The organism is Synechococcus sp. WH 8016 (assembly GCF_000230675.1).
Classification (GTDB): Bacteria; Cyanobacteriota; Cyanobacteriia; order PCC-6307; family Cyanobiaceae; genus Synechococcus_C.
Genome location: NZ_AGIK01000002.1, coordinates 1 through 54,552, shown reverse-complemented (window position 1 = coordinate 54,552; position 54,552 = coordinate 1). Strand labels below are relative to the sequence as shown.

Annotated in this window: 52 protein-coding genes and 2 tRNA genes (1 of these 54 only partly in view); 25 read left to right on the top strand and 29 right to left on the bottom strand. The window is 55.4% G+C overall.

Translation table 11 applies throughout. The annotated features are described in order from the left end of the window. A protein-coding gene (locus SYN8016DRAFT_RS07130) for a thioredoxin domain-containing protein (protein WP_006853669.1) crosses the window boundary here: on the bottom strand, nucleotides 1-345 show its 5' portion. 201 nt of this gene lie to the left of the window's left edge; the window shows 345 of its 546 coding nt (coding positions 1-345); its start codon is at nucleotides 343-345; its stop codon lies off the left edge, out of view. A 140-nt stretch (nucleotides 346-485) separates the two neighbouring features. Here SYN8016DRAFT_RS07130 and SYN8016DRAFT_RS07125 point away from each other — a divergent pair, with 140 nt between their 5' ends. Continuing rightward, nucleotides 486-989, top strand: coding sequence for a hypothetical protein (locus tag SYN8016DRAFT_RS07125; RefSeq protein ID WP_006853668.1), 504 nt, complete (start codon nucleotides 486-488; stop codon nucleotides 987-989). Here SYN8016DRAFT_RS07125 and SYN8016DRAFT_RS07120 read toward each other — a convergent pair. Then, a complete protein-coding gene (locus tag SYN8016DRAFT_RS07120) occupies nucleotides 963-3,053 on the bottom strand; it encodes a transglycosylase SLT domain-containing protein (RefSeq protein WP_006853667.1) in 2,091 nt (696 codons plus the stop codon). The two genes, SYN8016DRAFT_RS07125 and SYN8016DRAFT_RS07120, sit on opposite strands and share 27 nt — an antisense overlap. 25 nt (nucleotides 3,054-3,078) lie before the next feature. Between SYN8016DRAFT_RS07120 and SYN8016DRAFT_RS07115 the strand changes: the two genes are divergently transcribed. After that, entirely contained in the window at nucleotides 3,079-3,282 is a 204-nt protein-coding gene (locus SYN8016DRAFT_RS07115; protein WP_006853666.1) for a hypothetical protein, read from the top strand. Between the two features lie 43 nt (nucleotides 3,283-3,325). Continuing rightward, nucleotides 3,326-4,717, top strand: coding sequence for a phosphoglucosamine mutase (glmM, locus tag SYN8016DRAFT_RS07110; protein ID WP_006853665.1), 1,392 nt, complete (start codon nucleotides 3,326-3,328; stop codon nucleotides 4,715-4,717). A gap of 28 nt (nucleotides 4,718-4,745) precedes the next feature. Here glmM and SYN8016DRAFT_RS07105 read toward each other — a convergent pair whose 3' ends face one another. From SYN8016DRAFT_RS07105 to SYN8016DRAFT_RS07090, 4 genes are read right to left on the bottom strand one after another with little or no spacing between them, the layout of a single operon-like run. Further along, nucleotides 4,746-5,678, bottom strand: a complete 933-nt coding sequence (locus tag SYN8016DRAFT_RS07105) for a BadF/BadG/BcrA/BcrD ATPase family protein (RefSeq protein ID WP_006853664.1) — start codon at nucleotides 5,676-5,678, stop codon at nucleotides 4,746-4,748. After that, complete coding sequence (locus SYN8016DRAFT_RS07100) at nucleotides 5,675-6,994, bottom strand: IctB family putative bicarbonate transporter (RefSeq protein ID WP_006853663.1); 1,320 nt, start codon at nucleotides 6,992-6,994, stop codon at nucleotides 5,675-5,677. The genes SYN8016DRAFT_RS07105 and SYN8016DRAFT_RS07100 overlap by 4 nt, the downstream gene beginning before the upstream one ends. Next, the gene (gene trmB / locus SYN8016DRAFT_RS07095) at nucleotides 6,987-7,700 is read right to left on the bottom strand and encodes a tRNA (guanosine(46)-N7)-methyltransferase TrmB (RefSeq protein ID WP_006853662.1); all 714 of its coding nucleotides are present in this window, start codon (nucleotides 7,698-7,700) and stop codon (nucleotides 6,987-6,989) included. Before trmB ends, SYN8016DRAFT_RS07100 begins: the two co-directional genes overlap by 8 nt. Then, on the bottom strand, nucleotides 7,700-8,956 hold the full coding sequence (locus SYN8016DRAFT_RS07090) for an FIST N-terminal domain-containing protein (protein ID WP_006853661.1): 1,257 nt from the start codon (nucleotides 8,954-8,956) through the stop codon (nucleotides 7,700-7,702). Before SYN8016DRAFT_RS07090 ends, trmB begins: the two co-directional genes overlap by 1 nt. A gap of 70 nt (nucleotides 8,957-9,026) precedes the next feature. Between SYN8016DRAFT_RS07090 and SYN8016DRAFT_RS07085 the strand changes: the two genes are divergently transcribed. Beyond that, nucleotides 9,027-9,638 carry a DUF3177 family protein gene (locus tag SYN8016DRAFT_RS07085; RefSeq protein ID WP_038014073.1) on the top strand — a complete coding sequence of 204 codons (612 nt, stop codon included), beginning with the start codon at nucleotides 9,027-9,029 and terminating at the stop codon, nucleotides 9,636-9,638. Continuing rightward, nucleotides 9,628-9,939, top strand: a complete 312-nt coding sequence (locus SYN8016DRAFT_RS07080; RefSeq protein ID WP_006853659.1) for a hypothetical protein — start codon at nucleotides 9,628-9,630, stop codon at nucleotides 9,937-9,939. The genes SYN8016DRAFT_RS07085 and SYN8016DRAFT_RS07080 overlap by 11 nt, the downstream gene beginning before the upstream one ends. A 3-nt stretch (nucleotides 9,940-9,942) precedes the next feature. On the opposite strand, the gene ileS is transcribed toward SYN8016DRAFT_RS07080, so the two are convergent. Next, on the bottom strand, nucleotides 9,943-12,849 hold the full coding sequence (gene ileS / locus SYN8016DRAFT_RS07075; RefSeq protein WP_006853658.1) for an isoleucine--tRNA ligase: 2,907 nt from the start codon (nucleotides 12,847-12,849) through the stop codon (nucleotides 9,943-9,945). Between the two features lie 25 nt (nucleotides 12,850-12,874). Beyond that, complete coding sequence (locus tag SYN8016DRAFT_RS14245; protein WP_006853657.1) at nucleotides 12,875-13,648, bottom strand: hypothetical protein; 774 nt, start codon at nucleotides 13,646-13,648, stop codon at nucleotides 12,875-12,877. Between the two features lie 58 nt (nucleotides 13,649-13,706). Here SYN8016DRAFT_RS14245 and SYN8016DRAFT_RS07065 point away from each other — a divergent pair. Together SYN8016DRAFT_RS07065 and crtR are read left to right on the top strand one after the other, a co-directional pair. Next, nucleotides 13,707-13,788: transfer RNA gene (locus tag SYN8016DRAFT_RS07065), tRNA-Leu, on the top strand. Nucleotides 13,789-13,843: 55 nt separating this feature from the next. Further along, on the top strand, nucleotides 13,844-14,863 hold the full coding sequence (gene crtR / locus SYN8016DRAFT_RS07060; RefSeq protein ID WP_006853656.1) for a beta-carotene hydroxylase: 1,020 nt from the start codon (nucleotides 13,844-13,846) through the stop codon (nucleotides 14,861-14,863). 45 nt (nucleotides 14,864-14,908) lie between these two features. Here the strand turns inward: crtR and gatC are convergent, their stop codons facing one another. From gatC to SYN8016DRAFT_RS07045, 4 genes are all read right to left on the bottom strand, one after another. Further along, nucleotides 14,909-15,202, bottom strand: coding sequence for an Asp-tRNA(Asn)/Glu-tRNA(Gln) amidotransferase subunit GatC (gatC, locus tag SYN8016DRAFT_RS07055; protein ID WP_006853655.1), 294 nt, complete (start codon nucleotides 15,200-15,202; stop codon nucleotides 14,909-14,911). Further along, nucleotides 15,199-15,987, bottom strand: coding sequence for a creatininase family protein (locus SYN8016DRAFT_RS07050; protein ID WP_006853654.1), 789 nt, complete (start codon nucleotides 15,985-15,987; stop codon nucleotides 15,199-15,201). Before SYN8016DRAFT_RS07050 ends, gatC begins: the two co-directional genes overlap by 4 nt. Before the next feature lie 41 nt (nucleotides 15,988-16,028). Continuing rightward, on the bottom strand, nucleotides 16,029-16,172 hold the full coding sequence (locus SYN8016DRAFT_RS15540) for a hypothetical protein (RefSeq protein WP_006853653.1): 144 nt from the start codon (nucleotides 16,170-16,172) through the stop codon (nucleotides 16,029-16,031). Between the two features lie 67 nt (nucleotides 16,173-16,239). Then, complete coding sequence (locus tag SYN8016DRAFT_RS07045; RefSeq protein ID WP_006853652.1) at nucleotides 16,240-17,007, bottom strand: queuosine precursor transporter; 768 nt, start codon at nucleotides 17,005-17,007, stop codon at nucleotides 16,240-16,242. Between the two features lie 112 nt (nucleotides 17,008-17,119). Between SYN8016DRAFT_RS07045 and SYN8016DRAFT_RS07040 the strand changes: the two genes are divergently transcribed. Continuing rightward, a complete protein-coding gene (locus SYN8016DRAFT_RS07040; RefSeq protein ID WP_006853651.1) occupies nucleotides 17,120-20,335 on the top strand; it encodes a type 2 lanthipeptide synthetase LanM family protein in 3,216 nt (1,071 codons plus the stop codon). On the opposite strand, the gene SYN8016DRAFT_RS07035 is transcribed toward SYN8016DRAFT_RS07040, so the two are convergent. Genes SYN8016DRAFT_RS07035 through SYN8016DRAFT_RS07020 form a run of 4 tightly spaced genes read right to left on the bottom strand, consistent with a single transcriptional unit; the run spans nucleotide 20,329 to nucleotide 27,612 of the window. Beyond that, the gene (locus SYN8016DRAFT_RS07035; protein WP_006853650.1) at nucleotides 20,329-22,500 is read right to left on the bottom strand and encodes an ATP-binding cassette domain-containing protein; all 2,172 of its coding nucleotides are present in this window, start codon (nucleotides 22,498-22,500) and stop codon (nucleotides 20,329-20,331) included. The two genes, SYN8016DRAFT_RS07040 and SYN8016DRAFT_RS07035, sit on opposite strands and share 7 nt — an antisense overlap. Then, the gene (locus tag SYN8016DRAFT_RS07030) at nucleotides 22,497-24,707 is read right to left on the bottom strand and encodes an ATP-binding cassette domain-containing protein (RefSeq protein WP_006853649.1); all 2,211 of its coding nucleotides are present in this window, start codon (nucleotides 24,705-24,707) and stop codon (nucleotides 22,497-22,499) included. The genes SYN8016DRAFT_RS07035 and SYN8016DRAFT_RS07030 overlap by 4 nt, the downstream gene beginning before the upstream one ends. Beyond that, nucleotides 24,704-26,110 carry a hypothetical protein gene (locus SYN8016DRAFT_RS07025; protein ID WP_006853648.1) on the bottom strand — a complete coding sequence of 469 codons (1,407 nt, stop codon included), beginning with the start codon at nucleotides 26,108-26,110 and terminating at the stop codon, nucleotides 24,704-24,706. The genes SYN8016DRAFT_RS07030 and SYN8016DRAFT_RS07025 overlap by 4 nt, the downstream gene beginning before the upstream one ends. Then, complete coding sequence (locus tag SYN8016DRAFT_RS07020) at nucleotides 26,107-27,612, bottom strand: TolC family protein (RefSeq protein WP_006853647.1); 1,506 nt, start codon at nucleotides 27,610-27,612, stop codon at nucleotides 26,107-26,109. The genes SYN8016DRAFT_RS07025 and SYN8016DRAFT_RS07020 overlap by 4 nt, the downstream gene beginning before the upstream one ends. A 264-nt stretch (nucleotides 27,613-27,876) precedes the next feature. On the opposite strand from SYN8016DRAFT_RS07020, the gene SYN8016DRAFT_RS07015 reads away from it, so the two are divergent. Then, entirely contained in the window at nucleotides 27,877-28,662 is a 786-nt protein-coding gene (locus SYN8016DRAFT_RS07015; protein ID WP_006853645.1) for a transposase, read from the top strand. A gap of 266 nt (nucleotides 28,663-28,928) precedes the next feature. Here SYN8016DRAFT_RS07015 and SYN8016DRAFT_RS07010 read toward each other — a convergent pair whose 3' ends face one another. Beyond that, nucleotides 28,929-29,177: a Nif11-like leader peptide family natural product precursor gene (locus tag SYN8016DRAFT_RS07010; protein WP_050802726.1), complete on the bottom strand. Its 249-nt coding sequence runs from the start codon at nucleotides 29,175-29,177 to the stop codon at nucleotides 28,929-28,931. Between the two features lie 159 nt (nucleotides 29,178-29,336). Between SYN8016DRAFT_RS07010 and SYN8016DRAFT_RS07005 the strand changes: the two genes are divergently transcribed. Together SYN8016DRAFT_RS07005 and SYN8016DRAFT_RS07000 are read left to right on the top strand one after the other, a co-directional pair. Further along, nucleotides 29,337-29,906: a DNA-3-methyladenine glycosylase gene (locus tag SYN8016DRAFT_RS07005; protein WP_006853643.1), complete on the top strand. Its 570-nt coding sequence runs from the start codon at nucleotides 29,337-29,339 to the stop codon at nucleotides 29,904-29,906. Further along, nucleotides 29,903-30,952: an aspartate carbamoyltransferase catalytic subunit gene (locus SYN8016DRAFT_RS07000; protein ID WP_006853642.1), complete on the top strand. Its 1,050-nt coding sequence runs from the start codon at nucleotides 29,903-29,905 to the stop codon at nucleotides 30,950-30,952. Before SYN8016DRAFT_RS07005 ends, SYN8016DRAFT_RS07000 begins: the two co-directional genes overlap by 4 nt. Here the strand turns inward: SYN8016DRAFT_RS07000 and SYN8016DRAFT_RS06995 are convergent. The 6 genes from SYN8016DRAFT_RS06995 to SYN8016DRAFT_RS06975 form a co-directional block, all read right to left on the bottom strand. Further along, on the bottom strand, nucleotides 30,892-32,406 hold the full coding sequence (locus SYN8016DRAFT_RS06995; RefSeq protein WP_006853641.1) for an NAD(P)/FAD-dependent oxidoreductase: 1,515 nt from the start codon (nucleotides 32,404-32,406) through the stop codon (nucleotides 30,892-30,894). The two genes, SYN8016DRAFT_RS07000 and SYN8016DRAFT_RS06995, sit on opposite strands and share 61 nt — an antisense overlap. 70 nt (nucleotides 32,407-32,476) lie before the next feature. Further along, nucleotides 32,477-32,818, bottom strand: coding sequence for a DUF565 domain-containing protein (locus SYN8016DRAFT_RS06990; RefSeq protein ID WP_038013984.1), 342 nt, complete (start codon nucleotides 32,816-32,818; stop codon nucleotides 32,477-32,479). Between the two features lie 184 nt (nucleotides 32,819-33,002). Next, complete coding sequence (locus tag SYN8016DRAFT_RS06985; RefSeq protein WP_006853639.1) at nucleotides 33,003-33,203, bottom strand: hypothetical protein; 201 nt, start codon at nucleotides 33,201-33,203, stop codon at nucleotides 33,003-33,005. A gap of 53 nt (nucleotides 33,204-33,256) precedes the next feature. Further along, on the bottom strand, nucleotides 33,257-33,409 hold the full coding sequence (locus tag SYN8016DRAFT_RS15330; protein ID WP_159098310.1) for a hypothetical protein: 153 nt from the start codon (nucleotides 33,407-33,409) through the stop codon (nucleotides 33,257-33,259). A gap of 149 nt (nucleotides 33,410-33,558) precedes the next feature. Then, nucleotides 33,559-34,254 carry a putative 2OG-Fe(II) oxygenase gene (locus SYN8016DRAFT_RS06980; RefSeq protein WP_006853637.1) on the bottom strand — a complete coding sequence of 232 codons (696 nt, stop codon included), beginning with the start codon at nucleotides 34,252-34,254 and terminating at the stop codon, nucleotides 33,559-33,561. A gap of 502 nt (nucleotides 34,255-34,756) precedes the next feature. Further along, nucleotides 34,757-34,829, bottom strand: a tRNA-Ala gene (locus SYN8016DRAFT_RS06975). A gap of 45 nt (nucleotides 34,830-34,874) precedes the next feature. On the opposite strand from SYN8016DRAFT_RS06975, the gene SYN8016DRAFT_RS06970 reads away from it, so the two are divergent. From SYN8016DRAFT_RS06970 to SYN8016DRAFT_RS06940, 7 genes are all read left to right on the top strand, one after another. Further along, nucleotides 34,875-35,105 (top strand): DUF2555 domain-containing protein, encoded by a 231-nt coding sequence (locus SYN8016DRAFT_RS06970; RefSeq protein WP_006853636.1) that lies wholly within the window; start codon nucleotides 34,875-34,877, stop codon nucleotides 35,103-35,105. Further along, nucleotides 35,095-36,405, top strand: coding sequence for a bifunctional phosphopantothenoylcysteine decarboxylase/phosphopantothenate--cysteine ligase CoaBC (coaBC, locus tag SYN8016DRAFT_RS06965; RefSeq protein ID WP_006853635.1), 1,311 nt, complete (start codon nucleotides 35,095-35,097; stop codon nucleotides 36,403-36,405). Before SYN8016DRAFT_RS06970 ends, coaBC begins: the two co-directional genes overlap by 11 nt. Nucleotides 36,406-36,591: 186 nt before the next feature. Continuing rightward, entirely contained in the window at nucleotides 36,592-37,413 is an 822-nt protein-coding gene (gene psbO, locus SYN8016DRAFT_RS06960) for a photosystem II manganese-stabilizing polypeptide (RefSeq protein ID WP_006853634.1), read from the top strand. A 103-nt stretch (nucleotides 37,414-37,516) separates the two neighbouring features. Beyond that, entirely contained in the window at nucleotides 37,517-38,686 is a 1,170-nt protein-coding gene (sat, locus tag SYN8016DRAFT_RS06955; protein ID WP_006853633.1) for a sulfate adenylyltransferase, read from the top strand. A 45-nt stretch (nucleotides 38,687-38,731) separates the two neighbouring features. After that, complete coding sequence (gene ftsH3, locus SYN8016DRAFT_RS06950; protein ID WP_006853632.1) at nucleotides 38,732-40,585, top strand: ATP-dependent zinc metalloprotease FtsH3; 1,854 nt, start codon at nucleotides 38,732-38,734, stop codon at nucleotides 40,583-40,585. Then, nucleotides 40,560-41,210, top strand: a complete 651-nt coding sequence (locus tag SYN8016DRAFT_RS06945; RefSeq protein WP_006853631.1) for a bifunctional 4-hydroxy-2-oxoglutarate aldolase/2-dehydro-3-deoxy-phosphogluconate aldolase — start codon at nucleotides 40,560-40,562, stop codon at nucleotides 41,208-41,210. The genes ftsH3 and SYN8016DRAFT_RS06945 overlap by 26 nt, the downstream gene beginning before the upstream one ends. A gap of 39 nt (nucleotides 41,211-41,249) precedes the next feature. Then, complete coding sequence (locus SYN8016DRAFT_RS06940) at nucleotides 41,250-41,858, top strand: hypothetical protein (RefSeq protein WP_006853630.1); 609 nt, start codon at nucleotides 41,250-41,252, stop codon at nucleotides 41,856-41,858. A 14-nt stretch (nucleotides 41,859-41,872) separates the two neighbouring features. Here the strand turns inward: SYN8016DRAFT_RS06940 and aroC are convergent, their stop codons facing one another. From aroC to SYN8016DRAFT_RS06920, 4 genes are all read right to left on the bottom strand, one after another. Continuing rightward, nucleotides 41,873-42,961: a chorismate synthase gene (gene aroC, locus SYN8016DRAFT_RS06935; RefSeq protein ID WP_006853629.1), complete on the bottom strand. Its 1,089-nt coding sequence runs from the start codon at nucleotides 42,959-42,961 to the stop codon at nucleotides 41,873-41,875. 91 nt (nucleotides 42,962-43,052) lie between these two features. Further along, on the bottom strand, nucleotides 43,053-43,538 hold the full coding sequence (locus SYN8016DRAFT_RS06930; protein ID WP_006853628.1) for a cupin domain-containing protein: 486 nt from the start codon (nucleotides 43,536-43,538) through the stop codon (nucleotides 43,053-43,055). Then, a complete protein-coding gene (locus tag SYN8016DRAFT_RS06925) occupies nucleotides 43,535-44,395 on the bottom strand; it encodes a methyltransferase domain-containing protein (protein ID WP_006853627.1) in 861 nt (286 codons plus the stop codon). The genes SYN8016DRAFT_RS06930 and SYN8016DRAFT_RS06925 overlap by 4 nt, the downstream gene beginning before the upstream one ends. Nucleotides 44,396-44,398: 3 nt before the next feature. Continuing rightward, complete coding sequence (locus SYN8016DRAFT_RS06920; protein ID WP_006853626.1) at nucleotides 44,399-45,241, bottom strand: class I SAM-dependent methyltransferase; 843 nt, start codon at nucleotides 45,239-45,241, stop codon at nucleotides 44,399-44,401. Nucleotides 45,242-45,516: 275 nt separating this feature from the next. On the opposite strand from SYN8016DRAFT_RS06920, the gene SYN8016DRAFT_RS06915 reads away from it, so the two are divergent. From SYN8016DRAFT_RS06915 to SYN8016DRAFT_RS06905, 3 genes are read left to right on the top strand one after another with little or no spacing between them, the layout of a single operon-like run. After that, nucleotides 45,517-46,656 carry a glycine betaine/L-proline ABC transporter ATP-binding protein gene (locus SYN8016DRAFT_RS06915; protein ID WP_006853624.1) on the top strand — a complete coding sequence of 380 codons (1,140 nt, stop codon included), beginning with the start codon at nucleotides 45,517-45,519 and terminating at the stop codon, nucleotides 46,654-46,656. Then, complete coding sequence (locus SYN8016DRAFT_RS06910; RefSeq protein WP_006853623.1) at nucleotides 46,656-47,579, top strand: proline/glycine betaine ABC transporter permease; 924 nt, start codon at nucleotides 46,656-46,658, stop codon at nucleotides 47,577-47,579. Before SYN8016DRAFT_RS06915 ends, SYN8016DRAFT_RS06910 begins: the two co-directional genes overlap by 1 nt. Further along, nucleotides 47,576-48,556: a glycine betaine ABC transporter substrate-binding protein gene (locus tag SYN8016DRAFT_RS06905; protein WP_141561425.1), complete on the top strand. Its 981-nt coding sequence runs from the start codon at nucleotides 47,576-47,578 to the stop codon at nucleotides 48,554-48,556. Before SYN8016DRAFT_RS06910 ends, SYN8016DRAFT_RS06905 begins: the two co-directional genes overlap by 4 nt. A 31-nt stretch (nucleotides 48,557-48,587) precedes the next feature. On the opposite strand, the gene SYN8016DRAFT_RS06900 is transcribed toward SYN8016DRAFT_RS06905, so the two are convergent. After that, nucleotides 48,588-49,868: a hypothetical protein gene (locus SYN8016DRAFT_RS06900; RefSeq protein WP_006853621.1), complete on the bottom strand. Its 1,281-nt coding sequence runs from the start codon at nucleotides 49,866-49,868 to the stop codon at nucleotides 48,588-48,590. A gap of 64 nt (nucleotides 49,869-49,932) precedes the next feature. Here SYN8016DRAFT_RS06900 and SYN8016DRAFT_RS06895 point away from each other — a divergent pair, with 64 nt between their 5' ends. The 4 genes from SYN8016DRAFT_RS06895 (at nucleotide 49,933) to SYN8016DRAFT_RS06880 (ending at nucleotide 53,539) form a co-directional block, all read left to right on the top strand. Then, entirely contained in the window at nucleotides 49,933-51,699 is a 1,767-nt protein-coding gene (locus tag SYN8016DRAFT_RS06895; protein WP_083825903.1) for an alpha-amylase family glycosyl hydrolase, read from the top strand. Next, the gene (locus SYN8016DRAFT_RS06890) at nucleotides 51,696-52,505 is read left to right on the top strand and encodes an HAD-IIB family hydrolase (RefSeq protein ID WP_006853619.1); all 810 of its coding nucleotides are present in this window, start codon (nucleotides 51,696-51,698) and stop codon (nucleotides 52,503-52,505) included. Before SYN8016DRAFT_RS06895 ends, SYN8016DRAFT_RS06890 begins: the two co-directional genes overlap by 4 nt. Before the next feature lie 89 nt (nucleotides 52,506-52,594). Further along, nucleotides 52,595-53,017, top strand: a complete 423-nt coding sequence (locus SYN8016DRAFT_RS06885) for an OsmC family protein (protein WP_006853618.1) — start codon at nucleotides 52,595-52,597, stop codon at nucleotides 53,015-53,017. A 36-nt stretch (nucleotides 53,018-53,053) separates the two neighbouring features. Next, nucleotides 53,054-53,539 carry a hypothetical protein gene (locus SYN8016DRAFT_RS06880; protein WP_006853617.1) on the top strand — a complete coding sequence of 162 codons (486 nt, stop codon included), beginning with the start codon at nucleotides 53,054-53,056 and terminating at the stop codon, nucleotides 53,537-53,539. Nucleotides 53,540-53,644: 105 nt separating this feature from the next. Here SYN8016DRAFT_RS06880 and psbA read toward each other — a convergent pair. Further along, on the bottom strand, nucleotides 53,645-54,552 hold a 908-nt coding region (psbA, locus tag SYN8016DRAFT_RS06875), incomplete at its 5' end, for a photosystem II q(b) protein (protein ID WP_006853616.1).

The following is a 54,552-nucleotide window of genomic DNA, read 5'->3' as shown; positions in this document are numbered from 1 at the left end:
CCCTGTGACGTCATACAGGTTGATCAAATCGAGCCAGCGTGGATTATCGATATTCACCAAAACCACATCCAACTGATCGGCGTGTTTTTGTTCCGTCTGAAGCATCGCTGGCGCCATCGCTTGGCAGGCCTCACACCAATCGGCGTAAAACTCCAGCACGGTGGGCCGAGAGTTGTTGAGAGCGATCTCCGGATCGAGGGATTGCCTGGCTAGCTGGTCGAGAGGGGCTTCCTGGTTGAGACCATTGCGCAGCAGAAATAATCCAGCGGCGAGGACCAGTGCCGTGATGAGCAGCAACCCCTTTTGCAAGGGGCTCAAGGTGGCGGGGGCGGAACTGCCGGTCATGCCGGGAAGAGTGGTGTGCCTTCACTTTGGCAGGCTGATGGGTGCGCTGTTGCTAGCGTCTGAAAGCCAATACCGTTGTTGTGATCAGCTTTCTCGCTGATTTCATTTCCAGCTGATTTCATCAGTCGACCGTTGGCTGCATGCTGATGTCTCTTTTTCGTTTTCTCTCACTGCCACTGCGGGCTCCCCTGCTGCTTGTGCTGTTTGGTGTGGCCATTTTTCTTGGTCATCACTGGTCGATTGAGAGCGAGCATTTGATTGCTCTGCAGAAAGTGCCGCCCAGCTTGTTCTGGACGGTGGAGGTGTTGCAATCGCTCGTGATTGTGCTGATCTGCACGATGCCAGATCTTCTCCTGCGTCAGCTGTCGATGCTGATGGCCTCCAGCCGCGTGCTCAGCCTGATCGCGACCCTCCTGCTTGTGATCATGGTGGGCCTTTATTTGCTCAGTCTGAGCCTGCTTTCCGATGTGCTGATCTTGGCGTCTGCCACCTTGCTGGCCCGGTTGGACCTCACCCGGATCAAGGTGGTGCCTCCGCCTCAAGTCATGGCTTTTTGGTTGGCGGCGGTGGTGCTGGTGGGCATTTGGTTAGGTCAGGATTTGCCGAACCCGCTGGCTTCAGCTGTCGCAGTGGTCGCTACCTGATCCGAGATAGGCCCAGAGATTTCCTAGGACTTTTTTGGTGTAAAGACGCGTTTCTGGGTAGGGGATGCGCTCCACCCATAACTCTGGATCTTGCTTCAGATCGGGGGTCACCCACCGACTGGCGGCGCCGGGCCCAGCGTTGTAGCTGGCAACGGCCAGCACAATGTTGCCCTGCCATTGCCCCAGCAATTGACGGAGGTAACGCGCTCCGAGCTTTGCATTGCGTGTTGGCTCGCGTAGCTGCTCCTGGCTAAGGGAATCGCCAGCCAGTTCTTCCGCCGTGGCAGGCATCAGCTGCAGCAATCCAATCGCTCCGACGGGTGAGCTCACGCTTGGGGAGAAGCGGGATTCCTGCTTGGCGATCGCCATGAGCAGTTCAGATCGCACCGCCTCCTGTTGGGAGGCGGTGTCAAACACCTCCGAGAGCAGACGGGGATGCTGGCTGCGGTGCAGGAGCTGACGCTCCTCGCAGGTTTGATTGACCAGTCTCAAACTGGCGCGCCAAAGGCGACTCAGGCCTGTCCATGCGTCCCCCACGGCCACTCGAAGGCGACCTTCCACAAGCTTTTGGCTTGGATTGGATGGCTGATCGGATGGGGGCTGTTGATTCCGCCAGGTTTCCCAGGCTTCCTGGGTTTGGCCGAGGCGCCAGAGACGATCAACGAATGGATCGCCACTTTTCAATGGCTCCCAGTGCGCTTGAAACGCATCGCTGAGATCTGCCGAGCGAGCGGTGGAGGCTTGATCAAGATCTGGCAGGTCTCCCCGTCCCAATCTCACCTCGGCGCGCCAGGTGTAATAACTCCTCGGATGGGTTTTGACCAATCGCTTCCAGATTTGTTTGGCTTGCGCTGGTTGGTTTTGCTTCGACAAGGTGAGCCCCAGCCAGAACTGCTGCCTTGCGGCTAAAGGTTCAGGAAGATCTGCGCTCGGGATGGCGTTCAGGAGTGCTTCTGCACGCTCCCATTGGTCTTTCAACAGGGCCTCGCGAGCCAGGTCCCACTGCAGTTGCCAGGCGGCTGGGCTGGTGGGCCAGCGCCTCAGAACGGCCATGGCATTCGCTAGGTCACCGTTAGACGCGTCACCGTTCGTTGCGTCAGCAAGGCGCACCCGGGCTGCTGCAACATCAGCGGAGCGTTGTTGCAAGGCTTTCGGCAGGGCATCCAATAGTGCCGGGTCGGGTCTCAGCGGTTCGCTGAGCAACGCTGCGGCCTCGAGGGCTTCCGGATCGTCTGGGTGGTTGATGGCGAGCTCGAGCAATTGCTGCTTTCCACGCGCTTGCTGTTCAGCGTTCCCTCGGAGCAGGACCCGACCAATGGCCAAGGCGCTGGCTGGAGTGGTGGGTGTGCCCTGGAGGCAGGCTTCCGCAGCACGGCTATCTCCAAGGGACGCGAGCCCTTGCGCAAGTGTGAGTCGATCGGTTTGCTTCAAGCCAGCGCCGCTGATCCTGTTGCAGGCTTCCCTGATCTGACTGGCAGCTCCTGGCCAGCGGGCACCCCAGCGGGCTAGATGCAAGGCGGCGATCGTTTGCTTGGGGGAATCCTTGTTGGTTTCTGCTGCTGCTGCCAAGGCGGCCGGATGGCCGGGGTGTTGTTGAAAAAGCTCTGTGTGGAGCGCTGGGTTGGCTTGCCCGAGGTGATAGCGGGCATCGGCACTGGCGGCACTTTGGGGGAAGCGTTGGAGCAAGTCCTGCCAGCGTTGCTGTGTCTCTGCAGTGCGCCCGAATTTGGCTGCAATTAACGCCTGCTGTTTCAGCGTGACGGCCGCCAGGGGATCGTTGCCCCAGCCTTGATTGGCCAGCAAGCGCTGGGATCTCTCCGCTGAATCGGGGCTGCGTGCTGCGAGCAAGAGAGCGGCTTCCCTCCGCTCGCTGGGATTGAGCGACCAGCGATAACGGGTCCAGAGATCAGCGCTCGAAAGCGATGGTGTGAGTGGAGTGTGCAGGCGGCGCAAGACCGTCTGTCCGCCGAGGACGATCGCAACGGTGAGGAGTGGAGTTCCAGCCAGAAGCAGAAGGCCACGGGAGTGTTGAACGGTCAAGACTCGGCCGGAAACTGATGGCATTCTGTTCCCAGCGCACGGCATTGAGATGGCAAAGGGGCAAGGGCCGCGGCGTCCAGGGAGCGAGCAACGCCGGCGCTGTGCGATCGCCTGTGGCTTGGCTTTGCTGCTGTGGGGATTGCGTTGGCTTTGGCCCCTCCAGTTCGTGCCTGGCTGGCTTGTGGCAGGACTGATGGCGTGGGCGTTGTTGGAGGTGGCAGCCCTGTTGCTGGCCCCGCGTCGTTGGCTTTAGAACCAGCGGCCCCGCTTAAGATTGCGTTCAGAATTGAGTTGTCATGGCTGAAGCTGCCACCCATCCTTTGGGGCAACTCCCGAAGCCATCGCAGATCAGCTTTGGGACGGACGGCTTGCGTGGTCGGGTCGACACCATGCTCACCCCGGCTTTGGCCCTTCAGGTGGGGTACTGGTGTGGACGGGTGCTTCAGGCAGAGGGACCTGTGCTGATTGGCATGGATTCGCGCAGCAGCGGCAGCATGTTGGTCGCCGCACTCAGCGCTGGCCTCATGGCATCTGGCCGACAGGTGTGGACCTTGGGACTATGCCCCACGCCGGCTGTGCCCGGTTTGATTCGCCGTTACTCAGCCGCCGGTGGCTTGATGGTTTCGGCGAGCCACAACCCTCCGGAAGACAACGGGATCAAGGTGTTTGGCGCCACTGGCAGCAAGTTGTCCCCTGAGCGTCAGCAGGCGATTGAAGCCGGTCTTTGTAGTGGAGACGGTTCTGGGATCGCGTTAGCGGCATCCGGAGTGGCCCGTCATCGCCCTGAACTTCTCGACGACTACCGCGCCAGCTTGTTGTCCAGCGTTGGGCCGCATCGACTCGATGGTGTTCCGATCGTGCTGGATCTCTGCTGGGGATCGGCAACAGCCTGTGGTGCAGAGGTGTTTTCTGCCCTCGGCGCCGATCTCACGGTGTTGCACGGTGATCCGGATGGCACCAAGATCAATGTGAATTGTGGTTCCACCCACCTGGAGCCTCTGCGCCGAGCGGTGATCGAAAAGGGGGCCGCCATGGGCTTTGGCTTTGATGGCGATGCCGATCGCATGTTGGCGATTGATGGCCAAGGACGTGTGGTGGATGGTGACCACGTCCTCTACCTCTGGGGGTCGGTCTTGCAGGCGAAGGAACAACTTCCGGATCAGCGCTTGGTGGCCACGGTGATGTCGAATTTGGGTTTTGAGCGGGCTTGGCAAGCGCGTGGTGGCCTGTTGGACCGGACACCGGTGGGAGACCAGCATGTGCATGCCGAGATGGTCCGTACGGGGGCAGCCCTCGGCGGCGAGCAATCAGGTCACATCCTGTCTTCCGTGAATGGGTTGGCCGGTGATGGTGTTTTGACCGCTCTGCAGCTGGCAAGCCTTTGCCATGCTCAACAGCTTTCTTTGGCCGAGTGGGTGGATCAGAGCTTTCAGGCCTATCCCCAGAAACTGGTGAATGTGCGCGTCGAGAATCGTGAGCGCCGAAAGGGTTGGGAGGACTGTGCTCCGCTCTATTCCTTGGTTCAAGAGGCGGAGGCTTCGATGGCGGAAGACGGTCGCGTCCTGGTGCGGGCGAGTGGGACAGAACCCCTGCTGCGCGTGATGGTTGAGGCTGCCGATCAAGCGGTGGTCGATCACTGGACCTCCCGCTTAGCTGCCGCAGCAGATCAGCATCTCAATGCTGCTTGATCAGGACGTCTTGATCATTGCTTCTCGATCAGCAGCTTTCTAGCGCCAGGGTGAGCGCTCCATCGCAGGCGTCTCCACTCCGGTCGTCCCAGTGCGCCTCCAGCTGACGCTGGCGTAAGGACGCATCCACGGCCTGCTGAAGAGGCGCGAGATTCAGCAGTGCTCCGCCCCTGGCGCAGAGCACTGGTCGGGTCAGCCCCAGGGATGAAGCCACGGCTTGAACGGCTTCGGCAAGCGCAGCGCCGGAGCGCTCGACAATGGCCGCGGCCTCCGCATGGCCCGCCTCTGCGGCGGCGGAGACGATCGGGGCCAATTGGGCCAGCTGGGCTGGTTGGTAATCGGGCTGCACAACGAAGGCCTTGATCTCTGCCGCTGTGCGGCACCCCAGCACTTGCCACAACTGGTTGCGCAGTGGTCCGTCCGGGAGTCTGCCATCAGCCATGCGCAGGCTGAGCTGCAGCCCTTGATGGCCGAGATCAAAGGCAGCCCCTGCTCCATCCAGTTGCCATCCCCATCCGCCACAACGCTTTTCAAGGCCGCTGTCGTTGCGTCCAACCACGATCATTCCGGTGCCGCTGATCAGCACGATGCCGGCATCGCTTGGAAAGGCTCCCCGCAGGGCGGTGCGTTCGTCGCCAGTGGCGATGCAGTGCTCTTTTGGTAGCTCGAGACCGCTGGCTAAGAGCTCTCTGGCAAGGTCCTGAAGCGCTGTGCCCTGCTCCACGCCGCTGGCACCAACGGCAGCAGCGGCGATCTTCCAGCCGCTGGGATTGGCGGCCTGCAGGCTGCTGCGAATGGCCTCCAGGAACCGTGTTTCGCCTCCGCTGGCCTGGAGGTGGCTCACGCCACTGCCCTTGCCTTCTCCAAGGGCTTGCCAGTGCCCGTTGTGCCATCGGCTCAGCTTGCAGCGGCAATGGGTTTGGCCAGCATCGAAACCAGCCAAAATCAGGGCATCCCTCATCGGTTGGCCTGGGCGGTCTTGGTGGTCTGGCCGACCTGACTCAGGGTTGCCAGGCAAAACCAACCGATGATTTGCACTTCTGGCCGGAAGAAAATGGTGTCCGTGGCGCCTTGGATGAGCAGCCCGGCGATCGCGGCAAGGCATCCCAGCCAGGGCAACGCCAGAGCAGACGTTGAGCGCAAAGCCTTGAGGCCGTTGCGAACGCTGGCTCCAGCCAATCCAAGAGCGGCGATCAGGCCTGGAATGCCCGTTTCAACAAGGAGTTCCAGGGGGACGGAATAGGCGCTGAGGGCATTGAACTTGGGCTGTTGGTACAGGGGGTAAATGGCATTGAATGCGGCGTTGCCTGGCCCGATGCCCAGCCAGGGGCGGTCTTGAATCATCTCGATTGCGGCCAACCACACGTTGATGCGGAAGTTGTTGGAGCTATCGCCTCGTCCAGCCAGCAGGCTGGCGACCCGCGTGCGGACGGGCTCCACCTGCGTGACGGCGATAGCCAAGCTCAAACCAGCCAGCACAAGCAGGGCGATGGGGACGAGACGTCGCCACAGGGTTGGCCAGCTGCGGATGGCACGCAACACGAGCAGCAGCACCAGCACGCCGAGGGCCGCGAGCATGCCTAGCCAGCCACCGCGGCTGTAGGTGAACAAGGTGGCTGCTGCTCCCAACCCCAGGGCCACAGCGGCGTAGCAGCGTGCTCCCCAGCCCCGCCAGCGGATCAAGGCAATGAGTGCCAACGGCAGGATGGGAACCAGGTATCCCGCCAGCAGATTGGGGTTGCCTAGGGGGCCGTAGATCCTGATCGTGCCCGCTGTTACGGAGTTGGGGTCGGCCCAGCGAGCCAGCTCCTCGGTGGGTCCGTAGAGCTGGCGTAGAGCCATCACACTGGTGAGCACTTCGCCGCCGAGCAGGGCGGCGACGAGTCGGTCCCACCACTCGGGACGCTCGGCCAGCAGCTGTCTCATCAGGGCGTACACGCCGAGGTAGCTGAGCAGCTTGATCAAGCCTTTCGCTGCAGCAACCGGAACAGGAGAGAAGCCCGTGGCGAGCACGGCGATGCCTAGGAACAGGAGCACCCAGGCGCTGATGGCACCGATGCGCTGCGGTTGGCTCACGCTGGCCCAAAGGATCCACAGCGCTCCGCAGGCGAGGACCACCAATCCCAGCCCCGTTCGGGTGAGGAAGGGAAGTCCAGCGAGGAGAACCATCAGCAGGATGCTTGCCAACCAGCTCAGGCGACGGCGCTGCTGATCACTAGCGGGCAGGAGTCCTTGCCAGCGCAGCAACAGAGGTGGTGGGGCCTGAGCCTCATCCATGAGGTGTGGGTGCAGCGGCTTTGGAATTATCAACCTGTTGCCAAGCCATCTCCAGATCTCTCAAGGCGGGAAGGGCGGCGTCCGTGCGCTCAAACAGCACGCGATAGGTGGGTTGTCCTTGCTCCTGGACGTAGCGCTCCCGTTCCGTTGCCACGGGCAGTGGGTTGCTCGTTCGCCATGGTTGTGGATCGTCTTTAGGGCGGGCAAAGCCGTTGGAGAGTTCCACCAGGGCCACCATCGGTTCGATCACAGCCAACACATCACTTTGCAAAAACAGGTGTCGCCCGGGATGGAGCGCTGAGGCGATGGCCAGCAACAGGGCGGGCTGCAGCACGCGGCGCTTGCGATGGCGCTGTTTAAACCAGGGATCTGGAAACTGAATGCTTACCAGCTGCAACTGGTCTGGTGGCAGCGCTGCCATCCAAGCCTCGAGGCTGATATTGGCATTGCAAAATAAAAAATGCAGGTTGTGCTGCTCCTTACGGTCGCGATCGCGTTGGGCGGCTTGCACCAGGGGCCGGCGGATCTCCACTCCGAGATGGTTTCGCTCGGGTTGCAGCGCCGCAAGCTCCAACAAAAAGAAGCCTCGAGCGCAGCCAATATCGAGATGAATCGGCAGGTTGGGATTCTCGAACAGCTCCTGCGGTGCCGGTAGTTCCAGCGGCAATTGAAAGAAGCGGCTGAGCGGATTGACGTGCTGGCGCATCAGTCCTCAGGTGAGGCGACAAGAGGTGCATGGCGGAGCAAGCCCCAGCAAGCGGTGTACCCATGCAGGTAGGTGGTGTTGCTTAAGGGACCGATCTCGCCATTGCAAAACGCACCGGCGATTGGAAGATCGGGGAGCACGTCGCGGGCGATCGAAATATCTCCGTTGGCCTCTCCAAACAACCCGCTCCCTCGACCAAGGCAGGCAAATAGCAGACCACAAAGTGGTGGCAATGGGCAACGGTCTTGGCTGGCCTCCAGCAGCTGGCGAGCTTCCAGCCTTGATGATTGCGCTTCTCGGAGCTGGAATTGCACGTGCTGGCCTGGTCGGACCCGCTCAGCCACGGCGACGGCACCATTGCGTGGGTCAACGCCGATGAGGTTGCGGACCAGGAAATCGCTGGGGCACTCCTGCATCAGATTGCGACGCTCCACGCCAAGGAAGAGAGAGTGCTGCACCAGCTCTCTGTCCTCTGCATTGAGATCGGCCAGCACGCGTTGCAAACAGGCCACAGGCGTGTCGCGACGATCGCCATCGCTGAGTTCCAGCAGAACGTTGCGTTGGGCTTGTTCGATCGCAAACACGGGACCAATCGGGCGGCAGCCCTGGGCCACAACTGGATCAAGAACCCAGTCCCCGCCGATGCTCACCCCAGCGGCACCATTGATGATCTGACCATCGAGGAGCAGCGAGCCATGACTGGCGTTGTGGGGGGCCGCAATTCCTCCAATGATCGCTGCGTTGGGGTAGGCGTAATCCAGGCCGCTGATCAGGTCGTTGATCGCTCCACAACTGGGATCGATGAACAGCAGCAGGGAGCGGCTGTCGGCTGGATCCACGCTGACCCAGTCCTGCCAGTTTTGAACCGGTCCATCAAGATCCGGGAGTGCCCCGGTGTCGAGCTGAAACGGCTTCAGCTGAGCCCCGGGGAGATTCAGCAGGGTCACGCTTAGGGCCGTGGTCTGCTCTAGTTCTTGCGACCGTCCGGCACTATCGGTTCCCACAACGCCGCCCCCCACGAAGCCGATCCAGTGTTCGGCCTGGAGTCTTTGGCTTAAAAGCGGAAGCAACCGCGGCAGATCGCTTGCGAAATGGCTGGAAACAAACACGAGGGCTAAGTCGCCTTTTTCCGAGCCGAGTTGATTGGTGACATCTTTCGTTGCCTCTTCCAAAGAGGCACAGCCACTGAGTGCTGTTCGGCACTTGGCCTGGGTTCCGGAGCCTCGGAACCAATCGAGGGGGTTGAACGGAACCATGTGTTGGACCCTACCAATCTCGAGGGCTAGGTCGATGGCATCGATAATGGCTCCAACTCGAACCTCCCTGGTGCCCGATCTCCCTTACCGCAGTTTGGTTTGGCTGACCTATCGCTTAGGGGCAACGTTTGCCCTCGGTGTTCCGCTCGTTCTGCTGATCTGGGCAGGGGTGCGGCGTGAGCCAGCGATGGTGCGCTTGCTGGGTCTGTATTGGAAGGTGGCAAGCCTGTTGCCCATCAGCGTGTTGCTGCTCACCGATCGGCGTCCGATCGGCTACGTGATGGCCTTCATCGCACCCGTGCTGATGGCGGTTTCGGTGTGGTTTTGGGTGGATCTCAATGAAGAACTCGCCGACAGCGCCCCGGGGAGTGCCCTCCCCCTCACCGTTCGTATCTGGCGCTGGGCCCTCACTGGATTCGCCTTGCTCGCGGCGGGGATGTCGGCCACCGCATTGCGCTGTGCGGATCAACTGCGTGGTGCTGAGTGCCTGGCTTGGTTGGAAGGTCCCCAGGGTTTGCATCGCGTAGCGGAGCGTTTGTTCGACTTCGTTTTTGGGGGGCAGTGGAGTGAGGCGGTTGCCGCATTCATCGGCTATGTGGCCTTAGTGGCGTATGTGGTGGGGCTTCTCCAGTGGCTCCTCGTGCGCCTGCCGCGTCAGGGGCGGGTGGCTGGTGAGTTCTGATCCGTTGTTGCCGGCCCTTGAAGCGATCAGTCGTGATCGTCCCGATCGCGTCGTGCGACTGCGCGGAACGGTGCAATCCGCTGAACGTGCGGAAGAAGCTCTGGAAGTGTTGATTTTTCGGGGCTTCAGCAGTTGCACCACCCATCCCACGGATTTTGATCCGGACCGCACCGTGCTTCCCGAGGGGGCGAGCGTCGAAACCGCTGAATTGCTGCGCGGTCCACTCAACCCTCAACAGGAGGAGCGCCTGATCGGCCCCCTTCCTCCTGAGCAATTGATCGAAGCAGACCGCTGGATCTGACGCTTAGCGCCGTTCCAGCACGGAAACGCAGCGACCGCAGAGGCTGGGGTGAGCACTGTGCTGACCGATGTCGCTTTCATAGTGCCAACAGCGCTCACACTTCTCGCCTCGAGACAGGGCCACTTCGATCACGGCGAGTTCGTTGTCATCACTGGCCAGCAATTCGGCCCAGGGCTCGCCTCCAATCTGCAGCTGGGAGACGAGCAGCCAATCGCGCAGGCCATCCACCTCTTGATCGCCCTTGCTTTGCAGCCAGTGAAGGGCGTCTTGAAGTGCGGGGGTGCGCGCTTCGAGGCGAACGGCCGCTTCCAGCGAGGCTCCCAGCATGCGTTTGCTTCGGCATTCCTCCAGCACCTTGTTCACCGCGGCACGCAGTTCGCGCAGCTCCTGCATGGGGGCTTGCAGGCTGTCATCGCGCCACTCCTCCGGCACCGTGGGCCAGCCGCTCAGAAACACCGACTCGGTTTCTGTTGGATAGGGGATGTTCTGCCAGATGTCTTCCGCCATGTGGCAAAGCACCGGGGCGATGGCCGCGGCCAGGCGCTCAATGATCAGCGCCATCACGGTTTGGCAGCTGCGGCGACGCTTGTCGGTGGGGGCGCTGACGTACAGCCTGTCTTTGGCGATGTCGAGATAAAAGTTCGATAAATCGGCAACGCAGAAGTTCTGCAGAAGTTGGAAGAAGCGGAAGAACTCATAGCGTTCAAACGCTTCACTGATCTGGTCGAGCACGGTCGCTGTGCGCTGCAACATCCAGCGATCGAGCAAGGGCAACTCACGGATGGCGATCGCATCACGGCTGGGGACGAAATCGTGCAGGTTGCCGAGCAGATAGCGCGAGGTGTTGCGCACTTTTCGATAGACGTCTGAGAGCTGCCGCAGGATGCCTGCACCGATCGGCACGTCGGCTGAATAATCCACAGAACTCACCCATAGGCGGAGCACGTCAGCGCCATAGGCGGGTTCTTGTTTTTGATTTTTACCGCCCTCGATGATCACCATCGGGTCCACCACATTGCCGAGGGATTTGCTCATCTTTCGGCCTTTTTCATCCAAGGCAAAGCCATGGGTGAGCACGGTTCGATAGGGGGCCGTGCCGTTCACGGCCACCGACGTCAACAACGAGGACTGGAACCAGCCGCGATGCTGGTCTGAACCTTCTAAGTAGAGATCGGCGGGGTAGCTGAGACCGTCGCGTTGGCTCGATACAGAGGCCCAGCTGGAGCCGGAATCGAACCACACATCCATGGTGTCGGTGCCTTTACGCCAGAGATGCGCTTCTGCGCTGTGGCTGGGAGGTAGGAGATCAACCTCGTCTTTTTCCCACCAAATGTCGGCGCCGTGTTCTGCGATCAGCGCTTTGACATGGGCGATGGACTCGGCATTGAGCAGCACTTCGCCGGTTTCACGCTGATAAAACACCGGAATAGGAACACCCCATGTGCGCTGCCGCGAGATGCACCAGTCGCCCCTTTCGGAGACCATCGACTCAATTCTGTTTCGGCCCGATGCGGGTAGCCATTGCACGCCATCAATGGCGGTTAGTGCCTCCGTGCGGAAGCCCTCCACGGAGGCAAACCACTGCTCAGTGGCCCTGAAGATCGTGGGCTTTTTCGTGCGCCAGTCGTAGGGATAGCGATGGCTGTAGTCCTCTTGCAGAAGCAGGGAACCGCAGTCCTCGAGCGCCGTGATGATCACGGCATTGGCATCCTTGAGGACGTTCAAGCCTTCGAATCGGCCAGCTTCTGCGGTGAGGGTTCCAGCTTCATCTACTGGGCAGAGCACGGGTAGGCCATGCTTGCGCCCGGTGTTGAAGTCATCGACGCCATGGCCTGGGGCCGTGTGCACCAAACCCGTCCCCGATTCCGTGGTGATGTATTCCCCACCAACAACGATGGCGCTGCGGCGCTCGAGTAGGGGGTGGCTGTAGGTGATGCCAGCAAGATCGGCCCCCTTCACGGTGGCTTTGGCTTGAAGCGGGCGTTCAAGCTTGGAGGCGATGGCGTCGCAGAGTTCAGCTGCCACGATCAGAAACCGCCCTTTGCCGTCATCTGCCAGGCAATAGTCGAGGCGTTCGTTGACCGACACCGCCAGGTTGGCGGGCAGGGTCCAGGGGGTGGTGGTCCAGATCGCCACCTGTAGGCCCTCACTTAGGGCGTTGCTCTGTGCGGGTAAGTCCAAACCCTGCTCGTTGAGTTTGCTGCGTAGGCCTTCGGGGAGATCCACCACAGGAAAGCCCACGTAGACGCTGGGACTGGTGTGTCCGTCGGGATATTCGAGTTCGGCTTCTGCCAGGGCTGTGCGTGAGCTGGGGCTCCAGTGCACGGGTTTGAGCCCTCGGTAGATGTGGCCCTTCAGCGCCATCGTCCCAAAGACGTCGATCTGAGCGGCTTCGTAGTCCTTTTGCAGCGTGAGATAGGGGTTTTCCCAGTCGGCCCAGATGCCCCAGCGCTTAAAGCCGGCCATTTGGCCGGCAACTTGCTTGTGGGCGTAGGCCGCAGCCTTTTTGCGCAACTTGATCGGGGTGAGCGCTTGACGCTGCTCCTGGCTCATGGCCTGGAGCACTTTGAGCTCAATTGGGAGACCATGACAGTCCCAGCCAGGCACAAAACGCACCTTCCGGCCCTGCATCAGACGGTGCTTGTTGATGATGTCCTTGAGCACCTTGTTTAAGGCGTGGCCCATGTGCAGGGCGCCGTTGGCATAGGGCGGGCCGTCATGCAGGGTGAACATCGGGCCGGGATTGTTGCGTCCCAACTCCAGGTCGATGCCTTTGTCTTTCCAGAAGGCTTGAAGTTCCGGTTCGCGGTGGATGGCATTGGCACGCATTCCAAAGCCCGTCTCCAGCAGGTTGAGGGTGTCTTTGTATGACGGGCGCTTATCAGCGTCCTGGCCTGTCTGCTGGGTCACGTTGGCGCTGTAGCAAAGAGAATTATCAGTCTTCGTCGGTGCGATCCGTGCTTGCCTCAGCGCTGGTTTCGTTCAGGGCTTCATCTGGTGCTTCATCTGGGGATTCATCGCTGTTGGACGGTGAAGGCGCCTCCTGAGCTTCCAGGGATGGTTCTGGGCTGTCTGGACGGACCCAGCGCTTCGGGCGTTTTGGCGTGGTGACTTGTGCTTCCGGTGTGACGGCGGCGTTGCTGTCGCCATCGCCACGGCTGTCGCCATTGCCACTGCTGTCGTCGTTGCCACTGCTGTCGTCGTTGTTTTTGGCTTCCTTTTTGTCAGCCGTTCTCGTTGTTTCCTTGATCTCGCCACCGGCAGGGGCGTCTAGGTCTGCCCCTGTGGATGACTCATCAGGGCGGACCCAGCGTTTGTTGGTTCCAGTTTTTGCGGCAGGTTTCAGGCTTTTGAGCGTGTCTGCCGTTGCGCTCCCAAGACTGGCCAAGACGGTGGTGAGTTGTTGCAGGCTGGTGGTCCAGCGTTCCCGGGAGCCAAGTCTTTGTCGTTCCTCATCACTGAGTTGTTGCCAGCGGGCCTGACCGACTTCCGCTCCGAGGCGGCTGATGAGCAAGCCAGCGCAAGCCACTCCCAGCATGGGAGCGCCTCGTAGTCGATCACTGCTGGTCACGAGGACCAGGCCTAGCAGAAGAATGATGGCTCCCCAGGCGCCATCGCGGGGACGACTGAGTTCCGTGGCGAGCAGTGGCAGCAGCAGAACGGCGAGCCCCGCCAGCAAACAGAGATCTCCAGTAAGAGTGGCCAGCATCGATGGATGTGGGGACGACGTTGTCCTCATTCTGGGTCGATGTTTAGGATTCGCTTCTGCCCATCTGGCGGAATTGGTAGACGCGCTGGTTTTAGGTACCAGTGACTTCGGTTGTGCGAGTTCAAGTCTCGCGGTGGGCATTCCTTTTCCTAGATTGGTGTCGCTTGTAGCAGCAGGCAACACAGGAATTTTTCGATGACTCAGGCACTCGCACAACCGGAGAGCTCGGGATCGACGCCCCGACTTCGGTCAGTGCCTAAGGAGTTTGTCGATCCACCGTCTGCATGGAACCCCACCGTTGGACTGTTCTTGGGCGGGTACGGCTTGGCAGCTTTGACGACTTGGGGTTGGTTTGTGGGTGGTTGGCCGTTGCCTCTGCTGCTGATTGGCGGATTTTTAGCGCTCCATTTGGAGGGCACCGTCGTGCACGATGCCTGTCATAACGCGGCTCATCCTGTTCCTTGGGTGAACCAATTGATGGGGCACGGCTCAGCCTTGCTATTGGGATTCAGTTTTCCTGTGTTTACACGGGTGCATCTACAACATCACTCACATGTGAATGATCCCAAGCATGATCCTGATCACATTGTGAGTACGTTTGGCCCTCTCTGGTTAATCGCTCCCAGATTTTTCTATCACGAGTTTTTCTTCTTTCAGCGAAAGCTCTGGAAGCGTTGGGAGTTGATGCAGTGGGGATTTGAGCGCGCCATCTTCTTTACGATCATTGCCGCAGCAATTCGGTTCGACTTTCTGCCTTTTATTTTCAATTGTTGGTTTGCTCCCGCGCTCATGGTGGGAGTCACGCTCGGTTTGTTTTTCGACTATTTGCCCCATCGCCCCTTCCTGTCGCGGAATCGTTGGCAGAACGCTCGTGTGTACCCGGGACGTACGATGAATTGGCTAATTATGGGCCAGAATTATCATTTAGTGCATCATCTTTGGCCTTCTATTCCCTGGTTTGAATACAAGCCTGCTTACGAGGCAACAAAGCCCCTTCTTGATGCAAAGGATTCTCCGCAAAGGCTAGGAATCTTTGAAACGCGGTCTGATGTCGTCAATTTCTTCTACGACATCTTGATCGGCGTGCGCAGCCACAAGCCGCGGGGAAGCAAGATGCGGCCGGTCGCCAAGCTTTTGCCCAGCAGGCGCTTGAAGCGAGCTTGGCTTTCGCTGTTGCGGCGCACAGCCGTCACTCCGGCACGCATGCGTTTCTAGCTCGTAACGTGAGCGTGCCGCTCATGCTGTTGTGGCTTGTGCTGTTTAGTCGGCGAGGATCTTGGGCACGCGGAAGAAGTCTCCTTCGCGCTGGGGGGCCTGATCGAGCAGCTCTTGGCGCACATCTGTGACCACAACGGTGTCTTCACGTGTTGCGTTCACCACTTCTACAGCGCGTGTCGTGGGTTGAACCCCTTCGGTATCCACCGCTTGAAGTTGATCCACGTAATCGAGAATCCGTTCCAGCTGCCCCGTATAGGTGGCGATGGTGTCTTCAGGTAGGTCAAGGCGGGCAAGTTTGGCCACCTTGCGAACGTCGTCGGCGGTGATCTTGCTCATGCAGCGGAGAGAAAGGTTTCAAGATCTTCGCGCAGTGCCGAAACCGCCGTGGTCAGCAACTCTGCTCCATGTTCTGGTTTCGCGAGATAGGGGTCAGAGCCCATGCGGCCATCGGGATAACGTCGCCGAAAATCGGCTGGGCCGTGAATGGCTCCGCATGGGGCGGGTTCCGGTAAGGGCCGTTGCTTGGTGATCAAGCTGTCGTGAAGATGAAGGGTGACGGCGATTTCACTGGGGGTGGCATGTTGGCCTTCACGATCGCCATACAGCTCTCGGGCTTGGCGCATCACAGGCCCTGCCATAAACCAGTTGGAAAGTCTGCAGCGCAGTTTGGAAGCCACCGGAAGTCCTCGGCTGGCGGCCGTTCCATAGGCCTGGGCAAAGGCTGCTTTGGTTGTGGCCATGTTGCCTCCATGGCCATTCACCACAAAGATTCGCTCGAATCCATGGATGGCTAAGGACAACACAAGGTCATGCATCACCGCCATCAGGGTGGCTGGTTGAAGACTCATCGTGCCCGCAAAGCCGAGATGGTGTTCGGCCATCCCATAGGCCTGAGCAGGAGTGACAAGCACTCCGCTGCGACGACCAAGCTCAAGCGCTACAGCTTCTGCTGTGAGCGCATCAGTCCCTATCGCACCTGTGGGTCCATGCTGTTCTGTGGAGCCAAGCGGAATAATGATTCCTTTGCAGCCTTTCAAATAGGCCTCAACGTCTGGCCAACTCTGAAGAGCCAAACGAATGGCTTCGGTGTTGGCCGCAGGGCCAGGCAGGGTGGCGTTCATGCCATCTCGATCAGTGGCTTGATGATCGCTCAGCTCGCGCCTTAGTGCGCTGTGCCGTTGCCGTCGTACTTGTCGGTGTTGTAGTAGCCGCCTCTGGTCCCGAAGTAGAAGGTGGCAATCACGAACAGTCCGCTGCCAAAGACCAAGACGGTCCCGAGATTGAAGCCAGAGAGGGCGGCGTCCATGGTTAGAAGGTCAGTTCTTTAATCATGCCAAGGACTTGCGCACTGAGCTTCATTGGTGCGCTGATCGTCACCGGAGTCGCGCCGATCTCATGGGAATGATCTCCTTTCCGTCTCCCGGAACATCAAGCCAATCGCGTAACCAGGCGGTGAGCCAGATGAAGGGAAGGGTGTCAGCAAAAGCGGCGAGGGCTTTGAACAAATAGCCGCTGGCGATGAAAGCTCCCAGCTGAGGAAGCACCGCTTCTCCGGCGCGGATGGGCAACACATGGGCGGCGTAATGGCTGATCAACACCACGGCACTGGTGTCCACCAATTGGCTCACCAAGGTGGAGCCGTTGTTGCGGAGCCAGAGGGCTTTGCCATTGGTGCGTTGTTTCCAAAAGTGGAACAAACGAACATCCACAAATTGGGCCGTGAGGTAAGCCGCCATCGAGGCACCGATCGACCCAAAGGCCAGGCGTTGAATTTCAAAAAATGTGGATTCTGGAGCGCCGTTGAGGCCTGGCAGGAGGCCTCCCAGCCACAGAATTAAGACCACCCATCCATTCAGCAAAAGACCGACCCACACCAGCTGAGTGGCTCGCTCCTCACCCCAAAGCTCACTAATCAGATCGGTGCATAAAAAGGTGACCGGATAGGGGAGGGCGCCAATGGCCACCACGATGGGCCAAGATCCAATCTTGCCGAGCGCTAGAAATCGTGTCAGGCCAAGGATGTTTAGCATCCCCAGGGTGCCGAGGAAGAGTCCGGCCAGCACAAGAAACACCATGTCGCGCCGGGCTTGGATTTGGCGTGTGGTGGTTGTGGCTGATGTCGACATGGGGTCGTCGTTCATCGTTGGCGTCCTAATAGTTTGATCATCGGTTTGTGTTGATGCGTCAGCTGAGAGGGCGCGGTTGGATTGGCTTGTCTTGAGCACACTGGATTGTGCTGAGTGCTCTCTCCCCATGGGTCAATCTGCTCAGTCCTGGGTTTCTCTCTGGCAAGCGGCGGTGGCGCCGGATGAGCCTCACAAGTTTGCGCGGCGTTTGTCCTGGGATGGTCTGTCAGAAGGGGAATTTGAAACGTGGTTGAAGTCGGACGGTACGGAGAATCAACAAGGGAGCTCGGATTGGCAGAACAGGCTGGCTCTCGTCTCTGAGTTGCTGAAAGAGGCATGGGATTTGCCATTGCTGCCCGTCTCTTCCGAAGACGATCAGCTTCCTTTTTTGGACCTTTGGCAGCCCTTGCATGCGCCTGCCATTGCCTGGCTGCAAGAAGAGATCGGTTCCAGCGTGCGTGATCGACGGATTGCACCGGCAGCGTTGTCGCAGCTGGCCGATGGCTTGATGCAGCGTTTGTGCTCTATCGGTGAGCAGGTGTTGTGGTCTTGCTTTTCTTCTGAGCGCACGCCAGGCACGATGCTCCTCGCTCACCTGGGTGCTGCCGGTGATGGCTCTGGTCCTCCTGTGCGTGAGCATTACGAGGCGTTTGTGCAACGTCATCGCCGCGATGGCTTGCAGTTGTTGCTGCTCGAGTTTCCTGAGCTAGGCCGATTCGTGGGCACGGTGATTGAGCTCTGGTTGCAAGCATCGGTAGACATGCTTGAGCGAGTGAGTTCGGATCGTTTGGATCTTGAGTCCAAATTTGGGATTCCAGCCCATCTGTGTTTGGACGGAATTAAGCAAGGATTGAGTGATCCACATCGCGGCGGTCGTGCCGTAGCGATTTTGAGTTTTGGATTGGAGGCTGATGAAACTTCAGCTCTAAAAGTTGTGTATAAGCCGAAAGATATGGGGGTTGATGCTGCTTATCAGCGGGTTTTGTTGGATCTCAATCAGCGCAGTGATTTGGCTCCGTTGAGATTGCTGGAGATTCATTGTGGCCAAGGTTATGGCTATATGGAATATGTGTCGCATCGGATTTGTGTCGATGAGAAAGAGTTGGAACAGTTTTATTTTAATTCTGGACGATTGACGGCTGTTCTTCATGCTCTTGGCTGTACGGATTGTCATCATGAAAATCTGATCGCCTGCGGAGATCAGATGCTCTTGATTGATACCGAGACCTTGTTGGAGGCAGATGTTCTTGATTATGTGAATGATGCATCTTCACAGCTTGACCTGATCACACCATCGGGGTTGCAGAAGCGCTTCCAGCGTTCCGTGTTGCGATCGGGGCTTTTGCCTCAATGGATGTTTCTTGGAGGACACAAAATAGCCGTTGATATCAGTGCTTTTGGTGTGACGCCTCCGAAGCATAAAAAGGCAAAGATGCCTGGATGGCTTGGCCTTAATAGCGATGGGATGATGCCTGGACGCATCAATGCGGATGCTGAAATGCCAACAAGTTTGCCAGTGGGAATAGGTTCAAAAAATGTATTTGACCACTATCTTTCTCGATTCCAAAAAGGATTTAAAGTGCAATGTGATGAGCTCATCTCTGTGCGTGATGCCTGGCTTCAGCCAGGTGGGGTTTTGTCGTTGTTTATCGGATTGCCTCGCCGGATTGTGTTGCGAGCGACCCGGGTTTATTTTGCGATCCAACGCCAACAGCTTGAGCCAGAAGCCTTGCGTTCTCCCTTGGCACAGGCTTTGAAGTTGGAGCAGCTGGCGCGCAGTTTTTTGCTTGCAGAATCGCGACCTCATCACTGGCCAGTTTTTGCTGCTGAGCTGGAGCAGATGAGGCAATTGGACATTCCCTTCTTTACGCATCCAATTGATGGTGATGCTCTGGATCTTGATGAAGCTGACTGGCAGCTTCCTGGCTTTTTGGAGACGAGTGGCTTGGCCTCTGCCCATGAACGTTTGGTGCAGCTCTCCCCTGAAGAAATTGAATTCCAGATGGAGTTAATTGCGGGTTCCTCTTCTGCAAGAGTCTTGCTTGAATCTGAGGCTGAAGTCCAGAAATCGTCATCTTCAGAGGTTGATGGTTCAATCAATCATGAGACTGCTTCTGATCGGACTAATGAGGTCGCTGTTGCGATCTTCAATCGCTTGGCTCAGATGGCGATTCGTGATTCCAATGGCCAGGTGGAGTGGCTTGGGATGGATTTAGGCGCGGATGGGGAAAATTTCTCGTTTGGGCCGGTGGGCTTGTCGCTGTATGGCGGATCGATCGGAATTGCGTGCTTGGAGACGTGTCTGCGTCAGCAGGACATCTCCCCTGCGATTGGTGATGCGTTGTCCAGTTCCATTTTGATTGGAATGGAACCATTGATGAGCCAGCAATCAGGCGATTCACGTCTGCGCTGGTGGAGAGATCAGTCGCTAGGAATCAGTGGATGTGGCGGGATCTTGCTTGGATTGCAGCAACTTGGTAGGCGTGCATGGGTGGATGTGTTGGTGGATGCTGCGCTCCCGCGTTTCATCGCGGCCGATCAGCAATTGGATGTGATTGGTGGGAGTGCGGGGTTGATTGGCTCTTTATTGGCTCAAAAGTCTGAGGGTGCTCTGCGCTTGGCCATGACCGCCGGTGATCATTTGCTGGAGAGGCAACAAGAGCAGGGCTGTTGGCTGTCGGGTCGAGACACCCAAGGCCTGCTTGGCTTCTCCCATGGAACAGCCGGTTATGCAGCGGCTCTTGCTCGCCTGCATGTTGCAACAGGTGAGGAGCGTTTTCGGCGGGGAGCGGAAGCGGCTTTGGCCTATGAGCGCAGTTTCTTTCAGGCCGATCAGGGCAATTGGCCTGACTTTCGTGATCCATTAAAGGCCGCTGATGCTCAGCCCTCTTTCATGGTGGCGTGGTGTCATGGCGCTCCAGGGATCGCTCTTGGCAGGGCCTGCCTGTGGGGGACTGATCTTTGGGATCAACAGTGTGAGGAGGAAATCAAGATCGCCATCCAAACCATCTCGGCTCAGCCTGAGCCGAGGATGGATCATCTCTGTTGCGGAGGCCTCGGCCTCATGGCTGTGTTGGAAGCTGTGGTTAGTGGTCCTTGGTGCACGGACGTAGAAACGTGTTCGCTGGCTGCACTGAAAGCCAATCGTTATCGTGCTTCGGTGCTCGATCGGTGCAGCGGTGGAAAGCTGGATTTGCGATGTTTTCAAACTCAGGAAGGCTCTCTGTTCCTTCCTGGATTAATGACTGGTCTGAGTGGAATGGGCTTGGCCATCATGAATAATCCATCATCCCAAAGGATGCTTTGGGGCTTGATGAGTGCTGGATTGTTTCCTCATCAATGACTGGCGAGCATCCGTTTTAAATAGCCATGATTTTTGAGAGAATCCCAGCTGCCTGATTCGGTTGATTGGCCTTTCTCAAGAATCACGATTTGATCAGCATTTTGAATGGTTGATAGGCGGTGGGCAACGCTGATTCGGGTGATGCCGAGGTTATTGATTGTTTCTGTGATGTGCTGTTGCGCTTTGTTGTCGAGAGCGCTGGTGGCCTCATCCATGATAAGAACTTTTGGATTGGTAATCAATGCTCTGGCTATAGCAATGCGTTGCACTTGCCCTCCTGAGATGTTTCCGCCTGAATCACTAAGAAGAGTTTCTAACTGCATGGGCATCGCTTTTACTTCATCTGCGACGGCAGCTTTTTCGAGAGCATCCCAGATTGCGCTTTCGTCGCGTTGAATTCCACCGCAGATGATGTCATAAATTGAGCCTGAATTGAGCCTTGCTGTTTGCATCACCACTCCCATTTGTCTGCGATAAGAGCGGATGGAAAGTTGTCCGAGAGGAATTCCATCAATCAGAATCTCTCCAGCCTGAGGGATCGTGAAACCCAGAAGCATGCGCACTAAAGTGGTCTTCCCACAGCCACTTGGCCCAGTAATCGCCGTATGCGCTCCAGCAGGAACTTTGAAGCAAAGATCCTTAAAGAGGGGTTCAGAGCTTCCAGGAAATTCAAAGGTGATGTGTTGCAGCTTAAATTCTCCATGTAAGTGATGATGGAGTGCACTTGATTGGTATCCTTGCTCAACATCGGCATACATCACGGGTTCTGCTCTCTTCCAAAGCACAGCGGCGCGTCCAGCGGTATTCGCAATCAAATTCACCGCATTGGTCACAGCACTATTGAAGCTGGTAAATGCTGCATTGAACGATATAAAAGCAACAATAATTTGATTCGCATTGGCCTGATCTGGGCTTGTGAGGATTCGATAGGCAACCACTGAAAAAAGGAACAGCGATGAGAGGGGAGACACGACTGTTCCATATTGCTCAATGGCATCGTTGTAGATGTTGTTGCGCAATTGGATTAGGGCATAGCGATTAATCTCACGCATCCAGCGCAAAAGGAGGAAAGGTTCTGCCCCAGCGCTACGAATTTGTGGCATGCCCATCACGGATTGTAATGAGAAGTTGGTGATCTCAGCACCACTTTCGAGCAATGGTAATTGTAATTGAATAGATTTCCATGTAATCCCTAGAAGGCATATAACAGCTGTTAAAGTAAAGGCTGAGGCCCATAATGCCAATTGCTTGTCGTAGATAAACATCAGCACGAAGTAGCTTAGCGAAAACAGGGTTGACAAAAGTGTTGTCAACACTCCACTTCCCAAGAGTTGGCGAAGCTGGCTAATAGAATTGACTCTAGATGATAGATCTCCTGTTGAATATTGGCTAATAAAACTCATCGGCAAACGCATGAGCCGGTCCCAAACGGCTGATTGCAACCTTAAATCGGCTACACTTTCAAGCCTAAGCATCATCAAGTTTTGAAGAAAAGATGTTGTGACGGAACCAATCACGATGAGGACGACGACGCTGACTCCCTCTACTAGCAATTGTTGGTCATTTTGGGGCAGTACTTTGCTGACTAGTGTGTTGGTTAAGATCGGGATGGAGAGGTTAAACAACATCACGACTCCAGACGCTGCAAGAAGAGCTGATATGGGACCAAATTCTGATAAAAAAGCAAAGCTTAAAACCGAAAGAGGTCCTTTTACGAGTGTAGGTAATGAGGGGTATATTTCATATGCATTATCTGTTAGACCGGTTAATTCAGTGGCGAGAATATGTTTTTGTTGGTGACCGCTATAAAGCCAATTTTCGCCGTTGGCTCGATAGAGAGCTAGGGGTTCTTGATTGCTTTCGTCAAACACAATCATCAATGGGAATTCGCTGTCATTTGTAGGATCAAGATCCCAGTGGCGTGTGCTCAAATCACGGGGAGCGATTACCGATCGATGATGAATATCGTTGTAGTCAAGCAATTCAACAATGCTGGCTCCTACCAAAGGCTCAATCTTTTGATCTCGACGTCCTAGCTTATGAAGACAAAACCCAATCAAGCGCATCTCAGGGTGATGATCATCGTCTGGAGGAAGACTAAAAAGTAATTCTTCTTCTAGGTTTTGTGCCGCTGAAAGAGCCTGTCTAGATTCTTTTATGGTCATGATTTCATCCCTATCGATTCAGCTTTCTCAGATTGGACTAAATCATAAAAAGCAGATTTATTTGACATCAATTTGGCTGGAGGGCCGTATTCGATAGCATCACCATTTTGCATTACTAATACAGCGTCACTTCTTAAAGCAGCGTCAAGTCGGTGCGACACATTGACAACCGTAATTGCCTTTGCCTTGAGAGTATCAAGCACTTTGGACTGAGTAGCGTTATCCAATGCGCTTGTTGCCTCATCAAATAGAAGAATGCTCGGTTGACGCAAAAGTGCTCGGCAAATCTCTATTCGTTGGCGCTCTCCGCCACTCAAATCTTTGCCATTGTCTTTGAGCTGTCGTTGAAAGGCTTCTGGATGATTGCTAATTGTTGAAAGAATCTCAGAATCTTTTGCTGCGACTTCAAGTTCACTCAATCTATATTTCGGATTCCAAAGTGTAATATTGTCTTCAATACTTGCGTTAAAGATAAACACCTGCTGGGGAACGTAAGCCAAGCTACTCCGCATCGTTTGGTCGCCATGCTCTTCCCAGGCTTGATGGTCAAATAAAAGCTCACCGGAAGATGCTGTATACAGTCCAGCTAGGATTCTAATTAAGGTTGTTTTTCCGGACCCACTACTTCCAACAATGGATAACTGAGAGCCTGCTGGTATCGATAAATTCAGATTCTTAATGAATGGTTCTGCAGTTGGAGTGAATCCAAAATTGAGATTTTTTAGTTCAATATTCCCTGCGAGTTTTGTTGAGACTTTTTGATGTTTTGTATTGCTTTCATCAAGAAGTTTAAAGCTTCGTACTAATGGATCGTTGTTGTTTTTGCGTAGATCTTCTAATCTCCCCAAGTCTCCAATAAGCCTTTGGATGGCTGAATTGATTTGAGGCAGGGTCGAAATAGGTGCTGTGATTTGACCTTGCAGGAACTGGAAAGCTACAAGTGTGCCTAGCGATATCTTTCCTGCAATGATTAGAAATCCGCCTGCTGCGATAATGAGAGCATTAAGGAGGAAGCTACTACCACTAGCGGTGATAGTAGATAAAGCCATTTGCGCTCCTAATTGTTGATTTTGGATAACTACATTCCCAAAACTGCCTTGCCATTGGCTTAGGAAGTCAAATTCCAGACCAGAGGCTTTCAGGGATTCAATGTTGTTGATACCTTGTAGTCCCTTTCCTTGAGCTTTTCCTTCTTCAATGGCTAACTTTCGATTGGCGTCATAACGTTGATCTGTAAGCCACCAGTTCAACCCTAAATTGCCAGCCATGATCGTGAGCACCAGGAGTGCTAACCAATGGGAGATTGCAAATGCAAAAATCAGAACGAGTGATGCAATCCATATCGAGCTCATGAAACGTACAAGCCTTGCCACTAAAACTTGAGTTGTTTCCATTCCAAGTAGTAACCTGCTCGCGATTTCGCCTTGGAAACGGGTTTGATAGAAGTCGAATGATACTTGAAATAATTTTCTGAATAGATCTGCCGTTAGTCTTTTTGAAAGCAATAGTTCCATTCGTCTTAGGATTACGAACTGGATTCCTAATAAGGTAAGCCATCCAATAATGCTTAAGAGTAGAAGCCAGATGATTGGTATTCCAAAATAAAGACGTTGATTTTGTAGAAAACTGTCAATGAATGTGGAGGTTAATCCAGCTACTAGTAGCGTTAAAATTGCTTGCCCTGTTGAAACAACCAGGAGTTGAAATAAGGATGACTGATATGGCAAAAGTGTACGGATGAGACTCCATACCAGGGTTGGTTGCTTCCCTTCTGCAATGAATTCTGGCCCTGGTTCGAATTCAAGGACGACCCCTGTAAAACTGTCGAGAAACTCCTCCATTAGTACGCGCACCCGTCCTTGTGCCGGGTCACTCAAATAGGCATGGTTTCCTTCAAAGCCTTCTACAACGAGGAAATGATTAAACCCCCAAAACACAACACATGGGAAGCGGCCCTCTGCCTGGAGCTGATCACCAGAACAGCGATAGGCACGAGTCTTGAGTTTGTATTGACGTGCACCTAGCAAAACCTGTTTTGCATTGGACCCATCCCTGTTCACGCCGCAGGCTGCTCGCAACTCGCTTAGCTCAACAATTTTTCCGAAATAATCAAGGATTGTGGCGAGTGAGGCCGCTCCGCATTCGGCGGCTTCGTATTGCAAGCGTGTTCGTGCTTTCACGCGTTTGCGTTGCAATGTTTTATTCATCGATTATCACTTTGATCGGTTTCAGCGCGGCTTCCTTGCTTAGCCGCTCCTTTTGGTGCTTCAGGTGGGGTAATTCCAAAAAAGCTGCGAATTGCAGGAATGACCAAGGAGATTGGAGCTACTTTTCTTGTTGTAATTTCTACACTCAATGAATCGCCCGGTGTTGGGGGATAGGGAAGGTCTGAATCGGAACTCCATCGATAGCCTCCACCATTGATCGGGCTTTGATCACTTTGTTCGAGCGCTACGACAGCCAGTGTCGGTACAGGTTCCTCAGACACAATGGATTGGGCTAGGGCTTTCACGCCAGTGCGTGCTTTCACTTCTTGAAGTCCGCTAGGTAATTTGGCCATCGATACAACTTTTCCGCGTATCCCCCCCACTTCTGAACGCTTGTATCCCGACGGTGTTGCTAGTGCTTGCATTCCTGGAAAGACCTGTGCCATTTCCTTGCTACTCAGAAAAACTGGAACCATGACTGGTTGATCAAGTTGATTGTTGCTCAGTTGCATCAGTACATCCCCTTCTCCAACCCCCTCTCCATTATTCGGAATAATGCTTGAGATGTAGAGATCTTGTCCAGCATAGATTAATTGTTTGTTGATAAGCTTTGCTGTTTGACCTCGCAATGAAGAGTATGACTCTGCAAGCTTATTTATAATTTCAATTAGCTGATCATTGTTGTTGAGTATCTGCGACTTTACGTTGTCAACCTGTGACTGCTCTTGCAAGATGCTCTGCATATTGACAAACCCCTTTTTTGCTAAGTCATTCATGCTTTGTAGATAGGAGGATCTGCTCTTTAGCTCCTTTCCTAAGATGATTTGTTTGCGCTCGATATTTTCTCTTTGAGCTTTATTTGTTGCTATGGCTCGTTCTACATCTTCAATGGTGCTGCTCAGTCGCTCCAGCTCACCTGATGACTGAATCCACATCATGAGCTGCCCTTTTGGCACTTTTAGTCCAGTAAAGGTTTCTTTGAGATTGCGAGCGAAAATTTCAGATGCACTGCTTCCTGACGCTAAAGATACGGTGTTGTAACTCTCTTCATAGATAGACTTTGCCAGCTTAAGGAGCTCTTCATTTGTAACTTTGTCTGGGGAAGTTGCAAAATATCGAGCTTTTTTATGCCACTCTTTTTGTGGTTTGTTAAACATGTAAACTGCGCTTCCATTGGTTCCACTTAAGCTCGCGTTGATTGTACTGACCGGTAGCAAGACACCACTTCCTTGTACACTCACAGGAATTCTGGCGAACGTTGCCCATACTCCACCCGCTAATGCGATAAGCGCACCCAATCCGAGCGTTGCTCGCAATGGCGGAGTGAGTAAAGTTACCGGTCCGTTTCGATCCCCACTTCTGTGGCGTTGTTTCAGGGCTCGATCGTTGAAAAGTTGGCTCATGGCTTGGTTGTTTGGTTATTTGTTTTGACTCTTAACTCCACATCTTTATAGCTATCTAAAGGCCAATTTGCCGAATAACGATAAAGTTCAGCAATCGAGTTGTTGTAGTTCAGAGTAGATTGTGATTTTTGTACTGCTGCACTAGAAAGAAGACCAATCGCTTGTACAACGCTAAAAATATCTCCTACGCCCACATCCAATCGTGCTCTTGCTGCTTCTTGGGCGATTTCCGCACTGCGATAGGCCTGCTCCGCGCTTTTGATCCCTATCCGTGCGGTTTCCATTTGACTATAACTTGATTGAACCTGCTGGGTGATTTCTAATTTTGATAAGCTTGCTTCAGCGAGGAATTTGCGGCTCTGGGCGAATTGTGATTGTGCATTTGCTGCACTAATTCCTCCATCGAATGCATTCCATCGAAAACCAATGCCAATGGCTCCTGACCATCTTTCTCTATCATTAATTCGATTTGTTCGTGGTTGTTCTGTGATGAGTGTAGTTTGAAATCGATTGGTGAGATCTAGATTGCCATCTGCTTGAATCGAAAAGACTGGTAGGTATTTCCTAAGTGCTGCAATCCCCTCCCATTCTGCAGCTTCTGCTGCTGCAATGCTTGCAAGTACTTCTTCGCGTTGTTTCAGTGCTTCATCAATGGTCTGATTTAAATCTTGTGTCCATATCCCTTGAGGAGCAGCTTCCTTGTTTGGAATTGCAAGTTTTCCAGGTGGAAGTGCAAGGCTTTGAGCCAGTCTTCCAGCTTGTATGTTGTAACTTTGCGTATAGCCTACAAGTTGATTGAGCTGAGAGAAGAGTTGGGATTCTGTTTGCGCTACGTCAAGTATTGTTGACATTCCAATCGCTTGTCTTGCTTTTTGAATATTTAATTGTTGCCTGTTGATGGCATAGATTGCCTTAAAGCTTTCTATTAGTTGAGCGCTGCTTTGAATGGCATAATAATCTTGTTGGATTCTTAAAATTAGATTTCTTGCGCTTACGTTGAATAATAGTTTTTGCCTTCTTAATTTATCTTCTGCTGCATTGATGTCTGCTTGTCTGCTGAGATCAAGAAAGTCCCAGCTGACAGTTGCCCTTGCCTGTGTACTGTAAGTTTCTGATGTGGTTTGGGTGGTCGAGAGGTCCCTCTTTTCGGCATAGTTGTTTTCTACAAATGTCTCCCATCGATACCCTGTGAATGGTTGTCCACCGTTGAGACTAAGCTTAGGGAACCATCTTCTCTTTGCTGCGATGAGTTGCCATTCAAGAGCTTGTATGTCTCTAAAAGCAACTTCTAAGTCTGGATTGTTTTTTACTCCAAGTGCAATCGCCTCTTCAATATTAATGGCAATACTGTTGTTTTTTGTGTTGTCTTGTAGTCTTTCCAGCCTGCTGACGAGTTGATCTGAGTCAGTTTCTGGAATCTTTTGAACAAGATTACTAATTGGTTCTCTTGTTGTTTTGTTATTATCACCTGTCTTTAGTTCTACCGATTTTGTTGGCAGCACGACCAATGCCAGCAGGCTTGCAAGAGCTGAGGTTCGAGCAAAAAGTCTTATTGTTCTCTCCTCAGGTGCTCATTCTTACGATCTTAAGCTGGTTTTTTGATTTGTAAAGGGCTTCTGATGCTACATAGCCTATTTTTAAGCGAATTGTTTGGTTTTATGTTTGGTGAGTCTGTGATCCCTTATCTGGTTTTGATTTGGATGAGCCTAGATCATGATTTAAGTGCAAGTTGATAGTGATAATCAGCGAACCTGGTCGTTTATTGAATGGGTCGATCATCTCGTCGGCTTCCTCTAGGACATTCCTTTCACATCACGCTCAGATGCAACAGCCGTCAGTTTTTGATTGCTAAGGGATTGAGGCGTGATGTGCTTTTAGCAGTGCTCGCCAAGGCACAAGGCAAGGTGCCCCACAGGTTGTATGCCGTTTGTTTGATGGCAAATCACCTGCACCTGCTTATCAAACCTGATGATGCACGCCAACTGCCAAAGCTGATGCACTGGTTTGGCTGGTATTCAGCAATGGCACTCAACCGCCTGAGTGGTCGTTGCGGGCACTTTTGGGAAGCCAGGTATTACGCCACTGCCATTGCGCCTAAAGACCACAGGCGAGTGCTCAACACCTTGCGGTATATCCACGCCAATCCAAAGGCAGCAGGAATAAGAAAAGGGTTTTATGACCCCTATTCCAACTATGGGCACTACGACAGATTGGCGAGTGATGGCATCAGCGAATGGCACCCAAGTTTCCTGCAACTGGCGCCAACATTGGAGGGATGCTCCAAGCGTTATGAGCGTTTCTGCCAGAAGTATTGTCATCACGCCAAAGGTGCTCCCAAGTGCCACTGGGGCTCACGGATGCTGAAACGGCTGGTTGAAAAAGGTAGAAGCAGTCAAAGCAGGAAGAGCCGGGTCTCACCAGGACAGCAGAAGTTACCCTTTGCATTTGATATTCGGCTCAATCAAATACCAGAGGAGTGGCATCAGTTTGCGGTGAGATTTAGACGAGCCAATGGCATTCGTGATGGTGATCAAATCTTCAAGCTGTGGTGATTAATCTAGGGAATATAAATACTTTTAGAGTAAATTAAGTCAAGGGTAGATTCGTTGTGAATATGTATAACTATTTCTGATTAGTTCCTTCCAAATAAGTCATCAAGGCAACTTTCTACTTTGTAATGGTGCCAGGTATCAAAGGCTGATTTAAGGGTTTATGGTGTTGATTGAAGAAATAAAAAACCCCTACGGCGGCAGGGGGTTTGAGTGTGCTAACAAGTGAACATTTACTTAAGTGAACATTTACTCTGATCAGATTCCGATTAGCCCCAGCCCCAGTCGCATAGCCACCCAGTAATCAGCTCATTCTTGTTCCCTCCAGCTACGCCTTCCAGCTCTCGTTCTGAAAGTTCGGATTGAGCCTTAGTTAGATCATCAGCAGAAATAATGAAACCTGCTTCTTTTGCAATCGCAGTAACAGCATTGGCATCAGCAGCTGCTTTGAGTTTCTCCTGAAGGCTGGTGTCGCCTTGAACCTTTTCAAGGAACGCTTGGAGTTGCTCTTCTGACATCAGGGAAAGAATGTAGATCATTCAATTGTCTCTTATTCAAGCAGCGTTGTCAGACTTAGGTGAAGAAAGGTTGTTGCTCCAGCCACGCCCATAGCCACCCAGCCCATCTCCAAGGATTTCCCAGCTCTACCCAAATCCTTCTTCTGCCGTCCTGCCGAGGTGGTGGGACCTGAGTTGATTGGCTGTTTATTAGTGAAACGCCAACTTTCTGGGGAGTTGCTGTGGGGCGTGATTGTGGAGACGGAGGCGTATTCCCAGGATGAGCCTGCCTGCCACGGCTATCTCCGCCGCTCACCGCAAAACGAAACCCTGTTTGGCGAGCCAGGGCGGTTTTATGTGTATGTGAGCTATGGCATCCACCACTGCGTGAATGTGGTGACGGATCGCAGTGATTGGGCCAATGGTGTGTTGCTTCGTGCTGTTGCCATGCCTGGCGAGCCTGAACGGGTTGCGGCGGGGCCTGGTTTGCTGTCCCGTCGTTTTGAAATCAGCCGCGTTCATGACAACAGCTCCGCCTGTGGCGAGAATGAACTGTGGTTGGCCCCAAGGCCCTCCGTTCTCAACAGCCTTGAGCTTGTGACCACCACGCGGATCGGAATCTCTCAGGCCCAGGACTTGCCCTGGCGTTGGTACAAGCGGGCCTCCCGCAGCGTGAGCCGGCGTGCCAAAGGTGATCGGATGCCTGCTTTGAACCAGGCGTTCATTCCACCGCTGGAGTGGCAGCGATGAGTGGGTGGTCGCACCGGCATGTGCTCGATTTGGCGGCGTTCTCGCGAGACGACTACGCCACCGTGCTCGAGCTTGCCCATCGTTTTCGCTCGATGCCGGTGACGGGCGCTCGCAAACTCCCGGCGTTGCAGGGCCGATTGGTGGCCACCTTGTTTTTTGAGCCCAGCACGCGTACGCGCAGCAGCTTTGAGCTGGCCGCTAAGCGCTTGTCTGCTGATGTGCAGAGTTTTTCCCCGTCGAGCAGCTCTCTGAGCAAAGGCGAATCCCTGCTCGATACAGCGCGCACCTATGTCGCGATGGGGGCGGATGTGCTGGTGATCCGTCATCGCTGCACGGATGTCCCCGCCCAGCTGGCCCATGAGTTGGATCAAGCCGGCGAGCGCACCGTTGTGCTGAATGGGGGGGATGGTCAGCACAGTCACCCCAGCCAGGGTTTGCTCGACCTCTATACGCTCGCGCACCATTTCGATCCCCATCGCCCTCAACCCGAGGCCTTGCAGGGCAAGCGCATTGGGATTGTTGGCGATGTGTTGCATTCGCGCGTAGCGCGCTCCAACCTCTGGGCTCTCAGTGCCTGCGGCGCGGATGTGGTGCTGTGCGGGCCGCCCAGTCTTGTGCCCGATGCCTTCGCAGACTTCTTGCATGCTCCTCCGCCTGGGCAAGCGGTTGATCCTGTCCCTCAGCGTGGAAGGCTGCAGATCAGCCGCAACCTGGATGAATGCTTGTCGGGTGCGGACGCTGTGATGACGTTGCGTTTACAACAAGAACGCATGACCGATCATCTGCTCACGGATCTGGATCGCTATCACCGTGACTATGGGCTCACCCATGAGCGGTTGCGACGCTGCTCTTTTTCAGGCCCTGTGCTGCATCCAGGCCCTGTGAATCGTGGGGTTGAAATGAGCGGTGCCCTCTTGGATGACCGCTCGATCTGCTTGGTGGAGGATCAAGTTCGCAATGGAATCCCGATCAGGATGGCGCTGCTTTATTTGATGGCGGCGTCTGATCCTGTGGCGGATTCATCGCGGGCTGCTTCGCCATCCTGAACACGCACACCAGACACGGACTTGGAGTAGTAATCCATGGCTGCTTTCAGTGCCGCATCTGGAGCGGCAATCGAGGGGCCACTGCCGCTGTTCATTGGGAACGGTGCGTCTGCAGAGTCGAGACCGATGTGCTGACATGGCATGCCTGTGAGCAGCATCGATGAACGTTGCTGTGACAGAACCGCAAACATCCACTTGATCAGCAAGGACCAGCGATTTTCTCGATCGGGCATGAAAGCCAGGTGTGCGGCTGCCCAAACCGCCCAACCTGGGCTCCCGCTGAATTTGAAGCCGCGCAGATCAGCAACGGCCGCAACACGATCCAGCACAGCCATGCTGCCGAAATCAAACCATTTGAAGTTCGGGCGCTGGCGTCCACCGATGATCGCTGCGATGTCCTTGCCGACGAAGCCCCCAGCTTGCGTTGCTGGTCCGGCCATGCCCGGTAGAGGATTGCCCGTGGAGGTGTGTTTGTAGCTGCAGAGATCGCCCACGACCCGAATCTCTGGATGGTCTTTCACGCTGAAGTCGGGTTGAACGATGACCCGACCACCACGATCCAATGCACAATCGATCGAGGCTGCAAGGGTCTTGCCAAGGTGAGACGGGCGCACCCCGGCCGTCCAAATCACGGTTGCCGCTTGGATCGTTTGCTCGCCATCTGGAGTGCCAACGCTGACCTCTCCCGGCTGCATGCTCTGAACCCGCCCTTTGAAGAGGGTTTCTACCCCAAGAGATTCCAGTGTCTTTTGGGCAGAGGCCGATAGCGACTCAGGCATCGCCCTCAGCAAGCGATCGCCCGGGTCGATCACGATAATTCTTGAATCATCAGGATCGAGCTGTTTGAACTCACGGCGCATGGCATTGCGCATTAATTCGGAGGTGGCACCTGCCATTTCGCACCCCGTAGGGCCCCCTCCCACAATCACCACGGTTTGAAGAAATTTGCGCGCCGCTGGATCAGGTGTTTGCTCTGCCTGCTCCATGGCCATCAGCAAGCGACGACGAATCTCCTGGGCATGCTCAAGAATTTTCATCGGTGGCGCAAAGGTGCGCCATTCTTCATGGCCGAAATAGGTGCTGCCTGAGCCCGATGCCAGCACTAAATGGTCGTAGCTGATGACCTTTTCGCTGAAATTGATTTGTCGCTTCTTGGCATCTAATCCCTTCACTTCCCCGAGCAGGACCTGAACATTGCGCTGCTTGCCAACGAGCTGTCGTAGGGGTGTTGCCACATCTCCGGGAGCGACGAGCCCCGTTGCCACTTGATAGAGAAGCGGCTGGAACAGGTTGAAATTGCGCTTGTCGATCAAGGTGATGCGCACCTCTGCCTGGGCAAGTGCTTTGCAGGCGCGAACTCCAGCAAAGCCTCCTCCCACGATCACCACATGAGGGGCGTTGCGAAGACGTTCTTCTGGTGGTTCGAGCTCGAGGAAGAAATGCTCAGCAGCCATGGTCCACCCAACAGCAGAACTAAAGTCAGGCTATGAATGCCCATCAAAATTGTCTGGATTTGTACGTTCTTTAAAGCAACTTGAATCCTTCCAATAAAAGGCCGTACAGCAAGCCAATGCGTGCCATATCCAACAAATCACGTCCCAGATGTTTTTGTTGATCTCGCGCCCAATGCCGTCTGGTTCGGACCATGAGCTCCCAGATCGCCACAGTGATGAGAGCGGCCACTGGATCCATCAAGGCCAAAGCACCAGCAATGGCTCCAATGCTGTTACCTAAGGCAAAACTGGCACCAAGAGCGATCAACATCAACGATGCTCGCCGCCATGGATTTTCAGCCCACCGATCAAGCCTTGAAGTGGCTTCTCCGAAACTGATTTGAAGTCGAGTCTTTTGCAGTCGAGCGGTCATGAAAGGAACCCCTCAAGCCTCGTTATCACAGGTGTGCCACCAATTGATCCCCATCACCCGGCCGGCAACCTGCCAACACCGAAAATACTCGATATTTATTAGTTTCCTGTATCAATTGCTGGTTTTTGAGCATTTCCTGTTGAATCAAGATTTGCTTCAAGTTGGCCACCCAGCAGGACCGCATTCAGTCGGAATCTGCTTTCGCTTTGCGAGATGATTTGCCCTCCAGTAGCTCAAGCAAGGCCTCCATCTGGGCCATGACCCCTCTTACCTCTCCGGCTTCAGGGAGGAGTCCGTCTTCCATCACGCCTTGATGCATTTCGCGCAGCTCTTGGCGGATATAGCGCAGGTGGCTAACCACCTGTTCTCGTTTGGATTGCGACATCGTTTATAGGCTCAGCTCACATCCCTTTTACCGCATGGGCGTTCCGACTGGCGTCAGCGACGGCCCAGCCCACCAGCCAGCGCGATCAGGCCATAGGTGATCAAGGCACTGGGTCTGGCTAGCGTCGAGGCCAAAACAAGAACAAAAAGGCCTGCAAACAGGGGCAAATGTCTTGTGAATTGAGTGCTTGTCGGGAACATCAGCAAGACTCCAGCGCAGAGGGCTGGACGTCCTGTACGCCTAAAGCCCTCACGATGAATGGATGCATGTCAAGGCCCCAGGCCATGGCTGTCCTTGGCATGGCTGACCCTGAAACTGGAGTGAATCGTAAGGCAATTTTCTGAGAGGCTGTCCGTCAGAAGCCTCTCGCTCTTGGTCGCTGACTCGAAAGAGAAATGTTGGGATTCTGGTCGGGGGGCTGTGGATGCGAGGAAATGGGCTGAGCAACGACGTTAAAGGCGAGAGACCAGCGTTCTCCTGTGCCTCGGAAGGGCATGACGGAATGCGGTTGCCATGCTGGAAAAATATAAAAGTCGCCCGGTTTGGGAAGCACATACTTCGCCATTCCTGTGCGGAATGATTGAAGGTGATAGTCCTCCGGACCGTGAAAACACAGTTGCCCGTCAAAACTGCTTCCGTTGATCTGTGGGGGGACTTTTAAAAAGACAACTCCCGAAAAACTTCCTCCATGGGTGTGCATGGGGTTGTAATCGCCCTCCATTTGGCAATTCAGCCAGATGTCAATCAGTTTGAGTTGGTAGCGACCTGGCACCCATGGGCCGCGCCCTTGAGGCGGTTGCTGGTCAATCACGTGCCGGATCCAACGCTCGCAGCCTTCGAGGAGGACGGATTCACAAAGTTCTCGAATGGCCGGTTGGGTGAAATTCAGTTGTAGCTGTTTGCTGAGCTGTCCAGCTAGGCGCGTTGAAGCATCAGGATTTGATCCTGGATTGAGCAGAACATCCTCACAATGGAGATGCACGTGATGAAGGAGTTTTTGGTCAACTTCCCCTTGCACAATGGAGCGTGGAAAGAGGTCAATGACGTCCATGTTCTGATTGATTGATGAATCCTTTGAAGCTTTTTGATCTTGGATGGATCACTCTTGAGCTCAATACTGTTCTGAGTACTGCACCCTTGAAAGGCAAAGATCGTTCTGTCTAAAAGGAACGTGAGTTCTGGGTTGTTTCTTTCGCTACAGCGGCTGGGGCGTTGTCGTCTCGCCAATGCATCGGCACGTATTCGTTTCCAGCGTTTGAGTCAAGCCCTCCTGTGCCCGAGCGTCTCTTTGCTTTCAAGCTTTGCTCTCAAGATTTGCTTTCGCCAAGGGGATGTTAAAGGGCTTGTATAACACTCTTGTTTTGATTGTTGTTGTTTCTGGCCATCAAGGGTTGTCTTTAAAGTGACATGACCAGTCTTTGCAAGTGAAAGCTGGTGAGGCGAAAAGTCTTCGTTTTGAAGCTATTCCTGTGATTGTTTTATGGCGCGCAAAGTTGATCTAAAAGAGCTCATTCTTTTTGCTTAAAGCTGAACATGAAGCTTTTTCTTGACGATGGAGACTAGGGGATTCGAACCCCTGACCTCTGCGGTGCGATCGCAGCGCTCTACCAACTGAGCTAAGACCCCGTCGCTCGAAACTTAGCGTCAGCTCTAACGCTTGCCCGAGGCAGAATGGGGTCTTCGCTTCAGGGAACCAGCATGCCGATCACGCCGGAATCTCTGGACGCGTTTGATGACGACAAGGTGGCTTTGCTCGCGCAGCGCCTGGAAGACGACGATTACCCCACTCCTTTTGATGGCTTGAGTGATTGGCATCTGTTGCGTGCCTTGGCGATCCACCGGCCGGAGCTCACCGGGCCATACGTTCACTTAGTTGATCAGGAACCATTCGATGAAGATTGAGGCCCCACGGCCTCTGGAGGGGCGTCGCCTCCTTGTCGCCGCATCGGGAAGCATCGCTGCGGTGAAGACGCCTCTTCTCGTGAGTGCCTTGGTGAAGGCGGGGGCCGAGGTGCGTTGCGTTATTACCCCAAGCGCCTCACGCCTTGTCAGCCCTGTGGCACTCGCAAGCCTGAGTCGTCACCCCTGTTTGCAAGATCAGGACCAGTGGGCGCCATCGCAACCTCGGCCGTTGCATGTGGAGCTCGCGGAATGGGCGGATCTAGTGGTGGTGGCTCCCTTAAGCGCCACAAGTTTGGCCCGCTGGACTCAGGGGCTTGGTGATGGATTGCTGGCCTCCTTGTTGTTGGCCTGCGAACGGCCTGTGGTGGCAGCCTCAGCCATGAATACAGGGATGTGGGGCAACCCTGCAGTCCGGCGCAATTGGGAGCTTTTGCAACGGGATGAACGGGTGCTCTGTCTCGGACCGGAGCCTGGTTTGTTGGCTTGTGATCGAATCGGAGAGGGGCGAATGGCCGATCCCGCTTTGATTCAATTGGCGGTTCTCCATGCGCTTCAGCGGGGGAGCGAGAAAAGGACGTTGGCGCGTGATTGGAGTGGTCGCTCGCTCCTGGTGACCGCTGGCCCAACGGTGGAAGCTCTGGATCCTGCCCGGATCATGAGCAACCGCAGCAGCGGGCGCATGGGCGTGATGATCGCTCAAGCTGCCCGGTGGCGGGGCGCCAGGGTTGACTTGATTCACGGCCCCCTTCAGGTGCCAGACGCCTGGATTGAAGGCTTGTCTTGCCACCCTGTGGAGTCGGCGCAAGCGATGGAGTGCGCACTCACTGATCTGCAACCGGGTGTGGATGCGGTGGCGATGGCGGCGGCGGTGGCCGATCTGCGTCGTCGTGGTGGAGCGCTGCCTCACAAACCGGCGAAGGCTGCCTTGGCCAGTGTTCTTGGGGTCGAGATGGAGCCTGTCCCCGATCTGTTGGCCGGTTTGGCTGAGCGCCGCCCCCCTGGTCAAGTGCTGTTGGGATTTGCGGCTCTCAGTGGGCAGGCTGATTCGCTTCTGGAACGCGCACGTCAAAAACTTCTTGCCAAACAATGCGACCTGTTGTTTGCCAACCCCATTGATCAGCCCCATCAAGGGTTTGGCTCTCACCTCAATGGTGGCTGGTTGCTCAGACGCGATGGCAGCCAAGAGCAGTGCTTGCCCCAATGCAAGCTCGAGCTCGCCAATCGCTTGCTGGATGAGATTTTCACGCAACTGCCTGGCCTGGATGCCCTTGATTCGCCGGGCGATGTCTCAAACGGGTAATTCTCTGAGAGTCGCCTCTGTCACTGTTTAATGGCGCCGTTGATCGGTTTCGAGACGCCTCCTTTGAGGCCTGCAACGCGAAGGCTTGTTGAGAGCTGCAAAAGGCTTGCCGGAACGCACGTTTTCGCCTTGTAAGATCGAAAAATCGGTGGATACCGTCCTCGTCCGGCTAATCAGTCTTCTTCTATGCGCATCCGTCCCCTGCTGGCCATGGTGCTAGCCCTCTGTCTCTTTGTTGTAACCGCCTGCAGTGGTGGTGCTGAGGCCATAGACCGATCCAACGTCACCTATGACGACATCCGCAATACGGGCAAGGCCAACGACTGCCCCAGCCTGCCTGACTCCGCCCGTGGCTCCATCAGCCTGACGGCTGGCTCTGCTTACGAACTGCGTGGGATCTGCATGCATCCCTCCCAGGTCTTCGTGAAAGGCGAACCAGCCAATAAGCGTCAAGAAGCCCAATTCGTTGAGGGCAAAATCCTCACCCGCTACACCTCAAGCTTGGATGAAGTCTTTGGTGATCTCATCGTTGGTGAGGACGGCCTGAGCTTCAGCGAAAAAGGAGGGATCGATTTCCAGCCGATCACCGTCTTGGTTCCTGGTGGTGAGGAATTCCCCTTCACCTTCTCAAGCAAAAACCTTCAAGCCACCGCTGAAGGTTCTGCACTCACCACCAGTACCGACTTCAACGGCACCTACCGCACACCTAGCTACCGCACCAGTAACTTCATCGATCCCAAGGGTCGTGCGTTAACCACTGGTGTGGACTATCCCCAGGGCTTGATGGCATTGGGTGGTGACTATGAGGAGCTTGAAAGCGAAAACGTCAAGCGCTACATCGATGGCACTGGCATCATGAGCTTCTCAATCACCAAGGTGGACCCCGACACGGGTGAGTTCGGCGGTGTGTTTACAGCGATCCAACCCTCTGACTCCGATATGGGTGGCAGAGAGATCGTTGACGTGAAGATCAGCGGAGAGGTCTTCGGTCGTCTTGAGGAGGCTTGATCCTTCTGTTCAGACGCATTGATGCAAAAGGAGGGCTGAGGCCCTCCTTTTTTTCTGTCTTCTGGGAGAATCTCGCCATCCCTGATCCAGACACGAATCGCCGATGACTGCCAGTTCCTCTTCCTCCCAGCGCTCCGGGGTGATTGCTCCTTACGGAGGCACCTTGGTGGATTTGATGGTGTCTGCCACGGAGCATGCCGCGCTGAAGGCCTCTGCCACCACAAGCATTGAATGTTCCGATCGCAATGCCTGTGATGTTGAGCTGCTTGTGGTGGGTGGATTCTCTCCAGAGCGAGGATTCATGCATCAGGCCGACTACGACTCCGTGGTGGCCGGGCACCGCACCACATCTGGCTACCTGTTTGGCTTGCCGATCGTGATGGATACCGACCGTGAGGACGTGGCGGTTGGAGACAAGGTCTTGTTGACATACAAAGGTCAGGACCTCGCTGTTCTCACCGTTAGCGATAAGTGGGAACCCGACAAGGTTGTTGAGGCCAAAGGTTGTTACGGAACCACCTCGCTAGAGCATCCGGCGGTGCGCATGATTGCCACAGAGCGCCGTCGGTACTACCTCGGTGGCTTGATTCAGGGCTTGCAGCTTCCGGAGCGGGTTTTCCCTTGCAAGACGCCTGCTGAGGTGCGCGCCGGTCTCCCTGACGGCGAAGACGTGGTGGCATTCCAGTGCCGAAATCCCATTCATCGCGCCCACTACGAGCTCTTCACCCGGGCCCTGCACGCTCAAAATGTCAGTGAGAACGCTGTCGTGTTGGTGCACCCCACCTGTGGGCCCACCCAGCAGGACGACATTCCTGGTTCCGTTCGCTTTCAGACCTACGAACGTCTGGCAGCAGAAGTAGACAACGCACGCATTCGTTGGGCCTATCTGCCGTATGCGATGCACATGGCAGGTCCGCGCGAAGCCCTGCAGCACATGATTATTCGCCGGAACTACGGCTGCACGCACTTCATCATTGGCCGGGATATGGCTGGATGTAAGTCCTCTCTTTCTGGGGATGATTTTTACGGTCCCTATGACGCGCAGAATTTCGCCAAAGAGTGTGCTCCTGAACTGACGATGGAGACCGTGCCCTCCTTGAATCTCGTTTTCACCGACGAAGAGGGGTATGTCACTGCGGAACATGCGGAGGCCCGCGGTTTGCATGTCAAAAAGCTCAGCGGCACCCAATTCCGCAAGATGCTGCGCAGTGGCGAGGAGATCCCGGAGTGGTTTGCGTTCCGCAGCGTGGTTGAGGTCCTTCGGGCCTCCTGATTTTTTCGATTTCTATTAACATTCCTTCATCAGAGGCGAAGAACCTTGAACAAGCGTTGGCGCAATGTGGGGCTTTACGTCCTGCTCGTAGTGGTAGTGATCGTTGTGGGTACGGCGTTCCTTGACCGTCCCGACCCTGCAACGGCAGCTCGCACGCTGCGGTACAGCGATTTTGTTGAGTCTGTTCAGGAGGATCAGGTCAGCAGGGTTTTGCTTTCCCCTGATCGTGGAACCGCTCAGATCGTTGAGACCGATGGCCGTCGTGCGGAGGTCAACCTCGCTCCAGACAAGGATCTGTTGAAGATGTTGACGGACCACAACGTTGACATTGCTGTGCAGCCATCTCGCCAGCCAGGCGCCTGGCAGCAAGCGGCGACCAGCTTGATCTTTCCGTTGTTGCTTCTCGGAGGTCTTTTCTTCCTCTTCCGCCGTGCTCAGGGCGGTGGCGGTGGCGGTGGCAACCAAGCCATGAATTTCGGCAAGAGCAAGGCCCGCGTTCAAATGGAGCCCACCACCCAAATCACCTTTGGGGATGTGGCCGGAATTGAAGGCGCCAAGCTTGAGCTCACCGAGGTGGTTGATTTCCTCAAGAATCCCGATCGCTTTACCGCCGTAGGCGCGAAAATCCCCAAGGGCTGCTTGCTTGTTGGTCCTCCCGGTACAGGTAAAACGCTGCTTGCCAAAGCGGTAGCTGGCGAAGCAGGAGTGCCCTTCTTCTCGATTTCAGGTTCTGAATTCGTTGAGATGTTCGTCGGTGTGGGTGCCAGCCGCGTTCGTGACCTGTTTGAACAGGCCAAAAAGAATGCACCCTGCATCGTGTTCATCGATGAGATCGATGCTGTAGGCCGTCAGCGTGGTGCCGGCCTTGGCGGCGGTAACGACGAGCGCGAGCAAACCCTGAACCAGCTCCTCACCGAAATGGATGGTTTTGAAGGCAATACCGGCATCATCATCATTGCGGCCACCAACCGCCCTGACGTCTTGGATTCAGCCTTGATGCGTCCAGGCCGTTTCGACCGTCAGGTCACGGTTGATCGTCCTGATTACGCCGGTCGTCTTCAAATTCTTGGAGTTCACGCCCGCAGCAAAACCCTGTCGAAGGATGTGGACCTCGATAAGGTGGCTCGCCGGACCCCTGGGTACACCGGTGCCGACCTGGCCAACCTTTTGAATGAGGCGGCCATCCTGGCTGCCCGTCGCCAACTCACAGAGGTGAGCAACGACGAGATCAGTGATGCCATCGAGCGGATCATGGTGGGCCCCGAGAAGAAAGATCGGGTGATGAGCGAGCGACGCAAGCGTCTTGTGGCTTATCACGAGGCCGGTCACGCCCTGGTGGGTGCACTGATGCCTGATTACGACGCCGTCCAGAAGATTTCGATCATTCCCCGCGGCAATGCGGGTGGTTTGACCTTCTTCACGCCCAGCGAAGAGCGGATGGAATCTGGCCTTTATTCACGCACCTATCTGCAGAACCAAATGGCTGTGGCGTTAGGCGGTCGGGTTGCAGAAGAGATCGTCTACGGAGAAGACGAGGTCACAACGGGTGCCTCCAACGATCTCCAGCAGGTGGCTTCAGTGGCCAGGCAGATGGTGACTCGCTTTGGAATGAGCGACAAGCTTGGCCCCGTAGCGCTTGGCCGTGCCCAAGGAGGCATGTTCTTGGGGCGTGACATCGCTGCTGAGCGAGATTTCTCAGAAGACACCGCAGCCACGATTGATTCCGAGGTGTCTGATCTTGTTGATGCGGCTTATCACCGTGCCACCAAGGTGCTGAACGACAACCGTTCCGTTCTGGATGAACTCGCTGAAATGCTCGTTGAAAGCGAAACTGTTGATTCCCAGGAACTTCAGGATCTCTTGATCCGACGCGATGTGCGAATTGCTGAGTACGTCTGATCGTCAGCAGTGGTTGATGGCCTCTCTGCGCCGCCAGCCACTGATCATTGTTTTGCGGCCCAGGGAGAGTGATCTCCTTGGGCCGTTTTTGCAGTCATTGTTGTGTCAACGCCTGGATCAGTTGGTCGATCTTGGTGTCCAGCACATCGAAATTGCCTGGGTGGATCACGCTCGCTGGAGTGCCCTGATTGAGGCGATTCGTCTTCGCCATCCCACCCTTCAGCTGGGAGTGGCGTCTGTGACGTCTCAACGGGGGCTCCAGGCCGTGATCGATCTCGATCTTCCCTATGCCATGTCTCCACTGTTGGATCAGGGCCTGGTCTCGATGGCTCATCAACACCAATGTTGTCTCGTCCCTGGTGTGATGACGCCAACCGAAATTCGGCAGGCATGGGTTCTTGGTTGCCATGTGGTGAAACTGTTTCCAGCGGTGGTGCTGGGCCTCGATTACTACAGGCAGATTTCGGCGCCGATGGGAGATCTCCCCTTCATGATTGCCGCCGGTGGGTTGAGCGTGGCCGATTTGGATCCGTGGCTATCGGCTGGTTACGACGCGATTGCTCTCGGTCGTGCCGTCTTGAGCACAACGGACGCCATCGCCGAACTACGCGATTGGTTGATGTGAGTCTTGTCTGCTACAGATGGGATAGTGATTTGATTTCGGATGTCTCAGTTATCCATCAAGCTGAGCGACAAGGCGGATGCTCTGATCGCGCAATTGCAGAAAGAGATCTTCAATCGTCGCCGTAAAAAAGTCACGGCAGCTGGCGTTGTTGAGACGTTGGTTGAGAGTGGCGCGCGGTCTCAGTCCGACAAACGCTTTGCCACCTCTTGGGTCAATTTGATCGAAGACATTGAGAAGGCGGCCAAGCTGGCTACGGCGCACGGAAGCAAGCCCGCATCCCTAACGGATGAGGAATGGGTGATGGTGTTGAGTCATCGCAACCGCCAAGTCTCCAAACCGCGTCAAGCGAGCAAAACAGCGAAAACGAGCAAAGCTGCCAAGGCTGATAAGCCTGCTGCTGCCCGTACAACGACCTCAACTAAAACCAAGCGAGGCTCAACGTCCACGCGGGTGGCGAAAGCTCGGGTGGCCAAGACATCGGAAACGTCTACCACCTCCTTGGCGTCCGTTGGCAAACCTCGTAAGGCGCGCCGTGCCCGTAAGTCGAGTGCTGAGTCCACGTCTGCTCGTTCCACGGCGGGTCGCATGGCCAAAGCGGCCGCACAGTTGGCGAGCAGCAATGGGATCCAGTCACCGGCCAGAAGCTGAAGCTGGGGGGCCGATCACCAAAGGCTGCACTGCCCTTGCTGTCTGAGCAGGTGATCGGCAAGCACCAAGGACACCATGGCTTCCACCATCGGAACGGCTCTTGGCAAGACGCAAGGGTCGTGGCGTCCTTTCGCTGAGAGCGTGGTGGCCTCCCCTGCCGCGTTGATCGTCTGTTGCTCCTTGCGGATGGTGGCCGTCGGCTTGAAGGCCACGCGGATCACAATCGGTTCCCCATTGCTGATCCCTCCCTGAATGCCTCCGGAATAGTTGGTGGCCGTATGGAGGCTTCCATCTTCTGTGGGTAGGAAGGCATCGTTGTGGGCACTGCCCTTGAGGAGCGTGCCGGCAAAGCCCGATCCGATTTCAAAGCCCTTGGTGGCGGGCAGTGACATCACGGCTTTGGCCAGGTCAGCTTCCAGCTTGTCGAACACGGGCATCCCCAGCCCTGTGCTCGCATGCCTCACCACGCACTCAATCACCCCGCCGCAGGAATCTCCCTCCTGGCCGATCGCTTCAATGCGTTGGATCATCTGTTCTGCCATCGCTGCATCAGGGCAGCGCACGATGTTGCTTTCCACTTGCTCAGGTGTAACGGCGCTGGGATCCACGCTTGCTTCGAGGTCGTGGATGCGCTTCACCCATGCGATGACTTCGGTGCCATTGGCTTTTCTGAGAAGTTGCCTGGCGATAGCCCCTGCCGCAACGCGTCCAATCGTTTCCCGCGCGGAAGCCCTGCCGCCGCCGCTGCGGGCCTGGATGCCGTACTTCGCCTGGTATGTGGCATCGGCATGGGAGGGGCGAAAGGCCACTTCCATGTCTTTGTAGTCCTGAGGGCGTTGGTCCTTGTTGCGCACCACCATCGCGATCGGTGTGCCCAGGGTCACCCCATCGAGCAAGCCGCTGAGAATCTCCACTTGATCGGCTTCTTTTCTGGGGGTGGTGATCCGGCTTTGACCCGGTCGTCTGCGGTCGAGGTCTGCCTGAATGGCTTCCAGGTCTAATTCCAGCCTGGGCGGGCAGCCATCCACGATCACGCCCACGCCTCCACCGTGAGATTCCCCAAAGGTGCTGATGCGAAACAGTTTCCCGAAGCTGCTACCCATGCTGTCTCCCTGTTGGGATGAGCGTAATGAGTCGGGTTCACTGTTGAGCTCTTATGAGTTCTGCTGAGCTCTGCGGAGAGCTCAGATCAGCTCAGATCAGCTCAGCAAGCGCCGCAGCTGGGCGTTCGCTTTCTGGAAGATCTCTGAGCATGGTGAAATCTTCAAAGCTGAATCCCGGCCCAACACAGCAACTCACCAGGCTGTAGGGGCCTTCGGCCTTGGCGGCCTGCCAGTGATCCGCAGGAATCACTTGGACAGGGTTGTGCATCGACAACACCTCTCGAGTGGCCTGATCGGCCTCCGGCTTGAGGCACCACAGACTCAGAGGTGCTCCTTGTAGGTGCGTCCAAACCTCATCGGCATGGCTCACCCTGTGCCAGCGACTGAGCGATCCCGCATCCAAGAGATACAAGATTGTGCTGATGGCACAGCGTTGCTGCTGATCCGATCGAACCACCGGCAGAGAGCTGCGATGCAGCTCGCGATACCAGCCACCTTCTGGATGGGGTTGCAGTGTCCATTCCTCCACCAGCTTCTCTACGACTTCCGATGGGTTGCGTTTGTTCATGGCCATCATTCTTCTGGTTTGCGATAGCGCATCAGGCCCCAGCAGAGCCTTCCGGCATTGCCTCCCTCAACCCAATGCTGCAGACCCGCGTCCATTTTTGCGAGATAGTTGGGGCTAATGCTCAGTTTCAACTCGTCCTGGCGCCGTTGGAGCTCGTCTCGAACACGGCTGTAGTGACAGATCAGCATGGGGGTGCGGTCATCCCAAATATCGCGTTGGAGCCCAGCGTTGTTCGCCCAGTCTTTGTATCGCTCCGGAGATCCCAGATCGGAGAGATGAATCCGTTCCAGGATGGCGGAGAGTGATGAAGACGGAACTCCGTCGCTGGCCATCGGATCTGTCATCACCATCACGCCACCGGGCTTGAGCAGCCTTGCGGCCTCCTTCATCACCTGTTGGCGATCGCCCGAGTGGAGGATGGCATCCTGGCTCCAAACCACATCGGCGCAGGCATCCTCCAGAGGGACGGCCTCAAAAGAAGCGTCGTGCACCTGGATCTGACGGTCCAAGCCAGCTGCACGATTGAGTTCACGATGACGCGTGTTCTCAACGGCAGAGATATTGATGGCTTCTACCTTCACCAGGGGGTTTTGGCATAGGTGGCGAGCGGCTCCGCCGTAGCCCGAGCCAAGGTCCACAACGCAAGAGCTCTCCTTAGGGCTATCTGTTTGCGGCGCTTGGATCAGTGCTGCCAGTGCTTCCACCGTGCGACGACTCGCGCTGGCAATGGGTTCATTCACCGCGTTGTAAAGGCCGATATGAATATCTTCTCCGCCCCAAATTTCGGCGTAAAAGCGGTCGGCATCGTTGCTGTCGTAATAACCGGCTGCAGTGGAAGCAGCCGTTGAAAAGGCAGAGTTGGTCATGCGTTAAATCGCAGTCATGTCGGTGTCAAAGCGGTATTCCTTTTCCGCAACATGCACATAGAAGTCAGGATCGTCATGGCCCTGTTGGTAGTCGCCAAAGGTATTGATTCGTTGAAATCCCACTTCACGCATCAGGCGCCTCACGTAGCCATGACGCAAAGGGAACATATTTAAGTGATAGGTACTCCCGTCGCTGAAGGCGTAGCGAAAGCGAGCGAGGCCGTCGTCGACATGCTCAGGCCCAACCTCAACATCTTTGCCGCAGTACACATTGCTTTTGCCACTTTTGGAGTTTCCTTCCAGCAAGCGATCGTAATTTCTGTGATCCAAAATCAGTACGCCGTTATGTTTCAGCACGGCGTAGTACTCCGCCAAAGCTTTGCGTCGATCTTGCTCTCTGAACAGGTGGGTGAAGGAATTGCCTAAGCAGATCACCGCATCGAAAACACCATGCACATCGCGGTTGAGGAAGCGCCAGTCGGCATGCACGGTGCGCATTAATAAGTCGCGTTCACGGGCATTCTTAAATGCACGCGCCAGCATGTTTGGACTTCCGTCCACACTGACAACATCAAATCCTTCTCGTAATAAGCGAACAGAGTGAAATCCTGTTCCAGTTGCGACATCAAGGACGGATTTGGCTCCGTGCTGATGCAATAGCTTGATAAAGAAATCTCCCTCTGCTTTTTCGCGCGCCTCCCAGTCAATTAATCGATCCCATCGGTCAACAAATTGTTCAATATATTCCTGCTCATAGTGATCGGTTTCACGAACCCGTTCGGGTGAATCTCCGAACCGTTGGGCATCACTCTGTTCAATGGCAGAGGGGTTCGTGAACGATGACATAGATGTCTTCTTGTTAAGGAACTGGAATTTCGAAGATCTGTTATCAGCGCATTGACAGATGCAGGCTCACTCCAAAAGCGTCCGAATTTTGGGTGGCTGTTTGATAGATCGTTTTTTAACGCTAACGCTCGTGATCGAAAATGTCAGCAAAATCCACCTTTTTGACTTGTGTCAGCAAGCGGTGGATTCTGCTTTCTGTCGTTTTCGTGAAGGAATGCTTTGAGATGCCTTTGTGGTGGCTAAGTTTTAGTACTTAATGTTGGGACGGATCCGATATGAGTTCGGAAATCTGTCTCGATTCTCTTTGGAAGATATACGGAGGATCTGCAGATTTAGCGATCAAGCAACTGCGTTCTGGAATAGATCCGATTGATTTGTATCAGCAAGCAGGTCTTCGTGCAGCTGTTCGTGATGTCTCATTAGAGATCCAAGCGGGGGAAATCTTTGTTGTGATGGGCCTCTCAGGGTCGGGAAAATCCACCTTGTTGCGCCTTCTCAATGGTTTGATCAAGCCCTGTTCAGGTGAGGTGAGTGTTCAGGGGCGGCAGCTGTCTTTGTTGAACCCCATGGAGCTCAACAAGCTTCGCCGTGAGCAGATGGGGATGGTGTTTCAGTCCTTTGCGCTCTTTCCGCATCGAACCGTGATCGATAACGCCGCTTTCGGTCTTGAGGTGGCCGGTGTGCCCCTGAAACAGCGCAGGGATCTCGCGCTGAAAGCTCTGGAGCGCGTCGGCCTCGGAGATGAATGTCGTAAACACCCGCATCAGCTGTCTGGGGGGATGCAGCAGCGGGTTGGTTTGGCGCGCGCCCTGGCACTCGATCCACCGATCTTGCTGATGGATGAGGCCTTCTCAGCGCTTGACCCCTTGATTCGCAGCGATATGCAGGAGTTGCTTTTGCAGTTGCAGGCTGAGCGCCAACGCACCATCGTTTTTATTTCCCATGACCTGGATGAGGCAATCCGTCTGGGCGATCGGATTGCCCTGATGCAGGACGGTCAAGTGCTCCAATCCGGAACAGCTCAGTCCCTGCTCCGTGATCCCGCGAGCGAGGCCGTTCGTCATTTCTTCCGCGATATCGATACCGCAGCGGTTTTGGACGTTGCTGCCATTGCGTCTCCGCCACGTTGCCTGGTCGTTCACGCTGTGGACGATCTCCCTGCGCTGGATCCGTCGATGGGCGATCCGCTGTATGTCATTGATGGGCGGCAGCAGTTGCTAGGTGTGCGCATCGGTTCTGAGGATTGGATCGGGGCCGATCAGCTGGTAACCCTGCGCGCCGGGATGCGGGTTCGTGAGGCCATCTCGCCCGTAGCGACCCTTCCGTACCCACCGCCGGTTCTTGATGGGGAAGGTTGCTTTTTGGGTGTGATTACTCCCCGTCAGCTGTTGCAATCTCTGGAGGTCAACCTTTGATGCTTCATTCCTGGACGTTTGGCTTTCTTCCCTCTTTGGCTGCCGTGCATCAAGCTGGCGCCATCGGCTTAGCTGTTGATGATGCGGTGCTGTGGTTGCTCACCCACGCACAAAGCCTCTTCGACGTCGTCAATGCTGGAGTCCTGGCGCTTGCTGTCTGGATTGAGCAAGTGCTCCGAGCACCCTCACCCTGGAGTTTTGCCCTGATCGTGGCTGGTCTTGGCCTCTGGCGAGTGAGCGGTGGATTTGCGTTGTTCGCACTGCTCGGTTTGAACTTGGTCCTGGCGATGGGCCTTTGGGATCCGATGATCTCCACCCTTGCTCTCGTGTTGGCGGCGTCATTCCTGGCCTTGCTGCTGGGTCTGCCGATGGGGGTGTTGTCAGCTCGTTTGCCATGGGTTTGGCGGCTGCTTCGGCCTTGCTTAGACCTGATGCAGACCATGCCTGCTTTTGTTTACCTGATTCCAGCAGTGATGTTGTTCAGCACAGGCGCTGTTCCGGCGATCATCGCCACCTTGGTCTTTGCGATGCCTCCTGTGGTCCGTCTTACCCATCTCGGACTTCGTCAGGTCCCCTTTGATCTGATGGAGGCTGGGCGTGCCTTTGGCTGCAGTGAGTTGCAATTGCTCTGGAAGGTGCAGATGCCAAGTGCGTTGCCCACGGTGATGAGTGGGGTCAATCAAACGATCATGTTGGCTTTGTCGATGGTGGTGATTGCCTCAATGATTGGTGGTGGTGGCCTCGGCGACGTCGTGCTGCGCGGGATTCAGCAACTGGATGTGGGCCTTGGTTTTGAGGGTGGGATAGCGGTTGTGATTCTTGCGGTCATCCTCGATCGACTCAGTCAGAGCTTGATGCTGGAGGGTGAGAGAACGGTGGAAGCGCGCTCCCGCCGCTGGCGCTCGCTATGGAGAACACCATGACCGCTCCCCTTTGGCGCCGACGTGCTGTGTTGCTGTCCGGCCTTGGTTTAGCGGCGGCTTCCCTCTCCAGTCAGGTGCGCTTGAGCTGGCAGCGCCAGGCCGACTCGACAGCATCCACCACGTCCTCCAAGCAACAAGGCTTGGTTTCACAAGCGGGCCCTGGGACCTCTCCATCGAGTGCCACGGGCCCGTTGCGCTTGGGATGGTCTCCATGGGCTGATGCGGAAGTGATGAGCTTGATCGCTCAGCGAGTGATTCAACAGGCTTACAACCTTCCCGTGGAACGGGTCATGGCCGACATCGGCATTCAATACGCCTCTGTAGCGCGAGGAGATCTCGACCTGATGTTGATGGCCTGGTTGCCGTTAACGCACAAGGACTATTGGACTCGCGTGCGCGACCGGGTGCTTGATTTCGGCTCGATGTATTCCGGCCGTCTTGGTTGGGTGGTCCCTGATTATGTGGATGCTGCGGAGGTTCGCTCGATCACTGATTTGCGAAATCCTGAAGTGGCAGCGCGTTTCCAAAACACCGTTCAAGGCATTGATCCTGGTTCAGGCCTGAATCAGGCCTCTGAGCGAGCACTGCTTGATTACAACTTGACTGACATGCGTTTGGTTGCCTCCAGCAGCGCCGCCATGACGGCGGTTCTTGATAAGGCGATCCGTGAGCGTCGTTGGGTGATGGTCACGAGTTGGACTCCCCATTGGATGTTTGCTCGCTACAAGCTCCGCTTTTTGGAAGACCCTCAGCTCGTGTTTGGTGGTGTGGAGTGGATTCATGCTTTGGGCCGACAGGGCTTGGATCGCGACCATTCAGACCTGGCCGCCTTCCTATCGCGTTTTCAGATTCCTGATCGTGAACTGTCTGATTTGCTGCTCATGGCCAATGAGCGATCAGCAGCCGAGGCGGTCGAGGACTACCTCAATCGCCATCCTGCCCGCATTCGCTACTGGACAACGGGGATGATCGGCTGAAGCGCAGACGCTTGAAGCGCAGACGTTGGATTCAGGCTGCTGCTGCAGGACGTCTTGGTGGGCAGGCGATCAGGGGGCGATGGTGATGACGTCGTGCCGTTCTACTAGCAGCTGCAGGAAGGGTTCGTTGCTGGCCTGCTTCGGCGAGGTCGGCTTGCAACCGTTCCGTGCAGCACAGCAACCTCGACCAGCTCGGTAGCTGATGGGCCACAGGTGCTGCCATCAACTCCTCAACTTTTGGACGTAACAAGGTTGCGAAGCTCTGGACAGCAAGCTCCTCGCTGTGTCGGTTGTAAGGAAGACGATTGATGGCTGAATCCAATCCAAACTGCTGGACACGGTCTTCGCCTACGCGCCGGAACAGCACTTCGAGTGTGGGGATCTGGTCTGGTGACAACATCCGACCTTCATGCTCCATCAGTCCACGAAGCACCGTGGCAAAAATCTCACCGGCCATGCGCTGCAAGCCCTCTGAGGGAGTATTGCCGAGGGTTTTGTGCTTGTGATCAAACAGTCCGAGATCCACTTGGGCGATGCGTCGAGGCGCCACATGGCGATACACCTCTGAAAGCAAGCCGATCTCGAGTCCCCAGTCGGAAGGAATGCGCAAATTCATAGCGAGATCCCTTGTGAACGCGAATTCGCCGGCTAAGGGGTAGCGAAATGATTGGAGATAACGCAGATACGGCATGGGGCCAAAGATCTGCTCCAGGCTGGTGAGGAGTGGACCGACAAACAGGCGTGTCGCTCGTCCATGGAGCGATTGGGTCTCGAGAGAAAGGCGGCTGTAAAACGCTTTCACATAGGCCACACCGAGCGAGGGATCTAGCAACGGTCGCAGCATCCGTTCTGGGTAGGCCGGAGAAAAGGTGCGGATGTCGGCATCGAAGAGTCCAACAATCTCAGCGTTTCTGCATGCCACACCAAGCCCCTGCCATACAGCCCAGCCTTTCCCAGGTGGTCCGGTCACATTGAGGCCAAGGGTCTGCAGTGACTGCAGTAATTCGGCAACGGCAGGGCCATTCGTCCAGTGGACGCGCACAGGAAATGGCATGTCAGCAAAGAAAGCTTCCGCTGCGGCAACATCCTCGCTGGTCTCCGCGGATAAGGCGATCACGAGTTCCTGTAGTCCGCTTAGCTCCGAAAGAACCTCACGGATGAGCCTGAGCGCAGGACGGCTGAATTCCTCCATGAGGCACGGGATCAGCAAGGACGTGGGGCGTTGTCTCAGCTGGCGTTGAAGGTCTGAGCGATCCAGCTTCCCGAGTCCGTAATCATGAATCGTGGCGATTAATCCCTGCTGAAAATCCATGCGGTGATCAATGCGACAACAATTTGCGGAGCTCTGTTCCATACCTGTTGCACTTGGCAAAGGCATGGTGTCGAAGCAGTTAATGGCGCATGAGTGGTTGCCATCGCTTCTGACGGAGCTCTATGAACACCATTCTTCGGAGGATCTCAATCGCTTGTCGTCGCAATTGCTGCATTCCGAGCGGTCCGCCTCAGCGATTCCCGTTTCAGAGGCGGTGGATGCTGGGATTGCGGATGGAGCGGCTACGGACGCGCGTTGGGATTCCTCGAGTTGTGTGTTGATTACCTATGCCGATTCGGTGATTGCCGATGACCAGCCAGGGCTCCGTTGTTTACAGGCGCTTCTGCATCGCCATTTCCAAGGACTCTCATCGGTTGTGCACGTGCTGCCCTTCTTGTGCGCCACCAGTGATGGAGGCTTTGCCGTTGCCAGTCATGAGCAGATCGACCAACGCTTCGGTGATTGGAATGACCTGGCCGCGTTGGCTGAAGGTCGCCAGTTGATGGCTGATTTGGTTCTCAATCACATTTCCGCGTCCCACCCCTGGGTTCGGGCTTTTTTGAAGGGAGAACAACCTGGAGCGCGATGTGTGTTGGCGGCGGCTCCCAACCCTTGTTGGGACAACGTGGTGCGCCCCCGTAGTTCGGCTCTATTCACCACGCTGGCGACAGATCGTGGTCCACAAACGGTCTGGACCACGTTTGGGCCCGATCAAGTGGATGTGAACTGGCGAGAGCCTGAAGTGTTGCTTGGATTCACACGGCTGCTCGATCTCTTCTGCCGTTATGGCGTCCAATGGTTGCGCCTGGATGCTGTGGGGTTTGTTTGGAAACAGCCTTTTACGGATTGCATCCATCAGCCTCAGGCCCACCGCTTGGTTGAAGTGTTGCGCCTTCTCTTGGAATCGCGATGTCCGCAGGGGGTGGTGGTGACGGAAACGAATGTTCCCGAGCAGGAAAATCTCTCTTATCTGACCACTGGCGCTGAAGCGCACCTCGCCTACAACTTTCCCTTCCCCCCCCTTGTCCTCGAGGCCTGTCTCAGTCGTCGTGCGGATCTGCTGAATGCCTGGCTGGCGCGTTGGCCCCAGCTCCCTGAGGGGACAGGCCTGCTCAACTTCACGGCCTGTCATGACGGGATTGGTTTGCGGCCCCTCGAAGGATTGATGGAATCGGATCGATTGCTCCAGTTGTTGAAGCACTGCGAGCAGCGGGGTGGTTTGGTGAGTCACCGGCGATTGGCCGATGGGCTGGAGGTTCCCTATGAAATCAACATCAGCTGGTGGAGTGCCATGGCGGCTCCAGGACGGGATCCATCGCACCATCAACGAGCACGTTTTTTGTTGACGCAGTTGCTGCTGCTGACCGTTCCCGGCGTGCCTGCGTTCTACCTGCCGGCCTTACTGGCAACCCCCAATGACAACGCTCGCTTTCGTCTCAGCGGTCATCGCCGTGATCTCAACCGGCCTCAGTTTCAACGCGACCGTCTAGAGCGTTTGTTGGCTGATCCCGAAAGCGATACCAATCAGGTGGTGGCAACGTTGCAACAAGCGATGGCGGTCCGTCGTGGGCAGGCGGCGTTAGATCCCTTTGCCCCGATGAAGGTCCTGAGTGAAGGCCGCTCGGATGTGGTGATTCTGCAGAGGGGAGAAGGGGCAAGCATGCTGTTTGCGATTCACAATTTCAGTGATGTTCGCCTTAGCTTCCCTTTGAGCATGCTTGCCGAGTCTCCAGGGTCTGTTTGGCATGACGTCTTGAATGGGCACTCTCTCGTTGTGGGCCAAACGGCTCTCGATCTTGAGCCGTTTGCAGTGCATTGGTTGATTCGATGAATAAAACAGAGGCTCTGTCTTCCACTCCCTGGTGGGTCGTCACCGATCTCGATGGGACCTTGATGGACCATGCCTACAACTGGGCGCCGGCACGGGAGGCCATTCGTGGCTTGCAGCTGCAGGGAATTCCCGTGATTCCGTGTACGAGCAAAACGGCTGAGGAGGTGAAAAGTTTTAGGTCTGCAGCTGGTTTGAAGGACCCATTCATCGTTGAAAACGGAGGGGCCGTTCATGGGGAAACGAGCGATGGCGAGTCATGGGAGCTGGCGCTGGGATGCCCTATTGCTGAGCTTCGTCCGGTCTTGCGTGAGCTTGCCGAGTTGCTCAGTGAGCCGTTGCAACCCATCGATGCACTCTCAGATCAGGAGGCATTCGACCTGCTTGGTTTGCAGGGCGAAGCGCTGCAGTTGGCTTGCACGAGGCGTTGGAGTTTGCCATTTGTGCCTCCTTCTGCCTCTGCGCGGCAACGGTTGCCAGACCTTGCCAACCGGCTTGGTTTTGCAGTTGTTCAGGGCAATCGCATGAGTCATCTGCTCGGCGCAGAGGTCAGCAAGGGTCGAGCCCTTGAGGTTTTGAAGCAGCACAGGGGTGGCTCTCCCGTGCGGGTGCTTGCCCTGGGGGACTCACCCAACGACGAGCCCCTCCTTGAAGCGGGTGATCTTTCCGTTGTGGTGCCTGGTTCGAATGGTCCCCATCCGGTCTTTGCTGACGCCATCGCTCAAGGCCGCTATCAGTTGGCGCCGGCTTGCCATGCTCAGGGCTGGGCTCAGGCGGTTTTTCAGTACGTTCTCAATGAATCGTGCTGATCCTGAACACTTCCCACGTTTCCTCAAAGACCGAATGAATCTCTCCCCAAATCGGGAGCAGACTTGATCAGAGGAATGATCAAGGACTGATGACAGCGATTCAATGTCGATACACCGGTGATTTGCACTGCACCGCTCAGCACGGACCGTCAGGGTCCGTCTTGAACACCGATGCACCCACTGATCATGATGGTCTTGGCGAAAGCTTTTCGCCAACGGACCTGCTGGCGACAGCCCTTGGAACGTGCCTTTTGACGATCATGGGGATCACTGCACGGCGCCGCGGCTGGGACCTCGCCGACGCCTCAGTGATCGTTGAAAAAACAATGACAAGCGAGGGACCACGGCGCATTCAAAGGCTTGAAGCGCAGATCACTCTTCCTGTCTCCCTGAGTCAGGAACAGAAGGCCTTGTTGAAGCGCGTCGCAAATGATTGCCCCGTGAAACGAAATCTCGACTCTTCAATGACAATTGATTTGATCTGGAGCGATGCCAGTCCCACGGCCGATTAGTTGATTTAGCAACGCCAACGAGGCGAGGAGGGTTCGATGAGACTCCAATTCATCCCGATTCACGTCTTTCGTGAAACACCGTCTGTCACCTTTTTTGATGCCGGTGTGCCTGGAACCAACGGAACAGATGTTGTGGTCCACCGGGGTGCGGCCACGTCACCACCCGATGCCAATGGATTTGAGCAGTACTACGTCCATCAGCATCAGGTGGATCACAACTTGGTGCTCGATGGACAACGCACCTTCATCCTCTTGAATCCTGCTTGGGACCAGTCCCATCACGTCATTCATTTGACCCGGGAGATGGGTGCGCTTCAGATACCGGTTGGCACTTATCACCGCTCAACGTCCGGTGAAACCGGGAGCATGGTGTTGAACCAATCGCTGCGTGATCCCGAATTTGATTTCAAAACTGAGTTCATTCCTGTGAGTTTGGAGGCTCGTGAAGACCTCCGTCAGGCACAAGCGTCTATCCCATGGGTTTGGAGCTGGAATGACGGCCACATTTGCCGCTCGCATTGAGGCGTCTTTGTTTGTTGTTTAGGGATGGGAAGGCACAAAAAAGCCCCCTCCTTTTGGGAGGGGGCTTTCTAGTTCAGTTGATCTGAACTTTTAAGGGGTTCCAGATCAACCGATTGCAGGTGCTTGGAGAGCCACAGGTGTGGACTCAGCAGCTGCCAGGTCGAGGGGGAAGTTATGAGCGTTGCGCTCGTGCATCACTTCCATGCCGAGACCAGCACGGTTCACCATGTCGGCCCAGGTGTTCAGGACGCGGCCCTGACTATCAAGGATGGACTGGTTGAAATTGAAGCCGTTCAGGTTGAAGGCCATGGTTGAAACACCCATGGACGTGAACCAAATACCGACAACAGGCCAAGCACCCAGGAAGAAGTGAAGGCTACGGCTGTTGTTGAAGGAGGCGTATTGGAAGATCAAGCGACCGAAATAGCCGTGAGCTGCAACGATGTTGTAGGTCTCTTCTTCTTGGCCGAACTTGTAGCCGTAGTTCTGGGACTCGGTCTCGGTTGTTTCACGAACCAAGGAAGAGGTCACCAGTGAGCCGTGCATGGCGGAGAACAGTGAACCACCGAAGACACCAGCCACACCAAGCATGTGGAAGGGGTGCATCAGGATGTTGTGCTCAGCCTGGAACACCAACATGAAGTTGAAGGTTCCAGAGATGCCCAGGGGCATGCCATCAGAGAACGAACCCTGACCGAAGGGGTAGACCAGGAAAACTGCCATGGCTGCAGACAGCGGAGCGCTGTATGCAACACAGATCCAAGGGCGCATGCCCAAGCGGTAGGAAAGTTCCCACTGACGTCCCATGTAGGCGGAGATGCCGATCAGGAAGTGGAAAACAACCAGCTGGTAGGTGCCGCCGTTGTAGAGCCACTCGTCGAGTGAGGCAGCATCCCAGATGGGATAGAAGTGCAAGCCAATGGCGTTGCTGGAAGGAACAACAGCACCAGAGATGATGTTGTTGCCATAAAGCAAGGAGCCAGCGACAGGCTCGCGAATGCCGTCGATATCAA

Bases quoted from the DNA above. Each gene is read 5' to 3' on its own strand.
- SYN8016DRAFT_RS07125 (WP_006853668.1), top strand. From the start codon at position 486: ATGCTGATGTCTCTTTTTCGTTTTCTCTCACTGCCACTGCGGGCTCCC.
- SYN8016DRAFT_RS07120 (WP_006853667.1), bottom strand. From the start codon at position 3,053: ATGCCATCAGTTTCCGGCCGAGTCTTGACCGTTCAACACTCCCGTGGC.
- SYN8016DRAFT_RS07115 (WP_006853666.1), top strand. From the start codon at position 3,079: ATGGCAAAGGGGCAAGGGCCGCGGCGTCCAGGGAGCGAGCAACGCCGG.
- glmM (WP_006853665.1), top strand. From the start codon at position 3,326: ATGGCTGAAGCTGCCACCCATCCTTTGGGGCAACTCCCGAAGCCATCG.
- SYN8016DRAFT_RS07105 (WP_006853664.1), bottom strand. From the start codon at position 5,678: ATGAGGGATGCCCTGATTTTGGCTGGTTTCGATGCTGGCCAAACCCAT.
- SYN8016DRAFT_RS07100 (WP_006853663.1), bottom strand. From the start codon at position 6,994: ATGGATGAGGCTCAGGCCCCACCACCTCTGTTGCTGCGCTGGCAAGGA.
- trmB (WP_006853662.1), bottom strand. From the start codon at position 7,700: ATGCGCCAGCACGTCAATCCGCTCAGCCGCTTCTTTCAATTGCCGCTG.
- SYN8016DRAFT_RS07090 (WP_006853661.1), bottom strand. From the start codon at position 8,956: ATGGTTCCGTTCAACCCCCTCGATTGGTTCCGAGGCTCCGGAACCCAG.
- SYN8016DRAFT_RS14245 (WP_006853657.1), bottom strand. From the start codon at position 13,648: ATGCTGGCCACTCTTACTGGAGATCTCTGTTTGCTGGCGGGGCTCGCC.
- crtR (WP_006853656.1), top strand. From the start codon at position 13,844: ATGACTCAGGCACTCGCACAACCGGAGAGCTCGGGATCGACGCCCCGA.
- gatC (WP_006853655.1), bottom strand. From the start codon at position 15,202: ATGAGCAAGATCACCGCCGACGACGTTCGCAAGGTGGCCAAACTTGCC.
- SYN8016DRAFT_RS07050 (WP_006853654.1), bottom strand. From the start codon at position 15,987: ATGAACGCCACCCTGCCTGGCCCTGCGGCCAACACCGAAGCCATTCGT.
- SYN8016DRAFT_RS15540 (WP_006853653.1), bottom strand. From the start codon at position 16,172: ATGGACGCCGCCCTCTCTGGCTTCAATCTCGGGACCGTCTTGGTCTTT.
- SYN8016DRAFT_RS07045 (WP_006853652.1), bottom strand. From the start codon at position 17,007: ATGAACGACGACCCCATGTCGACATCAGCCACAACCACCACACGCCAA.
- SYN8016DRAFT_RS07040 (WP_006853651.1), top strand. From the start codon at position 17,120: ATGGGTCAATCTGCTCAGTCCTGGGTTTCTCTCTGGCAAGCGGCGGTG.
- SYN8016DRAFT_RS07035 (WP_006853650.1), bottom strand. From the start codon at position 22,500: ATGACCATAAAAGAATCTAGACAGGCTCTTTCAGCGGCACAAAACCTA.
- SYN8016DRAFT_RS07030 (WP_006853649.1), bottom strand. From the start codon at position 24,707: ATGAATAAAACATTGCAACGCAAACGCGTGAAAGCACGAACACGCTTG.
- SYN8016DRAFT_RS07025 (WP_006853648.1), bottom strand. From the start codon at position 26,110: ATGAGCCAACTTTTCAACGATCGAGCCCTGAAACAACGCCACAGAAGT.
- SYN8016DRAFT_RS07015 (WP_006853645.1), top strand. From the start codon at position 27,877: ATGGGTCGATCATCTCGTCGGCTTCCTCTAGGACATTCCTTTCACATC.
- SYN8016DRAFT_RS07010 (WP_050802726.1), bottom strand. From the start codon at position 29,177: ATGTCAGAAGAGCAACTCCAAGCGTTCCTTGAAAAGGTTCAAGGCGAC.
- SYN8016DRAFT_RS07000 (WP_006853642.1), top strand. From the start codon at position 29,903: ATGAGTGGGTGGTCGCACCGGCATGTGCTCGATTTGGCGGCGTTCTCG.
- SYN8016DRAFT_RS06995 (WP_006853641.1), bottom strand. From the start codon at position 32,406: ATGGCTGCTGAGCATTTCTTCCTCGAGCTCGAACCACCAGAAGAACGT.
- SYN8016DRAFT_RS06990 (WP_038013984.1), bottom strand. From the start codon at position 32,818: ATGACCGCTCGACTGCAAAAGACTCGACTTCAAATCAGTTTCGGAGAA.
- SYN8016DRAFT_RS06985 (WP_006853639.1), bottom strand. From the start codon at position 33,203: ATGTCGCAATCCAAACGAGAACAGGTGGTTAGCCACCTGCGCTATATC.
- SYN8016DRAFT_RS06980 (WP_006853637.1), bottom strand. From the start codon at position 34,254: ATGGACGTCATTGACCTCTTTCCACGCTCCATTGTGCAAGGGGAAGTT.
- SYN8016DRAFT_RS06970 (WP_006853636.1), top strand. From the start codon at position 34,875: ATGGGGTCTTCGCTTCAGGGAACCAGCATGCCGATCACGCCGGAATCT.
- coaBC (WP_006853635.1), top strand. From the start codon at position 35,095: ATGAAGATTGAGGCCCCACGGCCTCTGGAGGGGCGTCGCCTCCTTGTC.
- psbO (WP_006853634.1), top strand. From the start codon at position 36,592: ATGCGCATCCGTCCCCTGCTGGCCATGGTGCTAGCCCTCTGTCTCTTT.
- sat (WP_006853633.1), top strand. From the start codon at position 37,517: ATGACTGCCAGTTCCTCTTCCTCCCAGCGCTCCGGGGTGATTGCTCCT.
- SYN8016DRAFT_RS06945 (WP_006853631.1), top strand. From the start codon at position 40,560: ATGTGCGAATTGCTGAGTACGTCTGATCGTCAGCAGTGGTTGATGGCC.
- SYN8016DRAFT_RS06940 (WP_006853630.1), top strand. From the start codon at position 41,250: ATGTCTCAGTTATCCATCAAGCTGAGCGACAAGGCGGATGCTCTGATC.
- aroC (WP_006853629.1), bottom strand. From the start codon at position 42,961: ATGGGTAGCAGCTTCGGGAAACTGTTTCGCATCAGCACCTTTGGGGAA.
- SYN8016DRAFT_RS06930 (WP_006853628.1), bottom strand. From the start codon at position 43,538: ATGATGGCCATGAACAAACGCAACCCATCGGAAGTCGTAGAGAAGCTG.
- SYN8016DRAFT_RS06925 (WP_006853627.1), bottom strand. From the start codon at position 44,395: ATGACCAACTCTGCCTTTTCAACGGCTGCTTCCACTGCAGCCGGTTAT.
- SYN8016DRAFT_RS06920 (WP_006853626.1), bottom strand. From the start codon at position 45,241: ATGTCATCGTTCACGAACCCCTCTGCCATTGAACAGAGTGATGCCCAA.
- SYN8016DRAFT_RS06915 (WP_006853624.1), top strand. From the start codon at position 45,517: ATGAGTTCGGAAATCTGTCTCGATTCTCTTTGGAAGATATACGGAGGA.
- SYN8016DRAFT_RS06910 (WP_006853623.1), top strand. From the start codon at position 46,656: ATGCTTCATTCCTGGACGTTTGGCTTTCTTCCCTCTTTGGCTGCCGTG.
- SYN8016DRAFT_RS06905 (WP_141561425.1), top strand. From the start codon at position 47,576: ATGACCGCTCCCCTTTGGCGCCGACGTGCTGTGTTGCTGTCCGGCCTT.
- SYN8016DRAFT_RS06900 (WP_006853621.1), bottom strand. From the start codon at position 49,868: ATGGATTTTCAGCAGGGATTAATCGCCACGATTCATGATTACGGACTC.
- SYN8016DRAFT_RS06895 (WP_083825903.1), top strand. From the start codon at position 49,933: ATGGTGTCGAAGCAGTTAATGGCGCATGAGTGGTTGCCATCGCTTCTG.
- SYN8016DRAFT_RS06890 (WP_006853619.1), top strand. From the start codon at position 51,696: ATGAATAAAACAGAGGCTCTGTCTTCCACTCCCTGGTGGGTCGTCACC.
- SYN8016DRAFT_RS06885 (WP_006853618.1), top strand. From the start codon at position 52,595: ATGACAGCGATTCAATGTCGATACACCGGTGATTTGCACTGCACCGCT.
- SYN8016DRAFT_RS06880 (WP_006853617.1), top strand. From the start codon at position 53,054: ATGAGACTCCAATTCATCCCGATTCACGTCTTTCGTGAAACACCGTCT.